Raw genomic sequence first — 57671 nt, forward strand, 5'->3', positions numbered from 1 at the left:
ACCTGTTCGTACGCGGCATGATCGGGCCCGGCACACCCTCGGGATGCGGCGTGTTCGACTGGCATCCGCCCGCAGGCCTGATCGTCGCGCTGTCGGCGCTGCTGGCCGGGGAGGCGGCGCAGTGACCTCGATCCAGGTGGCGCAGCGGGGGACCGGACTGCTGCGCACGTTCAACGAGGCCGGGGTGCTGTCGGCGGCGGACGTGCACGTGGCTGTGCGTCTGGGCCGGTTGGGCCGTGAATCGTCGGAGGCGGTGCTGTTCGCGGCGGCGCTGGCCGTGCGCGCGGTGCGCTCCGGCTCGGTGTGCCTGGAACTGCACCGGATACGAGAGATCGGCGTCGATGCCGACGAGACCTGGGACGCGGGCGTCGATCCGGCGACGCTGCCGTGGCCCGACATCCAGGCCGTGGTCGACGCGCTGCGGGTGAGCCCGCTGGTGCGCGGTGGACCGGCCGGTCCGTTGCGGCCGCTGCGGCTGGTCGAATCGCAAGGGCCGGACGACTCCGGCCCGCTGCTCTACCTCGATCGCTACTATCGGCAGGAGCAGACGATCCGTCGGGTGCTCACCGAGCGATCCGCACACCATCCGGCGGTCGATCCCGGGATCGTGCGCCGCGAACTGGACCGGTTGTTCGACGCGCCTGCGGGCACGGCGCCGGATCGCCAGCGTCTGGCCGCCGCGCTGGCCGCGACCCACTGGACCACCGTGGTCGCCGGTGGGCCCGGTACCGGCAAGACCCACACCATCGCGCGGATCATCGCCTTGTTGTCCGCGCACCGCGAGGCCGAGCCGAAGCTGCCCGCGCTGCGCATCGCGCTGGCCGCCCCGACCGGGAAAGCGGCGGCGCGCCTGCAGGAAGCCGTGCGCGAGCAAGCGGTGTCGCTCGGACTGCCCGAACTCACCGCCGCCACGCTGCACCGGCTGCTCGGCTGGCAGCGCGGGCGCAGCACCCGGTTCAAATATCACGAGTTCAACCGATTGCCCTACGACGTGATCGTGGTCGATGAAACCTCGATGGTCTCGTTGACGATGATGAGCAGGCTGCTGGCGGCGCTGCGCCCGGACACCCGCCTGGTCCTGGTCGGCGACCCCGACCAGCTCGCCTCGGTCGACGCGGGCGCGGTGCTCGCCGACCTGGTCGCCGGTCCGGTCGCCGCCACCCCGAATCCGGTGCTCGACGACATCCTCGGCGCGCAGGCGCCCGCCGAGCACGCCGAGGCTCTGACCGCGCTGGAGCGCACCCGCCTGCGCGGCGGCATCGTGCGGTTGACCCGTGGCCGCAGATTCGGCGGACGGATCGCCGATCTGGCCGTCGCCGTGCGGGCCGGGGACGCCGACACCGCACTCGAGCTGTTGCGTGGGGGCGGCGACGAATTGTCGCTGAGTGCGCCGGACGAACTGCCCGCGGTGCGCGCCGACGTGGTGCGGGCCGCGACCGCGGTCACCGCCGCCGCGCTCGACGGTGACGCGGCGGGCGCGCTCACCGCGCTGGAATCGCATCGGTTGCTGTGCGCGCATCGGCAGGGGCCGTTCGGCGTCGAGCGCTGGGACCGGATGGCCGCGGAGTGGGCCGCCGCCGGGGGAGCGGGCCCCGACTCCCACCATGCGCCGTGGTACGCCGGCCAACCGCTGCTGGTCACCGCGAACGACCACGAGGCGCGGATCTACAACGGCGACACCGGCGTGGTCGTCCGGATGCCCGACGGCTCGCTGCGCGCGGCGCTCCAACGCGGCAACGAGCCGTACCTGGTGCATCCCACGCAGTTCCCCGCCGTGGTCACCGTCTTCGCCATGACCATTCATCGCAGCCAGGGCAGCCAGTACGACACGGTCTCCGTCGTCCTGCCCGAGCCAGAATCGACGCTGCTGACGCGGGAATTGCTGTACACCGCGATCACCAGGGCGCGCCGCCACGTCCGGATCATCGGCACCGACGAGTCCATCCGTGCCGGCATCGCGCGGCGGGTGCTGCGCGCCAGCGGGCTGTCGCGACGGGAAGAGGTCCGGTGACGGAATCTCACGTTCGCGGCGTCTGCCGCGTCTACCCGATGTGAGCCTGCCCCCGTTCGAGGAAATAGTGGCCGAATACGGCCCGATGGTGTTGCGCGTCTGCCGGGCGGTGCTCGGTCCGTCCGACGCGGCCGACGCCTGGTCGGAAACGTTTCTCTCGGCGCTGCGCGCGTTTCCCGGCCTGCCCTCGGACACCAATGTCGAGGCATGGCTGGTCACCATCGCCCATCGCCGCGCGATCGACGTCGGCCGTGCGCTCACGCGTGCGCCGGTCCCGGCCGAGACGCTGCCGGAACGCCCCGCCACCGCGCCCGGACCCGCCGACTACGACCCCGATCTGTGGGCCGCCCTGCGGGCGCTGCCGACCAAACAGCGCCAGGCGGTCGCCTACCACTATCTGGCCGGGCTTCCCCACGCGGAGATCGCCGCATTGCTCGGCAATTCTCCCGACGCCGCCCGCCGCGCCGCCGCGGACGGCCTGAAGACCCTGCGCAAGCTCTACCCGAAGGATGAAGCATGATGGCCACTCCCGATCCCGGCGACGGATTGTCGCGCGCACTGACTCCCGACGCCGAACTGCTCGCCACCTTGCACGCTCGCCTGACCGCCGACGCCGAAGCCGCGGGCCTGCTCGATGTCGCCTATCGCCTGCTGGACACCCCGGTGGGGACTCTGCTGCTGGCTGCCACGCCCGCCGGACTGGTCCGCGTCGCCTATCCCACCGAGGATCACGACGCGGTGCTCGCCACGCTGTCGGCCCGGATAAGCCCGCGCATCCTCGCGGCGCCCGCCCGTCTGGACACCGCGGCGCGGCAGATCGCGGAATACTTCGCGGGTGGCCGGACGCATTTCGACCTGCCGCTGGATCTGCGGCTGGCCGTGGGATTCCGCCGCCAGGTGATCGAGCACCTGCCCGCCATCGGCTACGGACAACGCGCGAGCTACGGCGCGGTGGCCGCTGCCGTCGGCAATCCGCGTGCGGTGCGCGCGGTCGGCTCCGCCTGCGCGCACAACCCGCTGCCGGTGGTGATCCCGTGCCACCGGGTGGTGCGCGGGGACGGGTCGATCGGACAGTACGTCGGCGGCGTCACCGCGAAACACGTGCTGCTGGATCTGGAGACGGCGGCATGAGCGAGCGAAGCGTCGGCTCCGCCCGGCGCGGCCAGCGGGGGGAGCCGAACCCGGGATGGACGAAAGCCGCTGCTTCCCTGGCGGATCGGGTCGGTGACCAGCCGTGGCAGGAGCTGCTCGAGGAAGTCGACGCCCAGGGCTGCGCGGCGACCGGGCCGATCCTCACTCCGGCGGAGTGCGCCGAGTTCACCGACCTCTGGGACGACCGCACGCGGTTCCGGTCCACCGTCGACATGGCACGCTATCGATTCGGCGAAGGCACCTACCGGTACTTCGCGAACCCCGTGCCGGATTCGATCATGGACCTACGGGCGTCCTTCTATCGAAAGCTGTTGCCGCTGGCCCGCTCCTGGGCCGAGCGGCTCGGCGACCCGGCTCCGTGGCCGGACGAGTTCGCGGACTGGCTCGCCGCCTGCCACGCCGCGGGCCAGAACCAGCCGACTCCGATCCTGTTGCGCTACACAACGGGTGACTGGAACGCCTTGCACCGCGACCTGTACGGCGAGCTGGTTTTCCCGATGCAGGTCGTCATCGGGTTGGATCGGCCCGGGATCGACCACACCGGAGGGGAATTCGTGCTGGTCGAGCAGCGTCCGCGTGCGCAGTCGAAAGCGACCGTTTCCGTGCTGGAGCAAGGCCACGCGCTGATCTTCACCACCCGCGACCGGCCGACGCGCTCGAGCCGAGGATGGTCCCGCGCCCCGATCCGTCACGGCGTCAGTCGCGTGCGCGGCGGTTTCCGGCACACCTTGGGCCTCGTGCTGCACGACGCGGGGTAGCCCCGGTGTACACCTTGCTCGATGGTCAGGGCCTGCCGTATCGCAGCGCCGAGCCGGGCGGCTACGGCGGTCATCGCCGCAGCCGGATCTACGGCCGCCTCGACTGCCCATCGGCCCTGCGCGCGCTGGCCCGTGGCACATACCGCGCACATCGCGTCTTCTTCGCCACCGAACTCGACGCTCTGTCCGCGGGGTATCGCCCCTGCGCCGTTTGCCTGCCCGAGCGATACGGCGCGTGGAAGGCTTTGCGCTTTTCGTGATCGAGCGCTCCTCATCCGCAGGGCGAGCCGCCTGATCACGCGCTCGGCCGCTCTCACGGCGGCCGGAACAGTGGCGCGGCCTGGCACCTCGTTACGACGAGCTTGCCGTCGTTCACCGGGATGCTGTGGTTTTGGCTGCCGTCCTCGCCTGGACGAGGTGCTTGCTGTGTGCGTCCTTGCCCCGGCGATCTGACGACCCGATGAGCACGGCGGCGACGTCAGCTACGCCACACAGCTGTGAACGCATACCACGGGCCACCGAGGTGAGTTGCGGTGAAGTCGTCGAACCCGACCGGTGTGCCATGAGGTGAGTACGCCCACCCACTGCTCACCGTGAGCCCGAGCCCGCCACCCTCGATGAAGTAGACGGTACCGTCGGGGTCCTTCCTGGCATAGCTGATGTCGAACCGGCCGATTTCGAAATGGGAGCGTGAAGGTTCCGAACTCGCTAGTAGGTCGAGGGCTACCCGCTCGAATTGCGGACTGGTCTTTTCGAACGACGGGCGGGGCAGGAGCGTGGCTGTGCCTGCAACAGCGAGAATCATCGCGGGGGCAGCTGCGATCCACCATGCCCATGTCCGATCCCTACCTACGACACGCAGCGTGCGGACCGCCCATACTGCACCGCAGATGAGGAGCACAAGTACGGCCGCGGCGCCGAACAGGAGCGGATCAGCCCAGGCGAAGGAGCCGTAGCGGGACGGCCACCAGTCGTAGTAGAGGCACACCAGCACAACGACTGGAACGACGGTGAATGCCAAGTGAATCGGCCCGGGAGGCCTGTTCGGCCTGTCCTGGATGGTCAATGCTCGGGCAAGTGGCTCCCGGTCGCTCACCGGACCAAAGTACCGCGCCGCGGCCGCCTCGGAGGCCATCACTTTCCGGCCTGCTGCTCGGCCGAGAAGCGCACGGCGGCGTCGCCCATATCCACCATCGAGCCCCTTGCGCGCGGCGGGTGCGGGCACTGGTGCCGCCGCGCTCACTACCGACACCCGACCTGTCAGCAGATCCATCGACCGGTGTCGGGTTGAGGACCCAGAGGCACGCTTAGAGCGAGAGTAACGAACCGGTTTCCGAACATCGTCCGTTCGCGTACCTCTCGGCCTGTCAGTGGCGCGGTGGGCGTTCGGCATAGAGCTGTCGAAAACGCTGCAGAACAGCGGCTTGGACGTGCTGGTTCTGGATCAGGGTATCGACACCTCCACTGCGGTGGGGCGCATGTTCTTCCCCCGGTCCTCGGCGCAATAACCGAGTTCGAGCACGCCTTGATGTCCGAACGCACCCACGACGGCCTAAGTCGCAGCCTGCGCCCGGTGCTCCCGGTCCTCGACTCGTGAGTTCACGGCTTCCGAGCCCGATTGGCAGGCGCAGCGGAAATGGATGCGTGTCGGCGGTCGATTCGACCGGATTGACCGACGTGGCTGCTCACGATGTCGCGGCCGGGGCGAAGTCTTGTGCGTGGTCGGCTGCCCAGTGGGCGAAGGTGGTCGCGGGGCGGCCGATGATTTCGGGGACAGAGGTCGTCGGAGCGACCGGGTGTTCGGGCATGCCGCCGAGCACCTCGTCGACATACCAGCTCGCGGTGTCACCCATCTCGGAGTGGAAGGCTTCGATCGCCTCCTCGCGGGACACCCTGATGAACGGGATGTGGTGGTTCAGAGCGACGCCCAGTTGCCGGACGAGCTCCGTGCGGGTCAGGATTTCCGGTCCGGCCAGGCTGTAGGTCTTGCCGGCATGCTCGTCGCCGAGCAGTGCGGTGGCGGCTACCTCGGCGATGTCGTCCATGGCGATCGGCGCGCTGGCGCTGCTCGGATAGGGTTCCCGCACCGCGCCGGTGTCGCGGATCTGCTTGGCCCAGATCCTGGTGTTCTCCATGAAGTCCCCCGGCCACAGATGTGTCCACTCCAGGCCACTCGACTCGACGGCCTCTGTGACGCTGCCCCACCAGCTTTCGGGCTCGCCGGACAGATCGACGACCCGGCGGACCCCGGCCGTGCGCGCCAGCGTGAGGACCTCGGTGACGGTGTCCGGGGTGGGAGCCAGATACAGGCAGTCCACATCCTCGAAGGCAGCCGACAGGCTGTCGAGTCTGCGCAGGTAACCGGGGATCACCTCGACCTGGTCCGGAAGTGCGGCGCGCCGTGGATCATTCGTCAGCGCACGCACATCCGTCGCACCCATGGTCAGCAGATGGTCGACAACCTTGCGGCCGATGTTTCCCGTCGCTCCTGTTACCAGGATCTTCATACTGCTCCTCCCGGACTGGTTCAAGGCCGCCCTCCATCCTGCCCCGACCCTCTCGAAAGTAGGCAAACGTCCGGTCAACTGCCCATGGCGCAGACGTTCGAGCGAGCTCGAGGGCTCGGATTGCCCGATACCGCAGCACGCTCAGCGATTCGCCGACGCTGTCTCGGCATGAACGGCCCTGCGCGACGGATGATCCGCGCTAGTGGCCACGCTTCTCCACCTGCGAATGGCGGTGATCACGTCCGGTTTGGGAATTGCGGCAATGGTTGCCGAGCCGAATTGGTAGTGGGCACAAGATCGCTGGAACATCTGGCGTTTCGGTAGCGCGATCTTATTTACTGCGAATTCGAGCCCTTCTCTTCAGGGACAGGAGTCGATCTGCCCGCACATCCCGGCGAACGAGCCGGTGCGGCCGCAGACGTCCCGAGTGGAATTCCGGTCGGATGCGACCGGTAATCGGAACGCGAGGTGAATTCGGCCGCGATGAACGATACCGAGCGAATTCGTCTGCCGGGCATCGCCGCGGGGGATGTGTCCGGGTGGACCGTGGATCGCACGCAATGCCCCCTGTGCTCTCGGGGTGATCGCCGACCGGACCTGAGCCGTTCACGGCCGACGATCGAGGTGATTCTTTGACTCGCAAAGAGGCGGCGGTGGCGCTCGGATCGTTCGGGGCGTGCCTGATCTCGGTCTTCATGCAGATGATCGATGTGACGATCGTCAACACCGCGCTCCCGGTCGTCACCGCGGAGCTGGGGGCGTCGCGGTCGGAGCAGCTGTGGGTGGTGGCCGGTTATTCGCTGGCCTTCGCCTGCGTCCTGCTCACCGCGGCTCGGGTCGGCGCGATCGTCGGCCGTCGCCGGATGTTCCTCTGGTCGGCGGCGGCTTTCACGGCGGCTTCGGTATGGTGCGGGGTGTCCTCCACCGCAATGGAACTGGTGATAGCCAGGATCACGCAGGGCGTGGCGGGCGGGGGGATGGCGGCGCAGACCATCGCCATCATCACCGCGAGCTTCCGGCGCGAGCACCATCAGTACGCCTTCGCCGTGTACGGCGCCACAGCCGGTTTCGCCGGGATGCTCGGTCCGATCCTCGGTGGCGGGCTGATCACCCTGGATCCCTTCGGGCTCGGCTGGCACGCGATCTTCCTGATGAACCTGCCGTTGGGCCTGGTGGCCATCGCGCTGGCCGCGGGCTACCTGAGGCTGGGCGCGGCGACGGATCGGGAACCGCTGGATCCGCGCGGAGCCGTGGTGGCCACCGCGGCGTTGTTCCTGCTGCTGTTCGCGCTGTCGGACAGTCAGCAAGCGGGCTGGCGGCCGGTGCACGGCGCATACCTCGCAGCCGCGGTGGTGCTGGGCGCGGTGTTCATGACCCACGAACGCGCGACGCGCCGCCGTGGCGGCCGGGCGCTGGTGCGGCTGGACCTGTTCTCCGACCGGGGATTCGCAGTCGGATCGGTGCTGGTGACGGTCTTCTTCGGCGTGTTCACGGCGTTCGTGTTCACCGTTTCGATCCTGCTGCAGGACGTGCTGGAGTTCTCCGCGCTTCGTACCGGTGTCGCGATGACGCCGTTCGCCCTGGGCGCCGGCGCGGGCGCGGTGCTGTCGCCGGTCCTCGTGCGCCGCTGGGGGATTCGCGCGCCGGCCGCCGGCATCGCCGTCTTCGCGGGGTGCGTCGTGGTGGGGGTTGGCTACCTGCACGTGAGCTCCGGCGTGGTGAACCTGCCGCTGGTGGCCGGGCCGGTGTTCCTCGCGGGTTTCGGGGTCGGGGTGTTCGGTGTGCCGCTGCAGCCGCTGATGCTGGCGGGCCTCGACGATCGGGCGATGGGCGAGGCGTCGGGGGTGCTGCCCACGGTCGAGCAGATCGGCAATTCGGTCGGGCTGGCGGTGCTCAGCGCGCTGTTCTTCCGCGCGCACACGCTGTCGGGCAGCATGATCATGCTCTCGGCCATCGCCGCCGCTGCCCTCGCCCTCGCCGCACTCACGCCGGCGTTGCCCGACCGCGCCCGGACGGCCACCAGCCCCTGGAGCCGGTCGAGCGCGAACTGACCGCGCTGTCCCGCACGCTGAACTTGCCGGAGTGGTCGCTGCCGCGGACTGCACGTCGGTGGGGGCTGTCGATGGCGCACGGCTGCTGTGCGGGCGCGATGTCCGAGTAGCGGGCCCGAGCTGACGGGCGACAGTCGGCGGTCTCCGCCTTGAACAATCCCGGTGATATTCGGGTGGCGGCCGGTTCGACGATCATTCGGCCGACCGGACCGATCCGCTGCAGGCCGTCGCCGATCGCGAACCCCGGACCAATCGATGCGCCGCCCGCGCGGTGATCGAAGCGGCCAACCGGGGCACACCGGAGGCCGACGGAGGGCGCCGGACCTAGTGCCGTTCGGCCACAGCTTCGGCCGGGAGTTCCTCGGACCCGGTCTCGGTGCGCCCGCGCCCGCCGCGCCGCAACCAGGATGGCGCCCACCAGCTCGCGTCGCCGAGCAGCCGCATGGTCGCGGGCACCAGCAGCATGCGCAGGATCGTCGCGTCGATGAACAGCGCCGCGACCATGCCGTAGGCGATGTATTGCATCATGACCAGATCCGACAGGGCGAAGGCTCCGGTCACCACCAACAGGATGAGGGCGGCGGCGGTGATGATCCAGCCCGTGCGGGCGATGCCGACGCGCACCGCATCGGTGGTCGACGCGCCCGCCGCGCGCGCCTCCACGATGCGGGCGAGCAGGAACACCTCGTAGTCGGTCGACAGGCCGTAGATCACGGCGACGATCAGCACCAGGATCAGCGCCATGATCGGCTGCGGGGTGAACTCCAGCAGTCCCGCGCCATGGCCCTGCACGAAGATCCAGGTGAGTATGCCGAGGGTGGAGCCGAGCCCGAGCAGGTTCAGCAGCGCGGCCTTCAGCGGCAGCACGACCGAACCGAAGGCCAGCGCCATCAGCACGGTCGTGACGAGGAAGACGAGCGCGATCATCAGCGGCATCCGGCGCAGCAGCGCGTCGACGCTGTCGCGCTGCTTCGCGGGTTGCCCGCCGATCAGCACGGTCGTGCTCGCCGGCACGGGCATGGAGCGCAGATAGTCGATGGTCGCGTCGGCGTCGTGCGCGTCACGCAGCACGGTCGAGGTGGTGAAGACGTTCGGATGCGCCGGTCCCTGCACCGCGCGGGGAAACGGCGCGACGAGGCCTGGGGCTCGGCCGGCCTGGGCGACCACCGCGTCGATCGCCGCGCTGTCATGGGTGATCAGCACCAGGTCGATCGGATTGATCTGGCGCAGCGGGAAGATCTGGTCGAAGTGCTGCTGCGCCGTGCGCGCCGGATGCTGCGGCGGCAGGAAGCGTTCGGTGATGCCGCCGAAGGCCACGTCCCGCACCGGCGCGATGAGCACCACCAGAACGGCGACCAGCGGAACCGCCACGGCCAGCGGCCTTCTCATAACCCATCCGGCGACGCGGCCCCACGCGTTGTCCTGCTCGCGATCGCTCGCCCGGCGCGCGTGGAAGCGATTGAGGCCCAGCCGGTCCACGCGACGGCCGAGTACTGCCAGCATGGCGGGCAGCACCGTGATCGAGATCAGCGCCGCCAGCGTCACCGTCACCATCGCGCCGACGGCGAACGACCGCAGGAAACCCTGTGGGAACAGCAGAATCGCGCCTGCGGCGACCACCACGATGGTCGCGGAGAACACGACGGTCCGCCCGGCGGTCGCGACCGCGCGCCGTACCGCCTCGGGCACCTCGTGACCGTCGGCCAGTTCCTCGCGGAACCGGCTCACGAGGAACAGGCCGTAGTCGATGGCCAAGCCCAGACCGATCATCGAGACGACCGGTGAGACGAAGGAATTGACCTCGGTGACGGTGGTCAGGGCGCGAATGACGCCCCATGCGCCGAGCACGGTGAGCCCGCCGACGACGAGCGGCAGCGCCGCCGCCACGACGCCGCCGAACAGGAAGAACAGCAGCACCGCCACGGCGGGAACGGCGAACAACTCCATGCGTCGCTGGTCGTGTGCCATCGTGTCGTTGAGGGCGGCCGCGACCGGCTGCCCGCCGGCGACCTCCATCGCTGTGCCGGGTAACCGGAACTCGCCGGAGACGGCCCGGTAGTTGCGCATCACCTCCGTGTCGTCGTTGCCGCGGATGGCCACGGAGGCGAAGGCGTGCCGGCGATCCGCGGAACCGAAGATGTCCGGCAGCTCCAGCCCGGTGTCGGTGCGCCAGTAGGTGGCGTTGATCTTGCTGATCCGATCCGGAAAGCGTTGCGGCAGGCTGTTCAAGTGTCCCACGACCGTGGCGGCGAAGGCGGGATCGTCGATCGTCTTCCCGGCCGGGGCGTGGAACAGCAACACCACGTCGGCGATGTGGTCGCGGCCGAAGGCCTCGTCCTTCAGCCGAGCCGCCCGCGCCGATTCCGAGGTCGGATCGTCCCAGCCGCTGACGCTGAGGTGATCACCCAGCCCGATACCGTACCCCCCGAGCGCGAGCAAGCAGGCCACAACGAGCCCGATGACGGTGAACCGCCGCCGGACGAGCGTATCGGTCCAGCGCGTGAACAATGCCGCCTCCTGATCGATGACATCGGTGGTCGGCGAGGGCCGCGAACAAGCTGAAAACCTAGCAATTCCAGTGCATTTCGCCCCCCGAGGAGCCGGAATCTCGAAATGTTACAAATCGTCCGACGGCCGTATTGTGAAGTCTCCCTGAGCCCACGACGGGTGGTGTGGTGGCCGTTACGCTGGGGCCGTCGCCAGCTGCGCACACGCCAATTCGTGAATCGCCGGACAAAGTAATGGCGATCAACTGATCCGACCCGGAGGATATGCATGTCGGATATTGCAATTGTCGGCATCGGGTGCAGATTCGCAGGCGGAATCGACTCGCCCGACACCTTTTGGGATTTCATCCTGGACAAACGCGACGGTGTGATCGATATGCCCGCCGATCGCTGGGACTACCGTCGCTATTACGATCCGGAACCGCGGACTCCGGGGCGCAGCTACACCAAGCGCGCCGCCTTCATGACGGTCGACCCGTGGGAGTTCGACCCGGACTTCTTCGGCATCTCCGCCCGCGAGGCGACCGTGCTGGACCCGCAGCAGCGCCTGATGCTCGAGGTGACCTGGGAGGCGCTCGACGACGCCGGGATCGCGCGGCACGCGGCGGGCTCGTCGATCGGCGTCTACGTCGGCGGATTCGTGGTGGACCAGTCGGTGATCGGCGTGGTCGGCCCGGCCCTGTTCCACACCGACATGCACACCCCGGCCAGCGCGTCCTACACCATGCTGTCCAACCGGATCGCCTACGCGCTCAACCTGGTCGGGCCCGCGCTCACGGTCGACACCGCCTGCTCGTCGTCGCTGGTCGCCTTCCATCTCGCCTGCCAGGCACTGGAGAACGGCGATTGCGAGGTGGCGCTCGCGGGCGGCGTGAACGTCATGCTGCAGCCGGAGACCTTCGTGCTGATGTGCAAAGGCGGCTTCCTCGCCGCGGACGGCCGCTGCAAGTCCTTCGACGCCTCGGCCGACGGATACGGGCGCGGCGAGGGCGCGGGCATGGTGGCGCTGAAGAAGCTCGACGACGCGGTTCGCGACGGCGACCGGATCTACGCCGTGGTCAAGGCGACCGGCTCCAACCAGGACGGCCGCACCACGGCGATCACCGTGCCCAACGCGGAATCCCAGGAGGCGCTGGCACGTTCGGTGTGCAGTCGCGCGGGGCTCGCGCCGGACACCATCACCTACGTCGAAGCGCACGGCACCGGCACCTTGGTCGGCGATCCGGTCGAGTTGCGCGCGCTCGGCCGCGTGTTCGGCGCGTCGGCCGGCCGCACACGATCGCTCGGTGTCGGCTCGGTCAAGTCGACACTCGGTCACACCGAGGCCGCGGCCGGTATCGCGAGCGTGATCAAGGCGGCGCTGGCGATCCGCCATCGCACCATCCCGCCGCAGGGCTGGCTGGACAAACCCAATCCGGACATTCCCTTCGACGAGCTGGGCCTGCATGTCCAGCTCGAGGCGGAGGCGCTGCCCGAGGACGCCGAGCCGATGACGATCGCGGTCAACGGCTTCGGCTACGGCGGCACCAACGCCCACACCATCCTGCAGGAGTTCCGGCCGGTCTCCGGCCCACCGGCACAGCCGTCACGGCACTTCGGTGTGCTGCCCATCTCGGCGCGCAGCACCGGCGCGGCCCGCGCGCTGGCAGGCCGGTTCGCCGAACTGATCACCGCGGGCGCCGACCCGGCGCAGCTGGCCGAGGCCGCATGGACCCGCATGGCGCACCATCAGTACCGCACGGGCATGCTCGTCGGCGACACCGCCGACCTGGTCCGGGATCTGCACGAATTCGCCGGGGGCGAAGGCCGCGACGCCGCGCGGACGATCGTGGCGCGCACGGCCGAACCGGTGTTCGTGTTCTCCGGCATGGGTCCGCAATGGTGGGGAATGGCGCGCGAGCTGCTCGGCGGGGACGGAGTCTTCGCCGGCACGGCGAAGGCGGTCGACGCCGAGTTCCGCGCGATCGCGGGCTGGTCGATCATCGAGGAATTGCTGCGGCCCGAGGCCGAGTCACGGGTCGCCAGCACCGAGGTGGCGCAGCCGGCCAACTTCCTCGTGCAGGTGGCGCTGGTGCGGGAGCTGGCCGAATACGGCATCCGGCCCGCGGCCGTGGTGGGGCACAGCGTCGGCGAGGTCTCGGCGGCTTACGTGAGCGGCATGCTGTCGTTGCGCGACGCCGTGCTGGTGGCCTACCACCGGGCCCGGTTGCAGGCGACGACCGCGGGCTCCGGTGGCATGCTCGCCGTCGGGATGTCGCTCGAGCAGGCCCGCGAGCTCGTCGGTGACGACCCGCGCGTGGACGTCGCAGCGATCAACAGCGCGAGCTCGCTGACGTTGTCCGGTGACGCCGACCGCTTGGACGAGATCGCCGAAAAGCTCACCGAAGAAGGCGTTTTCGCGCGCAGGCTGCGCGTCGAGGTGCCCTATCACAGCCGGTTGATGGACCCCATCCTGGACGAGCTGCGCGCGGCGCTGGCCGGGCTGGAGCCGCAGGCGCCGACCGTGCCGCTGTACTCCTCGGTCACCGGCGAGCCGGCGCACGGGCCCGACTGGGACGCCGAGTACTGGTGCGCGAACGTGCGGCAGCCGGTCCGCTTCGCCGCGGCGATCACCGAGCTGATCGGCGCCGACAGCCGGGTCTTCCTGGAGGTCGGCCCGCATCCGGTGCTGTCGGGCAATATCCGCGAGGCCCTGCTGGGCGCGGACGTCAACGGCACGACGGTGGCGACACTGGATCGCAAGCAGCCCGATTCGGAGAGTCTCCGCCGCACCCTCATCGGTCTCTACGCCGCGGGCGCGCTCGACCTCGGCGAGCTGTTCCCCGCGCGGCACCCGGCCACCCCGCACGTGCCGCTGCCGCGTTATCCATGGCAGCGAACCAGGTTGCATTCGGCGCTGCCGCTGTTCGAGCAGGCACGGCTGGGAACTCCCGGCACCTACGCCATGCTCGGCGACCCGGACGTCGAGGGCAGGCCGGACTGGTTGCTACAGGTCGGCACCGAACTGCTGCCGTGGCTGGCCGACCACGTCGTCAACGGCGTCAAGATCATGCCGGGCGCGGCGTACCTGGATGCCGCGCTGAGCGCGACGGCCGCCCGGTTGGGCGTCGAACGCGTTGCGCTGGAACAAGTTCGGTTCGTGGCCCCACTGATCATGGCCGCGCCGGACGTGCCGCTGGTCGCGCTGACCGTCGAGGAGGCCAGCGGCCGCTTCCTGATCCGATCGCGCTCGGCGACGGGCACGGCCTGGACGGTGCACGCGTTCGGGCGCACGCTGACCGGCAGCCACAAGCCGACGAAGGTCACGGTCCCGACCCTGGACGTCGGTCTCGACGTCGACCCGCAGATGTTCTACAGCGGCCTGGCCGCGGCGGGGCTGCAGTACGGTCCGGCCTTCCGCCGGGTGACCTCCGTGCGCGTCGGCGCGGACGCGGTGGTGGCCACCGTCGACGGCGCCATCACCGCGGACTCCGGGCATCTCGCCCACCCCGCGGTGGTCGATGCCGCGATGCAGTCCGCGGCCCTGCTGTTCGCCGACGCCCGGATCGACGAGGGCACGCTGGTGCCGGTCGGTGTCGCGGCGGTGCGGCTGGTCGCACCGCTGCCCGAGCGGATCACCGTCGTCGCGCGCCGTGATCCCCGCGCCCGGCTGCGCGCCGACGTGGATCTGCTCGACGACGAACACAATCTCGTCATGCGGTTGAGCGGCCTGCAGATCGGTGCGCTCGCGCCGGGCCAGGATCCGCTGCACCGGATGGTCGACTTCTACTACGCCGAGACGCTGGAAGAGCGCGATCCGCTCGACCCGGCCGCGCTGCCGCAGGATTCGGTGACCACCGTGATCGTCGCGCTGGGCGGCGACTGCCGTCGTGCCGGGCAGCTGGCCGCCGCCATCCCGGGTTCCCGGCTCTACGTGGCCGCAGCGACGGGTCGCGAACCCGCCTCCGATCTGGCCGCGACGCTGGCGGCCGCCAAGGCGGAGGGCGCCGATCGGCTGCACGTCTGCGTGGTCGCGGAGGCCGTCGAGGACGATGTGGCCGATCTGTGGCTCCTGGAGCGGATCGCGGTCGCCCTCGACGAGTTCGTCCATCCGGAGACCACCGACGAGGGGCCCAAGAGCGTCTTCGGCGAAGGCTGGTGTCATGCCACCCTGGTGACCGAGCGGGCGTTCGCGCTGCCGGACAGCCCGATCCCGCCGAACTCGAATCAGGCCGCGCTGGCCGGCGCCCGCCGAGTGCTGCTCAACGAGCAATCGGCATTGCGCTGGCGGCTGATCGACGTGGAACCCGAGACCGAGATCGCCGACCTGCTCCACGAATCGGCCGTGCCGGGCGCGTTCTGGAACGACAACATCGACGAGGTCGTGCTGCGCGGCGGAAAGCGCTGGGTGCCCCTGGTGACCAAGCCGCTGCAGGAGCGCCTCGACGCCCTGGACGCCGCCGAACCGCTGGCGGATCCGGAGGCCAACTTCACGCTGGAACTGCCCCGGACCCGGTTGCTGTCGGCGCTGGCGTGGCGGCAGTGCCCGCGTCCCGATCCCGGGCCGGGACGGATCGAGGTGCGGATGAAGATCATCGGCCTCAATTACAAGGATCCGCTCAAGGTCATCGGCCTGCTCGGCGAGCGGGAACTCGCACCCACCTATTTCGGCACCGTGCCCGGAATGGAGGGTGTCGGCGAGGTGGTGCGCGTGGGCGCGGGCGTCACCGATGTCGCGGTGGGCGAGCTGGTCGCCGTTGCCGCGAAGGGCATGATGCAGCGCTACGTCGTGGTCGACCGTCGGCTGGCGATCCCGCTGCCCGCCGACGCCGATCCCGGGTATTGCACGAGCACCATCGCCTTCGGCACAGCCGAGTACGCGCTGCTGGATCTGGCGCGGCTGGAACCGGGCGAGACAGTGCTGATCCACGGCGCCGCGGGCGGTGTCGGCACGGCCGCGATCCAGGTCGCCAAGGATCGCGGGGCGCGCATCATCGGCACCGCGAGCACCGACGAGCGCCGCGCCCACGTGCTCGCCCTCGGGGCCGATCACGCGATCGACTCGCGGTCGCTCAACTTCGTCGACGACGTACTCGAGCTGACCGGTGGCACGGGCGTCGAGGTCGTGCTCAGCAGCGCGCCGGGGGAGATCCTGCGCCAGAACTTCAACGCCGTGGCGGAATTCGGGCGGATCGTCGAGGTCGGCAAGGCCGACATCTACACCGGCGGCGTGCTCGAGATGGCCAACTTCGACAAGAACCTGGCGTACTTCTCGATGGACCTGGACCGCTTGGTCGCCGTCGACGCCCAGCGGCTGACCCGGCTGCTGCAGCGGGTCTACGAGAAGGTGCTGGCAGGCACCTACCAGCCGCTGCGCTACAAGTTGTTCGAGACCGACCAAGTGGCCAGGGCGTTCGAGGAGACCATCCGGTCGACCGGGCTCGCCCGGATCGCGCTGCGCATGGATTCGCCCGCCCCGGCCGTGCGGCCGTACCTGGCCGGGATCGAGATCGACAGCACCGCCACCTATCTGATCACCGGCGGGTTCGGTGGATTCGGGATGGCCATCGGGCGCTGGCTGGTGCTGCGCGGTGCGCGGCGGCTGGTCCTGCTCGGCCGCGGCGGCGCGCGCACGGAGGAGGCCCGCCGCCAGCTCGAGGCGTGGCGCACCGTGGGCGTCGAGGTGGTCGAGGAGCAGGCCGACGTCACAAACCCGGAGGCGGTCGCCGCGATCGTCGCGCGGTCGCACAGCGCCGAGCACCCGCTGCGCGGGGTGTTCCACGCGGCGGGTGCGGTGGCCGACAACCGGCTGGCCGCAATGCAATTCGACGAGCTGGCCAAGGTGTACCGGCCGAAGGTGCACGGCGCCCGGGTACTGCATCGAGCCGTGGCCGACGCCGGGATCCGGTTGGACATGTTCGTGCTGTGCTCCTCCGGCGGTTCGATGTACGGCATCTACGGCCAGTACAACTACTGCGCGGCCAATGTGGCGGTGGAGTCGCTGGCCGAGGAATGGTCCCGGGCAGGCGAGCGCGCCCTGTGCGTCGGCTGGGGTCACCTGTCGGGTGCGACCGGCGGCATGGCCGCCGACGAGACGGCGCTGAAGTACCTCGACCTGGTGGGCTTCGACCCGATCGACATGGCCGACGCCACCGCCTATCTCGAGCAGACGCTGCGCCTGGGCGTGGCCCGCGCGGCGATCATCCCGACCGACTGGGCCAAGCTGACCGGCACCTTCCCGCAGCTGGCGCGCACCGGCCGCACGATCGCGCTCGCGCAGGCCTCCGCCAAGGACACCTCCGAACTGGCCCGGCTGCGGGCCGAGGTGGCCGCGATCGAGGAGAGCAAGCGCGGGGCCTTCGTCGCCCGCAAGATGGCCGAGGAACTCGCCGTCGTGATGGGGGTGCCGGTCGACTCGATCGACATGACGGTTCCCGTGCCCGAACTCGGCTTGGACTCGCTCATGGCGGTGGAACTCGGTGCGCGGGTCACCAAAACCCTCGGCATCGACCTGATGTCGCTGCAGATGGGCCGCTCGTTCAGCCTGGAGCAGGCCGGCCCGAAGGTGGCCGAGCTGATTCTGGCGGCGGATTCCGGTCAGTCGCAGCCGGTTGCCGAACCGGCCCCGCGGACGGCCGGGCCCGCGGTCTCGAACGGCGCCGCGGCCGAACCGGCTCGGGCGCTGGTGGCGGCCGAGGCCAGGCCGTGAGCGACCGCCGTCGTCGAAACGAGGTGTCGCCGTGGTCAGTTTCGGACTGATCGATGAATGGGAGCCGGGGCCAGGCCGCCTCATCAGCTGGGCGGCGTCACCGGAGTCGGTGGCGCGCGCCCGGCGGGCGCCGGTGCACCCGGCCCCGCCCTCGCACCAGCAGGAGCAGTATCTGCGGCTCGCCGATCGGCACGCCGCGGCGGAGTTCCGGTACTCGGGCCTATGCCTGGTGACCGCGGAGATTCCGGCCGGCGATCTGGACCTGGACGCGATGACGCGGGCGGTCAACGCGTTCCTCCTGCGGCACGACACGTTCCGGACCTGGTTCCGGGTCGACTCCACGGGCGCGATCGAGCGCCACCTCGTGCCCGCGGAGGACGTCGATTTCGTGCCGATCGACTACGGCCGCGTCGATGAGGCCCGGGCCATCCGCGACCATGTCCAGAAGACGACGCCGGGGCCCTTCGACTGGGACTGCTTCACCTTCGGGGCCATCGAACGCGAGGATTCGACCACCGTCTATCTCGCGGTCGATCATCTGCACACCGACGGATTCGGCCAGTACCTGTCCGGATTCGACCTCGCGCTGCTGTATCTGCGCGAGGTGTGGGAAGACGTCGGCCCGCTCGCCCCGGCCGCCAGCTACCTCGATTACTGCACCGCCGAGCGGGAGTACACGGGCCGCATGACGCTCGCCTCGCCCGGTGTGCGGAAGTGGCTCGAGCTCATCCGCGGGAACGACGGCGAACTGCCTTCCTTCCCATTGGATCTGGGCAGGCGCACCGACGTGTACAACCGCAGCGCGCACCGCACGGTCACCCTGTTCGACGAGCGCACCGCGCTGCGGTTCGAGCGGGTCTGCCGCGCCGGCGGAGCGGAGTTCGTCGGTGGCATCTTCGCCGCGGCTGCGCTGACCGAGCGGGAACTCGTCGACAGCGACTACTACTTCGGCATGACGCCCGTCAGCACCCGCGGCACCGCCGCGGAACGCGCGTCGGTCGGCTGGTACGTGACGCTGCTGCCGGTGGCCTTCCCGATCGGTCCCGCCACCACCTTCGCCCGCGCGGCGTCGCTGGCGCAGCGCGCCTACGAGAACGGGCTGCGCCTGGCCCCGACCTCGTTCCAGCGTGTGGTGGAACTGCTGCCCGCCGACTCCGATCTCGACCTGCAACCGGGCTGGTCCACGCCGATGATCTCGTACGTGGACGCCCGCGAACTGCTCGGCAACGAGGTCTTCGACCTGGCATCGTGCGGGCTGTACGCCAATCGCGCCGCATCCGAGCAGGTGCTGATCTGGATCAACCGGCTGGCGTCGGAGACCACGCTGAGCGTCATTTATCCGGACACGCCGGTGGCGCACGGCTCCGTCGAGCGCTACGTGGCCGCGCTGGCAGCGGTGTTCGCGGCGGCGGTCGCGGACACACAGTGAGGAGAATTGGTGGACAACACCTTTCGTGACCCGGGAATCCCGGACGGAGAGAAGTCCGTCTACACCGTCACCATCGCCGATCGGCCGCCGAAGCTCGACCTGATCAGCGTGGTCGCCCACGACGGCGACGGCTACCGCTCGACACTGGAGGCGGGACTCGGGCACGGGAGTTTCGCGATGACCATCGAGCAGCGGTTCCAGCGCTGCGGCGACCGGCTGCGAGCCGAGCACTACCGCGCCGAGACGCGCTCGGGCACGACGGTGGTCTCTCGGGAAGAGGCCAACTTCCTCGGCACCGTCCATCTCCAGTTCGGCGGCGGGATAGCGCCCTTCCCGGCCGACGTGATGCCGCTGGCCGGCGGCCTGACCCTGCTGCGCGGCCTGGACTTCGCCGAGGGCGCCGAGGAGTGCGTCGACCTGTGGCTGGCCTTCTCGGTACACCTCCCGCTGGGGACCAAAGTGGAGCAGCGCACCGTCGTCGAGGTTCCGGCCGGGCGCATCAGCAGCTGGCAGGTCCGGCTGCGGCCGCGGTTGTCCGGGCTGAACCCCATGCTGGAGAAGGTGATCGGCGGGTTCCTGCCACCGGCGGTGGCGCACTTCGACACGGCTGCGCCGCACCGGCTGGTCCGGCTCAGCTTCCCCACGGGGCCGATGCCGTGGGATCCGCGTGGCGTGATGGAACTCGTCGCTTAGCTGCGCGGGACTCGTTCGACCTGCGAGTCCACCGCGGCGCACGACCGGCCGGAATGCGGTTGACCGCGTCAGCGCGTGGTCGGCGTCCGTTCCCGGATCCGGTCGACCGTGGCCGGGACGACCCGGCGGCGGCGCGGCGACCACCAGTTGGCGGGCCCCATCAGCTGCACCAGTGCGGGAACCAGGAGCATCCGGACGAGGGTGGCGTCCACGACGAGCGCGATGATCATGCCCAGACCGAGGAAGCGCATGGGCGTGAGCGGTGACAGGGTGAACGCGCCGGTGACGATCACCAGCAGGGTGGCCGCCGCGGTGATCACCCGGGCGGTCTTCACCGTGCCCGCGCGCACCGACGCCGCGGTGTCGGCGCCCGCGTCGTGCGCTTCGACCATGCGCGACAGCAGAAACACCTCGTAGTCGGTGGACAGTCCGAAGACCACCGCGATGATCAGCACCAGCATGCCCGCGGTGATCGGGCCGGTGCTCACCCCGAGCGGGCCGGACAGATGCCCGCCGCAGAAGATCCAGGTGAGCACGCCGAACGTGGCGGCCAGGCTCAGGAACGCCAGGACGACGGCCTTGAGCGGTAACACGATCGAGCGGAACGCCACGGTCAGCAGCACCATCGTCGCGCCGACCATGACGAGGATCATCCACGGCATCGCGGCGACGATGGAGCGCACGCTGTCCACGGTGGCCGCGGTGTCGCCGCCGATCCACAGCACGGTGCCGTCCGGCGGAGTCAGCTCGCGCATGCCGCGCACCGAGGCGCTCGCCGCTTCGGTGCGATCGGTGTCGCGCAGGAACGCGTGGAAGACGACGAAATCCTCGGCGCGACCCACCTGGACGACCTGCCGGACGCCGTCGACCGTGCCCAGTGCCTTCGCGACCGCGTCCACCGCGGCCGACTGGGGCGGCCCGTCCGAGCCGTGCAGCACGGCGGTGACGCCGCTGCCCGCCGCGGGGAACTGCGCGGTGAGCTCTTCGATGGTGACGCGCATGGGATTGTCCGGGGGCAAGGCGTGGTGGTCGATGTCGCCCAGCCGCAGCCCGGCCAGGGGCGCCGCGAAGACCAGCAGGACGGCGCCGACGATCGCGGTCGTCAGTCCCGGCCGCCGCAGCACGCGGTCGACCAGGCCGCCCCAGAACCGGTCGGTGCGATCGATCGCGCGCGCGGTCCCGATGCGCGCACCGAACAACGCGAGCAGCGCGGGCAGCACGGTGAGCGAGAGGCCCGCGGCCAGCGCGACCGCCGTGATCGCGCCGATGCCGAGCGAGCGCAGCACCGCCTGGGGGAAGACGAACGTCCCCGCGAACGCGCAGACCAGCAGCAGCGCCGAGAACGCGATGGTGCGCCCGGCGGTCGCGTAGGTGCGGGTGATGGCGGTGTGCACGTCGTGCCCGTCGGCGACCTCCTCCCGGAACCGGGTGACCAGGAACAACCCGTAGTCGATGGCCATACCGAGGCCGAGCAGGGACGCGATGTTCACCGCGAACGTGCTCACCTCGGTCAGCTCGGCGAGCACGCGGATGGCGCCGAGCGCGCCGAGCACGGTCAGGCCGCCGACCACGACCGGGAACGACGCGGCGATCAGACCGCCGAAGACCAGCACCAGGATGAGCAGCGTCAGCGGCAGCGAGAGCCCTTCCGCTCGCACCAGATCATGCTGGGACTGCGCGTTGATCTCGGTGGAGACCGCGCTGTAGCCGGACAGATCCGTGGGGACACCCGGAACACGAAGCAGCGGTTCGATGTCCGGATACGCGGCGACGCGCTGGTTGGCGTCACCGGCGAGATAGACCACGGCCAAGGCGTGCCGGTTGTCGGCCGAGCGCAGGAACTGCCTGCGGGCGAACCCGGCGTTCCAATAGGTCTCGATCGGCCGTTGCAGCATGGCCGGATCGATGCGCCCCAGCGCCTCCTGCACACGGGGGCCGAGGCCGTCGAGCGTCTGTCCATCCGGAACGGTGTACCGCACGACCACGTCGGGGTTCTGCGGCCCGAAGTGGTCGCTCACGAGCTCATCCACCCGCGCGGACTCGCTGCCGGGATCGATGAACCCGGCAGCCGTGACCTTGTCCGACGCGCCGATGCCCAGCAGACCGGACAGCAGCATCACCCCGGTCACCACCGCGAGCACCATCCGGGGCCGGGCGAGGACGATCCGGGTGAGGCCGGTCATCCGACGGCCGCCTCGCGCGGCGCGAGCTCGGCTTCGAGCCGGGCGGCGATCTTGTCCAGCAGAGCTTCCAGCCGGGGCTCGATGCCCGCGCCGTTGCGGCAGGAGACGGTCAGCTCCAGCTTTCCGCGCGCCGCGACCATCGCGAACAGCAGCGGCATCGCACCGCTGTGCTGCGGCAGCACCCGCATGGTCGTCGGCGTCCACCCGGGTACGGCCATCTCGTCGAGATCGAAGGCGCCCAGGTGGGAGACGGTGGCGGACACCATGTTGCGATTCAGCCGCGCCCCGAGCCGGTTGCCGCCGCGCAGCACGGCGCGGACGACCGCGTCCGGGAGCATCGACAGCTTGCCGTTGTCCAGTTCGTTCAGTTCCTGTTTCGCCCGCAGGCCGGCGCGCATCCGCCCGCTGATCGTGGACCAATCCTCGCCGGACGACACATCGAGGAACAGCGGCAGCGCCAGGTTCGCGGTGGAGCGCAGGCCGGGATCGTGCCTGCGCAGGTCGACCGGAATCATGAAGCGCGACCGCCCTTCCGACTCCGCGGCCAGCACCGCCGCCACCCGCGCGACGATGCCCTTGCCGGTCGCCTCGATCGTGCGGTGGCGCAGCAGCCAGCGCGGGGCAGCCGGATCCTGGCGGCCGCGGCCGGTCGGCGCGCCGAACGTCGGCAGGACGAGGGTCGGTTTCCCCGGAGCGCCGACCCGGGCCACCAGTTCGGCGTCGGCGACCGGATCGGGCGCACCGAGTGGCGATTGCCCGCGCAGGGCGCGGAACACGTCGTCCACCCACATCCGCATGCCCATGCCGTCCATCACGCCGTGGAAGGCGCGGAACAGCACGGTGGTTTGCGCACCGGTGAGCAGCAGGACCTCGGTGGTGCGGTCCGGCGTGGGGCCGATCGGGCTGTTGAGCACCGCGTCCTGTTCCAACGCGGCGTAATTCAGCGTCCATCCCGGCACGACGCGCACGGTGGCGGCCAGACCGCTGTCCACCCAGTCGCGGCCGTCGCGGACCAGGCGGGCGCCGGGGCAGGCCGCCGAGGCGGTGTCGACGGCGGCCTGCAACGCCGCCGGGTCCAGGTCGCCGTCGCCGTGGACGGCGATATGCATCACGAACGGCGGGGTCACCTTCCGCGTGGCGAAATAGAGGCGTTCGGTGGGCGTGATCTTCCGGCGGAAGACAGGGGCGTTGCTCATGCTGGTCTCCGGTACCGATGAGGTGCTCAGCGCAGAGCGCGGGTGAGTTCGACAGCGCCGCCCCGGCTTTCCAGCCAGGCGAGGAAGACGGTCAGTCCGCTGTCGCGATCCACAACCGGCCGATAACCGAAATCGCGTGCGGCGGCGCTGGTGTCGTAGGTGGCGCTACGGGTCAGTAGAGCGACGGCGTAGCGCGACAGCGGGGGCGACCAGCGCGTGGCGACGGCCGGGATACGCCAGATCGTCTCGATGACCCGCACCGCCGCGTGGATCACCCTGGGGTTGGGTTTCCGGGTCGGCGGCCGGTACCCGAGCCGGGTGGCCACCTGGCCGAGAAATCGCCAGACGTCGGTTTTCTCGGCGTCCGCGATGAAATACGCCTTGCCGCCGACCTCGTCCGACGCGGCCGCCCGCACACAGGCCTCGACGATGTTGTCGACGTGGCACAGCGAGGCGTACACGGTGCGGCCGAACGACAGATCCGGCAGCGTTCCCGCGCCGGCCCGGCCGAGCATTCGCACAATGGGGCCGCTGCGGTCGCCCGCGCCCCAGATCGCGCGGGGTCGAAGCGCGCAGGTGCGGAACCCGTCGGTGTCGGCGGCCAGGACCGCCCGCTCGGCCGCGGCTTTGGTCTCCGCGTACAGGTTCAGATAGCGCCGGGGATACGGCACCGATTCGTCCACGTCGAGCTGATCGCCGCCGTAGTAGTCCATCAGCGCGCTGGGGCTGGAGATGAACACGAACCGTGCTGCCCCGCCCCGCCGGGCCGCTTCGAGCAGCCGTTCGGTCGCCCGGACGTTCTCGTTCCAGAATTGTTCGCGGGTGCCGCGCTCGTCCACGCGGGCCGCGCTGTGGAAGATGATGTCGACCCCGCGGGTGGCGCGCTCGAGCGAGGCGGGATCGGTCAGGTCGCCGTAGACCAGCTGGATCTTGTCGACGTCCGAGCCGAGGTCGGTCAGATCGCTGGTGCGGCGCACCAGAATCGACACGTCGTGCTCGCCGTCGCGCACCAGTCTGCGCACCAGCGCGCCGCCCAGAAATCCGGACGCGCCGGTCACCAGAACTTTGCTCATTGCCCTTCCTCCTTGCCGGGCCGGGTTCGCCACCAGGTCAGGCCGAAGATCTGCGTCAGGACCGCCGTCTGCAGCCGGCCGCGCCCGGAGCCTTCGGCGGCGCGCAGGGCCGCCGGGATCTGGGCCGCGTGCACGACGACGCTCAGAAACGCGTCGATCCACCAGGCGGCGCGCAGGATTCGGCTGTCCGGGATACGGCCGGTCGCCGCGGCGAGCGCGCCGCAGGCCAGATACAGCCATCCCAGGACGGGAACCGCCCGCAATACAGTAGTTTTCATCGTCGATTGTCCGTTCCGAGCCGCTCGGCCGCCCACACCGCGAGCTGTTCGCGGCCGATCTTGGCGTTGTGCCGGATGTCCACCGGGAACGACGGGTGGATCAGGTAGTCGGTGATCGTCCGGGTGAGGTCGAACTGCGCCGCGTGGGCCCGCAGGGTGACCTCGACGACGTCCGCGTCCGCGCCGGGCTTCAGTTCGACGCAGAGTACCGGCCGCTGCGTTCCCCGCGGCCCGATCCCCACCAGCGCCGTGCGCGCCACGCCCTCGACGGTGTTGAAAATCTGCTCCACCTGGACGGTGAACATCGGTCCGTGCGCGGTGGCCACCCGCTGGCTCTTGCGTCCGCAGAACCAGATCCGCCCGTGCTCGTCGATCCAGGCCAGATCGCCGGTGCGGTGCCAGATCCGGTCGCCGTCGACGATCTTGCCCAGCGCGTTCGCCTGCGGCGGCCAGTAGTACCGGGCGCTGACGTTCGGCCCGGCGACCACGAGTTCGCCGATGCCGCGAGTGTCCTCCAGCCCGCCCGCGAGTTCTTCGGCTCGCGCCCACGTCGGGATGGCGTCGTCGGTGATGGCGACGACGCGGGCCTCCACCTGGTAGGAGGGTCTGCCCAGGCAGGTCCCCGCGCCGCGGTGCGCCCGTTCGACCAACCCGGCCAGCAGTTCCCTCGACTCGATGGTGGACATCGGCAGCGCCTCGGTGGATCCGTATCCGGCGACGACCTTCGCGTCCGCACCGAGCACCTCGCGCAGTCCGGCGATGCACCAGTCCGGCACCGGCGCGCCACCGGAGTAGACGCTGTCGAGCGAGTCCAGCGCGGCCGGGTGGACGCGCATGTGCTCGAGCAGGGGGATCAGCACGGCGGGGGAGGCGAACATGGTCCGCACCCCGAACCTCTGGATCGCGTCGACCACGTGCGCGGGATCGGTGGCCCCGACCTTGCTGGGGATCAGCGGCGGCAGCACGCACCGCGAGCCGAGCAGCAGATCCAGCACGCCGACCAGCGGCAGAGTGATCAGCGAGACCTCCGGCAGCACCTCTGCCCGCGCCACATGCACCTGCTCCACCATCGCCGCCAGGTTGCCGTGCGTCAGCTGCACGGCCTTGGCGGGCCCGGTGCTGCCGGTGGTGAACGCAATGAACAGCAGGTCGTCCTCGGTGGCCGCTCGGCCGGGGGGCACCGAGCCGGTGGGCGTGCGGCCCCACTCCCGCAGCGACTCGCCGCGCCAGAACCAGCGCCTGCCGACCGTGACCGCCGTGCGCACGGTGCGGAAGCCGCGCCGGAACAGCACCCGCAGCGCATGTGCCTGCGGGATGCCGATGAACGCCTCGGCGTCGACGGCGCGCAGGCAGCGCAGCATCTTCCGCACGCCCATACCGGGGTCGATCACCACGGCCACCGCGCCGATCTTCAGCAGCCCGAACATGATCGCGTACAGCTCCGGGCTCGGCAGCACCAGCACGATGGTGCGAGTCCCGGCGCCGACGCCCGACGCGGCGAGCCGCTGGGCGATCGTGTCGGACCATGCGTCCAATTCGCGATAGGTCAGCTGCCGGTAGGCCGGCAGGCCATCGGGGCCGACCCCGTCCGCGTAGCGCACGGCCACCCGGGTGGGGTCGGTGCGGACGACCGCACGGAACCGATCGATGGCCTGCCAGTGGGTACCCGTTGTCACGCAGGCGCCCCGGCGAGGACGGGCAACCGGTAGAGCACCGCCGCCGCCGAAGGACCCGCGCCCGCCGCGACGAACAGCACCTGGCGGTGCTCGGCGAAGGCGTCGTCCGTGATCGCCAGGTCGTAGGCGGCGGTGAGCGCCGCGGTGTGCGGGTCGCCGTCGCGCAGATCCGGGATACGGACCGAGCCCTGGTCGATGCCGAGGGCGGCGGCCAGCCTCCCGGGGAACTGCGGGCTCGGTGTCGACGCGATCAGCGCTATCTCGCCGAGTGAATTGTGGTCGGATTCGGCGAGCGCTCGGCGCGCCGCGTCGACCGCCACCTCGAGCAGACGGTCCTCGAAGCCGGGTTCGCGCTCCACGGTCATCGCGCCGCGGCCCGTGTTGCCCATGGTGGAGACGTCCACGTAGGCCTCGACCGCGGGGGTGCCCTCGCCGGCGACGGTGTGCACCGTGCCGAAGCCGGTCGGCTCATCGGTACGCTCCAGCAGCAGCGCCGCGCCGCAGGTGGCGTACGGGAATTCCGCGTCGCCGACCGACCGCAGCAGCGACGGATGGGTGTCGCCGGAGACGATGAGCACATGCTCGGCGCTACCGGTCTCCAGGACCGAGGTGGCCACCTGCACCGCGTTCAGCACGCTGACCGCCCCGTTCAGCAGGTCGAACGAGAAGGTGCGCGGGTCGTCCTTGGCGTATTCGAGGCCGATGCCAGCGGCTTTCTGGATCAGCGCCGACACCGCGGGTTCGACGGTGTTCGAATCCCGGAAGATGCCCGCGTTGATCAGCAGCCCGACCTGTTCGGGCCCGATCCCGGCGCGTTCGAGGCTGCGCTTGGCCGCGCGGCCGCTGTGTTCGACGATGCTGTTGGTGTCGCCGCCCCGGCTGATGCCGGTGGACTTGATGCGGACGCTCATGACCGACCTCAGACCTTCAGAGACGAGATGGTGGTGGACAGGAACCCGGTGACGATGCCGGAGGCCGCGGGCACCAGCAGCAGTTTCGAGCCCGCGGGGATGTTCTGCTCACCGAGCTGGTCGTGCAGCACGATGAAATGCGAAGTGGTGGAGGTGTTTCCGTACTTCTCGATGACCCGCAGGTCCGGCGGCATCGGGCTGCCGAACTCCCGCTCGGCGATCGCGTTCATCCACGGGATGGCGGCGGCGCCGAACTGATGGTGGATGACGTAGTCGAACTGCTCGTCGGCGAAGGTCTTGCCCTGCGCCTCGAGGAATTTCCGCTGCGTGTTGGTTCCGAGCAGGAAACGGTCTTCGTTGTGCATCCTGCGGTTGTCGGTGTACATCGCGATGCCCTGCGTCTTACCGCTGGGCATGCCCAGACACAGCTGCGCGTATTCCGCGGCGGTCATCATTTCGATGTAGTGGATCATGTCGTTTTCGTCGACCGCCTGGTCCAGCACGATCGCGCATCCGGAATCGCCGACGGACAGCGAGGCGAACTGCGGATCGTATTTCTGGGAAATCTCGGCGACCGCTGTCTCGGCGATCGGAGTAATGGCTTCTCCGCTGACGACGAGACCGTTTCGGACAGCCCCGGACCGGATCATGCGATCCAGGATGTAGGTTCCGGTGAGCATTCCCGCGCAGGCATTCGCGACATCGAACGTAATGGCGTTCTTGGCACCGATAAGGCGGCTTATCGATCCGGCGAACGACGGCTCCAGGTACATTCTGGTCGCATGCTTGCTGCGCGTGATCGAGGCGGAGATGACCACGTCGATATCTTCTGGCGCGTACCGTGACCTGGAAAGACAGTCTTCCACAGCCTTGGTGGCGAGGATGAACGAATCCTCGTGACTTTCCGGACGGGTATCGCGCACCCGGCGTTCGCGGACGCCGGTGATTTTCTCCAGATCGAACGAAGGCGGCTCTTTCAGGCCGGAGAGCAATTCTGCCGTGGTAAGGACTTTCGAAGGCAGATAGGCGCCGATGGATTCGAAGCGAGAATGGGGAGACACGAGCGCTCCTGAAATCGTTGAGATATACGGTTCCGGATCGACTCTGATCGTCGGTGCAGTGAACACTACCCGACAGTAACAACAAATGGCTATATCCCATCCGGCAGCTCCGTCTGAGACGGAAATCACTGCCAAGGGTATCTGTTTCGTGAGGTATCACCAACTGGTGACCGGCTGGCTATGGCGTTCGCAGTATTGCGATGTGAGCTGTCGTTTCGGCCTGTCGGGGCATTTCGTATTCGGAGCCGGGGGCGGTGCCGCGGGCGGGTGAAGGCATGGCTTCGGGAATGGCAATCGATCGGCTATTGCCGAATGGTGGTGATTTCTGAGTCGCCGACGGGATGCCTCTCTCGCCGGATGTGAGTGAGTTCACTGTGTAACGGGCGCGGACGCGGTGCGGATCGCCGCGCTCTCCGCTGGCCGACCGCTCGATGAAAGACGTTGGGGCAGAACGGGAGTCTCCGGACGCGCTTCGCCAGAGCGACGGCATCCCGCGGGCCGGGCGCCCGGCTTCCGGGTTCAGGCTTCGGTGATCAGCGAGGAGCGCGCCGTGGCGATCCGCTCGATGACATCGGCGGCGTGCGCGTCGAAACGCGCTCGGGAAACCGGGATCTCGCCGTCGAGCCAGGGGCGATAGAGATAGGCGAGCGCGCCGAAGATGGCGCTGGCGTTGAGGGCGTAGTCGTGCTCGTCGGGCACCGGCTCGGTGTAGTCGCCCGCGCTGATGGTCAAGGCGATCGGCGCGGTGAACAGGCCGATGAGTTCGTTGGCGCGCGGCATCAGCACCGGGGTGGCCTGCGATTCGACGAACATGATCCGACCGCGGCGACGGTCCGCCAGCAGGTAGTCGGTGAAAACGCCGACCATATGACGGAACATCGCCTCGCGTTCGATGGGCGCGTTGGGCAACTCGTCGAGGAGCCGGTCGCGCGCACCCAGCACCACGGTGTCCAGCACGGTCGTCAGTAGCGCGTCCAGGTTGGCGAAGCTCTCGTAGAAGTAGCGCTCGGTGAGCCCGGCCTGCCTGCAGACGCCGCGCATGGACGTCTCGGCCGCGCCCACGGTCGCCATCAGCTCCGTGCACGCCTCGATCAGCTGTTCCCGGCGTGCGGCGACACGGTCGGCGGGGGATTGCCCGCGCCAGCGGCGCATGCCGGGAATCGACCCGTCGCCTTCGTCCATGGCGTCATCCTCTCATAGCGTCCGAATTGACATCATGTGATGTTGACAGCATGTGATGTCACCAATACATTGCGAAGACGCCGATCGATCACGAGGGGTGCGAGATGGGTTCTGCCGTATACGCCGACCAGGCACACGCCATCAACGCGCGGGCCGTGGAATTCGATTTCGCCACGGTGCCGATGCACTACATTCCCGGCGAGGCGATGGCCACCCACATCATCAACGTGATGCACCTGGTGCTGCCCGAAGGCGAGCGCGCGATGGCGCAGGCCCTGGCGGAGGCGTTACCCCTGATCGACGACGAGCGGTTACGCGAGGAGGTCCGCGGCTTCATCGGCCAGGAGTCCATGCATGCCAGTTCGCACGAGAAAGCCCGGGAGCAATTGGAGCGGCTCGGCCTGGAGGTCGGTCCGATGGTCGACCGTGTCACCTGGCTGGTCGATCGAATCCTCGGCGACCACGGACTCACCGGCCGGGCCAAGCGCGAGTGGTTGTGCGAGCGGCTGGCGTTGTTCGCGGGCATGGAGCACTACACCGCTGTCATCGGCGAGTGGCTGCTGACCAACGACAAGCTCGAAGCCAAGGGCATGCACCCGGCGATGCTCGACCTGATCCGCTGGCACGGCGCCGAGGAGGTCGAGCATCGCAGCGTCGTCTACGACGCGTACATGCACGTCGACGGCGGTTACGCGCGCAAGGCGCGCCAGGCTCTGCTCGCCGGTACGGGATTGCTGGTCTTGTTCGTCATATCGGGCGGTTACCTGTTCCACAAGGACCCGTCGAAGCACAAAGGACGATTCTGGCCGCTGCAACTGGCCAGCGCGTCGGTGCGCGGTGTGGTGCCGAGCTTCACGACGTTCTTCACCGAGATCCCGCGGTATCTGCGGCCGGGCTTCCACCCGTCGCAACTCGGCCCGATGGACAACGCGCTGCGGTACCTCGCGCAGTCGCCCGCGGCACGGGCGGCGGGCGCGTGACCGCCGTCGGGGAGCAATTCCAGCCAGGGGGCGCCCTGCGGCTGATCGGCTCGGCGGCCGACGCCTACAAGCGCCTGTTCGCCGCGAGCGATGCCGCGCTACTGCTTTCGCGGCCCAATCCGGTTCGGCGCACGGGCTACGAATTCGAGGTTGCGGTCGACCGGATCGGCTACGAGGCCGACGATGTGGTGAGTGTGTGGCTGCGCCACCCGGATGGCGGTCCGCTGCCCGCTTGGACGCCCGGCGCGCACTTGGACGTCGTGCTGCCGTCCGGTCGTCAGCGGCAGTACTCGCTCAGCAACGACCCCGCCGACCGCGGGTTCTATCGCATCGCCGTGCGTCTCATCGCCGACGGCGAGGGCGGTTCCGTGGAGATCCACCGGGAATTGCGGGTCGGCGACCGGCTGGTCGTCCGCGGTCCGCGCAACGCCTTCCCCTTCGTCGAGGCGCCATGTTACCTGTTCGTCGCGGGCGGCATCGGGATCACGCCGATCCTGCCGATGGTCGCCGCGGCCGAGCGCGCGGGCGTGCCCTGGCGGCTTATGTACCTGGGCCGGGCCAGATCCCGCATGCCGTTCCTGTACGACTTGGCCCGCTACACCGGCGGAGATGTCGTGGTGCGCCCGGACGACGAGTTCGGCGTACCCGACGCGCGGATGATCTTCGAGCAGACCCCGCCCGGCGCCGCGGTCTATGTCTGCGGGCCGCCGCCGCTGGCCGAGGCCGCGCGGGCGGTGCTCGCCCTGCACGATCCGACGGCCTCGCTGCACACCGAGCGGTTCTCGCCATTGCCCGTGCGAGATGGGGAGCCGTTCCGGATCAGGTTGCATCGCAGCGGTTTCGACGTGGAGGTCGCCGCCGACGAGTCCGCGCTCAGCGCGATCCGCCGCGTGCTGCCCGGCGTCGCCTACTCCTGTCAGCAGGGCTTCTGCGGCACTTGCAAGACGCGGGTGCTCGCGGGGGCGGTGGAACACCGCGACCGGTCGCTGCTCGAGTCCGAGCGCGCGGGGGCGATGCTGACCTGCGTCTCCCGGGCGCGCGGCGGCGAACTCGAACTGGATCTGTGAACTCGGCGGGCAACGGCGCCCGCGGGCGGGAGGAAGACATGGCGGTGGCTGCGAACCCGGAACACGTTCCGATCGCGGTGATCGGGGCCGGGATAGCCGGGATCGCCCTGGCGGTCGCGCTGCGCGAAGCGGGCATCGAGGATTTCGTGCTGCTCGAGCGTGCGGACGATCTCGGCGGCACCTGGCGGGCGAACACCTACCCGGGCTGCGCCTGCGACGTGCCCTCGCATCTGTATTCGTACTCTTTCGCGCCCAATCCGAACTGGTCGCGTACCTATGGCACGCAGCAGGAGATCCTCGCCTACCTCCGGTCGGTCGCGACGCGCCACGACGTGCTGCGCCACATGCGGTTCGGCGTCGAAGTGCACGAGGCGCGCTGGGACGACGCGGCCACGCGGTGGCGGCTGCGCACCGGTCGCGGTGACCTGACCGCGGATGTGCTGGTCTCCGCCGTGGGGCCGTTCAGTGAGGCGCAGATTCCGCGGCTGCCGGGCGCGGAGACCTTCGAAGGCACGCAATTCCATTCGCTGCACTGGGATCACGAGCACGACCTCACCGGCGAGCGCGTCGCGGTGATCGGCACGGGCGCGTCGGCCGTGCAGTTCATCCCCGAGATCCAGCCGGTGGTGGGCGAGCTGACCGTGTTCCAGCGCTCGGCGCCGTGGATCGTGTCGCGGCTGGATCGGCGCACGCGGCCCGCCGAACGCGCTCTGCTGCGCCGGGTGCCCGCGCTCGGCAAGGCCATCCGCGGGCTGTGCTACACCGGCATCGAAGGGTTCGGCCTGGTCGGGTTCGTGGACAAGCGTTTCCGGCATCCGTACGAGGCGCTGGGCAGACTCCAGCTGCTGCGCCAGGTTCGCGATCCGGAGCTGCGTCGCAAACTCACTCCGGATTACGTCATCGGGTGCAAGCGGGCGATTTTCTCCGACGCCTATTACCCGGCGCTGACCCGGCCGAACGTGAAGGTGGTGACCGAGGGCATCCGCGAGATCCGTGCCCGCTCGATCGTCACCGCCGACGGCGCGGAGCATCCCGTGGACACGATCATCTGGGGTACCGGATTCGGTGTTCCCCCTGCGGTTTTCGACCGCGTGTACGGTATCGGCGGGCGCTCGATCGGCGACCGCTACCGGGAGCGGCCCAGCAGCTACCTCGGTGCGGCCATGGCGGGCTTCCCCAACTTCTTCTGCACGCTGGGACCGTTCGGTGCGGCGGGCAATCAGTCCGCGATCTATATGATCGAGGCGCAGGTGCGCTATATCGTCGATGCCGTGACCACCATGCGTGCGCAGAACATCCAGCGGATCGATGTGCGCGAGGAGGCGCAGCGAGCCTTCCTCGACGAGGTGACCGAGCGCAGCCGCGACACCGCCTGGCTGACCGGCGGGTGCCGCAGCTACTACCAGACCGCCGACGGCGGCAATGCCGGCCTGTACCCGAACTGGAGCTTCGAATACCGCCGTCGCACAAGCCGTTTCGATCCGGCTTCCTACCGGCTGCGGGCCGGGTGAGGGCCGTGGTCGTCGACCTGCTGCGGCAGTTGCTGTCCCCGCCTGCCGACAACCGCCTCGATGTCCGCGACCGGGTGGCCGTGATCACCGGCGCGGGCACCGGCATCGGCCGGGCGCTGGCCGAAAAGCTCTACGCCTGCGGTGCATCGGTGGCGCTCATCGACATCGACCAGGCCGCCGCCGCGGCCGTCGGACGCTCGATGGGGGAGCGGGCGCTGGCGGTGCGCGCGGACGTCTCCGATCGAATCGGCATGCGCGAAGCCATCTCCCGGGTGCGTGAACGTTTCGGGCGGATCGACGTCGTCGTCGCCAACGCGGGCGTGGCGCCCGAGCCCGCCACGATCCGGACGATGAATCCCGGCGACTTCGACCGGGTCATCGGCATCAACGTGACCGGCGTGTTCAACACCGTGCATCCGGCGCTCGACGACATCGTCGCCACGAAAGGGCACGTCGTCGTGGTCTCCTCCGCCGCGGCGTTCGCGCCGGGCATGGCCGGTTCGCCCTACATGGTGAGCAAGGCCGCCGTCGAGCAGTTCGGGCGGGCGCTGCGAGTGGAGCTGGCCGCGGTCGGCGCGACCGCGGGCGTGGCGTACTTCGGCATCGTCGACACCGGGATGACCCACGGCACCCTCGACGAGGACGAGCTGGGCGCGTCCTTGGGCGCGTTGCTGCCGTGGCCGCTCAATGTGCGCATCACCGTGCGCGACGCGGCGGAGTCCATCGCCGACGGCATCGCCCGTCGCGCGGCGCGCACCATCGCGCCGCCGCAGTGGGAGCCCTACGCGCTGTTGCGCGGCGTCGTCAACGTAGTGCTGGACAACAGGCTGGCGCGGGACCCGCGCGTGCACGACCTGATCCATCGCGTCGAACAGCGGATTCCCGACAGCCAACCCGGCACGCCCGTACCGCGCTGACGCGCGCGGGCCCGGTCTACGGCTCGGCGGGGAAGATCGTGGGCAGCGTCAACGCGTACTCCACATCCACCCGCGTGCCGAGCGTCGTGAGCAGCACCCGGATCATCGTCAGGCGTGCCGCGGCGACGGTATCCGCGTCGGGTTCGGCGCCGGGGGCGGTGCCCGCGGAGATCCGGTAGACGACGTACTCGCACACATGCAGGGCGGCGTCCAGGTCGAGCGGGCTCGGCACCGGGCGGCCCAGCTCGGCGAACGTCTCGCGCACCAGGGCGCGGATGTCGTCGAGCGCGCGCTCCCGGTAGGCCGACACCGGCGAGCCGGGGTCGTGCAGCTCGGCGAACAGCGGCCGCAGCATGGGGCCGTGCCCGCGCGCCCAGTCCAGATACGCGTCGATCAGCCGGATGCCCAGCTCGACCGGCTCGTCGGTGCCGGTCAGCGCCGTGCGGATGCCGCCGACCAGCCCGTCGTTGGAGCTGTCGAGCACAGCCAGCAGCGGTTCGTTCGCGTTGGCGAAGTAGCGGTAGAAGGTCGGCCGGGCCAAGCCCGCCTGCTCGATGATCTGCGCGACGCTCAGTCCGCGGGAACCGGTGCGGGTGAACACTTCCGCGGTCGCGAACACGATCCGGGCGCGCACCTCCTCGGCCTGTTCCCGGGTCTGGGGCGGCCTGCCCCGCCGCGCGGCCGTCGGCTCAGCCTGCATAGTGCCGCCTCACAATGCGGCCCCCGAGGGATCTGTGCGCCACGACGAACAGCTTGACACGAGCAGTGACATAGACATTAATCTAACACCACTGTTCATTTAATTGGGCGCGCGCGGCGCGGCCCATCGTTCTCGAGAGGGCCGACCATGACGACCGCCTCCCCACCGGCCACCGCCGACGCGCTGCCCTCGTCCCTGGTGCAGTCGCTGCTCGCGCACGCCGTCGCGGGCGGGGCCCCCGCGGTCGAGGTGTTCGCGCCCGCGACCGGCGCGAAGATCGTCGACCTGCCGCAGTCCTCCACCGAGGACATCGAGACCGCGTTCGCCACCGCCCGCGAGGCGCAGCGCCAGTGGGCGCGGCGTTCGGTGCGGGAACGGGTCGCGGTGCTACGCCGCTTCCACGACATCGTGCTGGCCGAGCAGGACACCATCCTCGACATCGTGCAGACCGAGACCGGCAAGGCGCGTGCGCACGCCTTCGACGAGGTCGGCGACGTGGCCGTGAACGCCAGGTACTACGCCTCGGTGGCAGGCAGGCTGCTGGCCACGCGCAAGCCGCGCGGCGTGCTCCCCGTGCTCACCCAGGTCGACGTGCGGCACCGGCCCAAGGGCGTGGTCGCGGTCATCTCGCCGTGGAACTACCCGCTTGCCCTGGCCGCCTCCGACGCGCTGCCCGCCCTCGTCGCGGGCAACGCGGTGGTGGCGCGACCGGACAATCAGACCGCGCTCACCGCGCTGTGGGCGATCGATGCCGCCGTACGCGCCGGGTTGCCGCGCGGGTTGTGGCAGGCGGTACTCGGCCGTGGGTCGGTGATCGGCGGCGAGGTGATCGCCCGCGCCGACTACGTCGACTACACCGGCTCCAGCGCGACCGGGCGGACCATCGCCCAGCAGGCGGGGGAGCGGCTGATCGGCTACTCGCTCGAACTCGGCGGCAAGAACCCGCTGCTGGTGCTCGCCGACGCGGACGTCTCGCGCGCCGCCAAGATCGCCATCCGCGCCTGCTTCGCCTCGGCCGGGCAGCTGTGCGAGTCGATGGAGCGGATCTACGTGCACGACAGCGTCTACGACCGCTTCGTCACCGAATTCGTCGGGCACGTCGAGGCGATCAAGCTCGGCGGCGGGCTGGACTATGGCAGCGACATGGGATCGCTGACCTTCCAGCGCCAGCTGGACACGGTGGTGGCCCACGTGAACGACGCGGTGGGCAAGGGCGCCACGGTCCTGGCGGGCGGTCGCGCGCGTCCGGATCTCGGACCGTACTTCTACGAGCCCACCGTGCTGGCCGGGGTGCGGCCCGGCATGACGGTGCACCGCGAGGAGACGTTCGGCCCCCTGGTTTCGATCTACCGCGTGAGCAGCGACGACGAAGCCGTCGACCAGGCCAACGACACCGCCTACGGCTTGAACGCCAGCGTCTGGACCAAGGACACCGCCCGCGGCCGCGCGGTGGCGGCGCGGATCGACGCGGGCTCGGTGAACGTCAACGAGGGCTTCATCGCCGCCTGGGGCAGCGCCGACGCGCCCTCCGGCGGGCTCGGCATCTCCGGCACCGGACGCAGGCACGGTCCCGAAGGCCTGCTCAAGTACATCGACACCCAGACCATCGCGGTGCAGCGGGTATTGCCGATCGCGCCGCTGCCCGGCATGTCCGAAGCGCTCTGGGCCAAGACGATGACGCTGTACTTCGGCGTCATGAAAGCGCTTCGGCAGAAGTAACTCGCACGACTCACGGATCGGAAAGCAGTACGGATGAAAATGGACACGGTGGCGGGCAAGAGGGTCCTGGTCACAGGAGCCGCGATGGGCCTGGGCAAGCTGTTCGCCGAGCGTGCGGTGCGCGAAGGCGCCGCGGCGGTGGTGCTGTGGGACATCAACGAGGCCGCGCTGAAGGACACCGCCGCCGAACTGAGCGGCCGCGGCAGCGCCGTGCACCACCACGTGGTCGACGTGGCCTCGCCCGAGGCGATCACCGAGGCGGCGGCGAGCGTGCGCGAGCAGGTCGGCGGCATCGACATCCTGATCAACAACGCGGGCATCGTGCGCGGCAACAGCTACTTCTGGGAAACGCGCGACCGCGCCGACATCGACAAGACGATGGCGATCAACTCGCTCGCCCCGATGTACGTCACGCTGGAGTTCCTGCCCGCCATGGTGGCCGCGGCCACCGAGGCGCGGGTGCTCACCATCGCGTCGTCGGCGGGCCTGGTGTCCAACCCGCGCATGAGCGTGTACGCCGCGTCGAAATGGGCGGCGCTGGGCTGGTCGGATTCGGTGCGCATCGAACTGGAGCAGGCCGGTCACGAGCACGTGAAGGTCACCACGGTCTGCCCGACCTACATCAACACCGGAATGTTCGAAGGCGCCAAAGGATTCCTGTTGACCCCGATCCTGGACCAGGACAAGGTGGTCGACACCTCGTGGCGCGAGATGAAGAACGGCACCCCGCTGATCGTGCTGCCGTGGACCTCGCGCCTGAACAAGGCGATCTCCGGACTGCTGCCGATCAAGCTGCGTGACCTGTTCCTGAACACGGTGGGCGTCTACCACTCGATGGACGAGTTCACCGGCCGCGACAAGTAGAGCGGCATCCCGGTCGCGGCCGAGCCGCGACGCGGTGGGCCGGCATCAGCGTGGCCGGGTGCCGATGACCACGGTGGCGTAGTGCTCTTCGGACGACGCGACCCGGCCCGCGAGACCGTGCTCCGCCAGGACGGCGAGCGCGATCGGAGCCTGGTCCTCGCCGGCCTCGACGAGCAGGTGCCCACCCGGGGACAGCCAGTCGGCCGCCTCGGCCGCGACCCGACGGAAGACGTCCAAGCCGTCCGGGCCGCCGTCGAGCGCGACGCGTGGTTCGTGATCGCGGGCCTCCGGCGGCATCCGCGCGATCATCTCCGAGGGCACGTAGGGGGTGTTGCAGAGCAGGATGTCGATGCAGCCGCGCAATTCGTCCGGCAGGGGCTCGAAGAGATCCCCTTCGTAGACCGGCGCGCCCAGCGGGGTGAGGTTGCGGCGGGCGCACTCCACCGCGATCGGGTCGATGTCGGCGGCCGCCAGTGTGACCGCGCGACCTTCGCCTGCGGCGGTCCGCGCCGCCGCCAGACCGAGTGCGCCCGACCCGCAACACAGGTCGACCACCACCGGATGACCGGAGCGTTCGCGAATCAATTCGACCGCCGAGTCGACGAGGAATACGGTGCGCTGCCGCGGCACGAACACGCCGGGGGACACCGCGACCCGTAGCCCGTGGAACTCCGCCCAGCCGAGCACGTGCTCCAGCGGGCTACCGGCTACGCGCTGGGCGACGAGCGATTCGAGGGCCACGCCGGTCTCCGCGGCGGCGGCCGCGAGCAGCCGCGCCTCGTCCTCGGCGAACACGCAGCCCGCCGCGCGGAGCCGGGCCACCACATCGGGGCTTGCGGGTGGGGTCACCGTGCCATCCTGCCGTGCGCGTGACGGAGGCCGCCAACCGATTTCCCGGCGGCCGGGACCGGCGTCGTGCGGGCCGGTCCCGGCCGGGCTCAGCGCGCCGTGCTGAGCTGGAAGGTGCGGGTGGCGTCGAGATAGATGCCGCGCAGACCCGCTCGGCCGGGCGGCGGCAGCTGCGAGACCAGCTGCTCGAGCGAGGTCGTCGCGCCGACGACCCTGGTGCCCGCGACGATGAAATCGGCGACCGCACGGCGGATGTGGTTGGGAGAGGTGACCACGACCGCGCTCGTCGCACCCACATCGCGCAACAGTCGGGTGCTGAACAGGGCGTTCTGCACCGTCGAGCCCGCGCCGCTCTCCACGTGGATACGCGTGGGCGGCACGGCGTGGGCGACCAGCCAGTCGCGCATGGCCTCGGCTTCGGTAATGCCGTTCTGCGGATTCCCGCCGGTGACGATGATCGGCGACAGCGGCGCGGCGATCGACTGCAACCAGGCCGCGGTGAGCCGGTTCACCAGTTCGGGGCGCAGCGCCCCATCCGGGAGCAGGCCGTAGCCGAGCACGACGATGCCCGTCTGCGGCCCCGCCAGCGCGGGCAGCGGGTTCGGCAAAGTGCCCACCGCGGCGCGGATGGCGCCGAGCACGTTGTCGGTGCCCTGCGCCAGGCCCGGATCGACCGCGTGCAGCCGCGCCATGGCGTCCACCAGCGCGGGCAGATCACCGGCGTAGTCCGACCAGATCGCCTGCAGGGCCAGCGCTTCGGCGTCCGCGGGGTCGGCGCCGATCAAATTGCGCAGGTCGGCGCGGCCCGCGGCGTCGTCGCCGTTGGCGAAGTGGCGCTGCGCCGAGTTGTACAGAGCGTCCGTTTCCGGCGCGGCGTGCGCGGGGACGCCGGCCAGTCCGGTGAGCGAGAACGCGGCGAACGACGCCGCGACGAGAAGTTTCCAATGCCTCGAGATCATCACTACAGTCGTCACCTTTCCGCTGTGGAACGGGTTGGCACGTGCTAGCAGTTAGCTGGGGCAAGCAGTGATTACGATACGGCCGAATTTCCCGGCCACCCGGCAATTCGCGGACGGGTTGCTTCACCCGCGCGCGATTCGATGCGGGCTGGCGCGCAGTGCCTGCGGCCGCGCCCGTTAGGCTGTGTCAACGTGGATACCGTTTCGCTGTCCGGCAAGGAACTCGCCGCCGCCATCAACGCCGACACCAAGGCCCGCGCCGCCGCGCTCACCGACGGCGGAACCGCTCCGCGCCTTGCCTTGGTCGTGGCGAACGACGACCCGGCGAGCGCCTGGTATGTGAACTCGCTCCGCAAAGCGGCCGAACGGCTCGGCATCGCTTGCGACACGGTCGATCTCGGCCCGGAAGCGAGTGTGGCGGAGATTCGCGACGAGCTCACCGCGCGCGGCGCGGATCCGGCGACCGACGCGATCATGCTGCAGACGCCCCTCCCGGCGGGCGTCACGCTCGACGACGTGAGTTCGGCGATCGTCGCGTCCAAGGACGTCGACGGCGTCAGCCCGTTGTCGCTCGGCCTGCTGGCGGCCGGGCTCGACGGTTTCGTGCCCGCCACCTCCGAGGCCGTGGTCGAACTGCTCGAACATCATGGGATCCCGCTGTCCGGCCGCCACGTCGCGGTCGTCGGCCGCTCGAATGTCGTGGGCAAGCCGCTCGCCCAGCTGCTGCTGGCGAAGGACGCGACCGTCACCGTGTGCCATTCCCGCACCGCCGACCTCGCCGCCGTCACCGCCGCCGCGGACATCGTCGTGGCCGCGGCGGGCCGCATCGGCCTGATCTCCGGCAAGCATGTCCGGGAGGGCGCGGTGGTCATCGACGTCGGCACCAACGAGGCCTCCGACGGCAAGATCGTCGGCGACGTCGAGGCGGACTCGGTGCGCGGCAAGGCCGCTGGGCTCAGCCCGGTCCCCGGCGGCGTGGGCCCGGTCACCACGGCCCTGCTCATGCGCCACGTCGTCACCGCCGCCGAATCGGACTGATCGGGCGCTCTTCGCAGCCGCCTGCGAAGAGCCGCCTCACCCGCGGGCGATGGCGCTGATGAGCGTGCGGCCGCCGTCCTCGGTGGTGGTGACGATCTGCGGGTTGTAGGTGACCGGTTGCTGACCGGGCCGATGCTCGGTGACCACCACGAGGTACTGGCCCGCGAACGCGCCGGGCGTGATCGCCACGCAATGTGTGGTGCCAGAGGGGATGCTGTCGATGCCGCGCTGGATGGCGTCGGCGGCCTGGACGGCGGCATCCGCGGTCGTGGTGGCACGGACCTGCGCGCCGGACCGGTCCACGTAGTAGGCGTGCTGGAAGGCGAAGATCACCGCCGGGCCGGAATCGAAACCGCCCGCGCCATTGCCCTGGATCCGGTTGCCGATCCGTTCGGCCGGGCACTGTGCGACCGGTGCCGCGGGGGTGGCGGCCGGAGCGGACCGGGCAGGTGCGGAGGCTTGCTGGTCGGAGCCGCCGATACCGAACTGCAGGAAGGCGGCGAAGCCCAGCGCGAGGACGCCGAGCGTACCCAGTAGAGGTACCGCCCACCGTCGCTTCGCGCGCGGCGCGGGGGAGCGATCGATCAGTCCCGCGAACTGATCCTCGTACTCGCCCGGCTCGGGCTCCGGGGTGCGGACGGGGTCGTCGGGCGATGCCCCGGCAGGCTGCCGGTCCACCCACGCCGCCCACTCACCGCGGTACTCCTCACCCGCAGGCGCCTGCCCCGGCCCTCCGGCGCCGTACGGATCGCCCCGGTCATACCCGGGTCGTGCGCTCATCTCCGGTCGATCCATCGCCCCACCCTTCGTCAGGTCCCCGTCAGATTAACCGCATCGCCACGACGCGGGAACGCCCAGCCCCGTGCGCAATCGAGCCGTCGAGCAGCCCACGGAACGCCGGTCGGCGCGTCGATCCGGCACACGTGTGACGCGCCGCGCTGTCGTGCGCTCGGCTCGTCGAACCTCGGAACTCGTTACCGCTCGAGTACCGTCAGTGCGGCATCACTCCAGCATCGCGAGCCATTCGTGCTCGGGATAGTGCTCGGACACGTATTTCCGCACCGCCGCTCGCTGGGCGGCGTTCAACTCCGGCCAGGTTCGCTCGAGGTCCACGCGGTCTTTCGGCCTGCCCTGCTTGGCCTTGAAGATCAGCACCAGTTCCGGATTCAGGTAGCGGATACCGTCGCCGGCGATCCAGGTCACCTTGTCGAGCGGCGCGACCATGGCACGATCGCGCCGGTTGACCCACTGTCCGTGCTGATCGGGATTCAGCAGGATATCGAGCAGCCACGGGGAGCGGGCGTTCGCCCGCAGCCAGACCCCGTCGGCGCTTTCGGGCACGTCGGGGAAGCTGTCGTCGACGGGGCGGATGCCGTCCGAGCCCGCCGACCAGATATGCAGGCGACCGCGCACCGCGGCGCGCAGAGCGGGCAGATCGGCGCGGAAGATCGACGCGTCGACGTCACTGTGCTCGCGCCTGGTCCCGGTCCACGCGTCGATCGCCCAGCCGCCCGCGATCCACCACGGAGCGTCGATGTCGCCGAGGATCTCGCCGACATCGCCGGGAGTGACGAACGCCCAGGATCCCCAAAGGTCCTGAAACTCGGCCGCTTCCGCGTCACGCGGCGGTGGGATCGGAAACTCGCGCAACGACGGCCTTCCCCTCGGGTACGTCTCCCGACGCTACCCGCAGGAGGGCCCTGCTCACCAATGCGTGACGACCGGGTCGCCGACGCCGATCGTGTGATAGACCCATTCGGCGTCGTCGGGAGCGAGATTGATGCAGCCGTGGCTGACATTCGCATAACCCTGCTGGTCCACCGACCACGGGGCCGAGTGGATGAAAACACCGCCCCACGTGAGCCGTTCGGCGAACTCGCCGTTGATGATGTAGCCCTCGGGCGAGCTCAGCGGGATGCCGATGGTGCGTGAGTCGAACACGACGGAACGGAACTTCTCCAGCACCGGATAGGTGCCGGTCGGCGTTTCGTATCCCGGCTTGCCCATCGAGGCCGGCATCGTCCGGACGACGGTGCCGCCGACGGTCAGCGTGAACGTGTGCGCAGACATATTCGCCTCACCGAAAACGCCCGCGTTGGTGCGGAATTCCGTGCGCGCGCCACCGACCGAGACGAGGATGGTGGCGTCGGCGGGCAGGAACCCGGACGGCGTCCACACCGCCTCGCGGTCGTCGGTCCACGCGAATGTGCCCGGCAACGGCCGGGTCGTTCTGATGTCGATGGATTGTTCCGTCTGGGCGCGATCCGTGACAGGTGCGGTGAAACGAATGGTCACGGGATGAGCCACGCCCACCACCTGGCCGTTCGACGGTCCGATCGACGCCACCGGAGGCGTCGATGGCTTTTCGATCATCGTTGCTGCCGCCGCGCCCGACCCGAACGCGGCCAAGGCCACGATCACGGTCGCGAGGAACAGGTACCGAATGGCGCTCCTCATGGCGTCCACCCCTTCGAAATGGTGTGGTAGGCAAGGAACAGTCTAGGCTCCCATGATCAACTCGGCCACCCGGACGGAACCGGTCCGCGGTCCGGTTGTGATCAGGGACACGCCCACCATTGATCGCATACCCCGCCGAATCCGGCCGAAACGGGGACGCTCCACTCGGTCGAGCCGCCGGGCGCAGCCGGACAATTCGGTCAGCGAGGCGGTTCGGCGGGCAGCGGCTCCGGTACGGCCGCCGCGCGCGCGTCGAATTCCGCTCGCGCGGCGATGATTCGATCCTGGTGCTCGACGGCCCAGACGCCCATGGCGTGCGTGATCGCACCGATGCTCGCGCCCAGGTCGGTGACCGAGTACTCCACCCGCGGCGGCACCGTGGGGTAGACCGCGCGGCGTACCAAGCCCTCGCGCTCCAGGTCGCGCAGTGTCCGGGTGAGCATCTTCTGGGTGATGCCGTCGAGGCGGCGGCGCAACTCGTTGAACCGGATCGGACCGCCGTTGCCGCGCAGGACGCTGAGCACCAGGATCACCCATTTGTCGGCGAGCAGGGTGAGCACCTCCCGGGCCGGGCAATGGTGCAGGTAGTTCTCGACCAGGCAGGGCCAGGGCTGGTCAGCAGCAGTATCCATCGGGAACCTCAGTATCGAAAAGGTGCCTTCTTTCCGAAAGGTACCAGTATTGGCCAGAATCGGTCCATGCTCGCAATCACGCAAAACGCGTTCGGTGGCCCGGAAGTGCTCGAAGTGACCGAGGTCGATCGCCCCCGGCCCGGCCCGGGCGAGGTGCTGGTGCGGGTCGCCGCGACCAGCGTCAACGCGGCCGACTGGAAGGTGCGCGCCGGACTGCTCCGGGAGCTCGGCCACCCACCGCTGACGCTCGGACTCGACGTGTCGGGTGTCATCGAGGAAGTCGGTCCCGGCGTGGGCCGGTTCGCTGTCGGTGACCCGGTGTACGGCATGGTCTTCGGCGGTGCGAACGCGGAATACGTGGTGGCGCAGGCGCACACGCTGGCGCCGAAGCCGGGGAACGTCGACCTCGTCCACGCCGCGGCGCTGCCGACGGCGGCGCTGACCGCGTGGCAGTCGCTGGCCGCGCTCGGCGCCGGGCAGCGGGTGCTGGTGCATGCGGCCGCGGGGGGCGTCGGGCATCTCGCTGTGCAGATAGCCCGGCATCGCGGGGCATACGTGATCGGAACCGCGCGCGCGGTCAACCACGAATACCTGCGCGAACTCGGGGCCGACGAGGTCATCGACTACACCGCGGCGGATTTCGGCGCCGCGGTGCGCGAGGTGGATCTCGTGCTCGACCTGGTCGGCGGTGCGTACGGCTCCCGCTCGCTCGCGGTGTTGCGCCCCGACGGCCGCCTGATCGACACCCAGGGCTCGGACGCGGAAGCCGACCCGCGTTACGAGCGGTTCTATGTCGAGCCGTCCGGGACGTCACTGCGGGAGATCACCACGATGGTCGAGCGCGGCCTGCTACGCGTGACGATCGATCGGATACTGCCGCTCTCGGACGCGGCGAAGGCGCACGAACTCGGCGAATCGGGGCGGGTGCGCGGCAAGATCGTGCTGGTTGCCTGGGATCCGCCCGCCTGAAACGCGCCGATCCGCGCGCGGGGCGGGCGCGGTCATCCCCGGACGGCGTGCACCACGTCGGCGTGCAGAGCGTCCGCTCGCGCGGCGAGTCCGTCGATCCGCACCAGGACCGCGGCGAACCGGTCGCCCTCGGCGGCGGGCAGCGAGGCCACATTGATCTCGATATTGAGCTGCGAGGTGGTCGCGGCGGCGCGGCAGGCGTCGGCGGCCGCGCCGATGTCGGTGACGACGTTCGGATTCCCGATCGGGAACAGCTCCGTGGCCAGCGACAGCACCTCGTCCGCCTCGTCGACGACCGCGGCGGGCACCCGGGCGGCCTCGACCAATGCGGCATTGATCGCCGTGGTCCGGGCGGCGAGGTCCTCCGGCGTGTCCTTGGGCAGCTTGTAGGCGGCGCCGACGGCCGTGAACGCCGCGGCGTCGGCGGCGGCCAGTGCGAGAGCGCGCTCGCGGGCGGCGTCGGCGGCCTCGATGATCCGGTCGATCGCCGGCCGGTTCTCGGCGTCCTTGGCGCGGGTGGTGTAGCGCGCCACCATCGCGACCAGGGCGGCGGCCTGCGCGGCGTGCAGGGCGGCCACCGCGCCGCCGCCGGGTGCTGGAATCTTGGCGGCCAGATCGCTCAGGTACTGCGCTAGGGCGGCCTCGCCGAAGGACGGCGCAGTATCCGTGGACGACGAGCTGATCTGCGACACGAGCGTATTGCCTTTCGTTCTACGGCGAGGACGGACTCGCAGTAGACGCTACCCCGTGACGCCGCCCGCGCGGTCGCGCCCACGCCTTGCCGGGCGTTCCCCCCGGCCGGTGCACGGCCGGGGGCTACCCGCCGTTATGTTGAGTGCCATGCGGATCGGATTGAGCATCAACTACTCGGGGGGCTTCAAAGAGGCGGCGGCCGAAGTCGCCGACCTCGAGCGGGCGGGCCTGGACATCGTGTTCGTGCCCGAGGCGTACTCGTTCGACGCGGTGAGCGCGCTCGGTTATCTGGCCGCCAAGACCACGCGCCTGCAGCTGGCCTCCGGCATCCTGCAGCTCTACACGCGCACTCCGAGCCTGACCGCCATGACCGCGGCGGGCCTGGACTTCGTCTCCGACGGCCGCTACGTGCTCGGGCTGGGCGCGTCTGGCCCGCGGGTGATCGAGGGTTTCCACGGCGTGCCCTACGACGCGCCGATCGGCCGCACCCGGGAACTGGTGGAGATCTGCCGGAAGGTCTGGCGGCGCGAGCGGCTGGAATACCAGGGCAAGTACTACCAGATCCCGCTGCCCGCCGGGCGGGGCACCGGCCTGGGCAAGCCGCTCAAGCTGATCAACCACCCGGTGCGCGAGCGGATCCCGGTGCTGCTGGCCGCGCTCGGCCCGAAGAACGTGGAACTGGCCGCCGAGATCGCGGAGGGCTGGCAGCCGATCTTCTTCCTGCCCGAGAAGGCGAACGACGTGTGGGCGGACTCGCTCACCGCCGGGCTCGCCAAGCGTGATCCCGCGCTCGGCGACCTGGACGTGTACGCGGGCCCGGCGCTGGCCATCGGGGACAACGTCGAACCGCTGCTGGAGTTCGTGAAGCCGCATCTGGCGCTGTACATCGGCGGCATGGGCGCCAAGGGAAAGAACTTCTACCACACGCTGGCCACGAAGTACGGCTACGGCGCCGAGGCCGACCGCATCCAGGAGCTGTACCTGGCAGGGGAGAAGGAGGCCGCGACCAAGGCGGTCCCCGACCAGCTGGTCCGGGACATCTCCCTGGTCGGCCCGGCCGGCTACGTCAAGGAGCGGATCGCGGCCTTCAGGGAGGCAGGCGTCACGGTCCTGAACGTGGTGCCGATGGCGGCCACCGCCGCCGAGCGCATCAAGCTGATCGAACAGCTGCGCGAACTGGTCTGAGAAAGGGCGCTGCCGCCGTCGTCGGGTGCGACGGCGGCAGCGGCACGGGTCATCTCTGGCGGAGCGCCGCCAGCGCGGCATCGAGCGTCGAATGCAGCGCGAACACCTGATCGAGGCTGGTCATCTTCAGCTGCCTGCTGGTCGCCGGGCCCTCGGCCACGACGGCGATCGCGGTGGTCGAGCCCGCGCGCTGGTGGGCCGCCACAAGCGTCGCCATGCCCGCCGAGGCGAGGAAGCTGACCGAGGTGAGGTCGATGATCAGCGCCGCGGGCTTGCCGCTGAGGATGGCATCGATCGCGTTCTCCAGCGCGGGGGCTGTCGCCAGATCGACCTCGCCGGCCACCGTCAGCACCGTCGCGCCGTCGTGCGCCGCGACCGTGGTGGTCATCGTGTCCGCGAGGGGATACGCGTCTCCGGAAGTATTGGTCACCCCACCACCCCACACAAATAGCAGAGAATCCGCAACCTCCGAGTGTTCACAGACTCGAACAATACCTCCGGGATCGGAACCGAGCGGAGGCCGCGCAGGGTGCGGTGCCCCGGATGACGCTGGTCACGGGGGAGAGCGGATCCCGCCCCGCGGGTCGGCCGGGTACCGCATCCGTGAGCGGCGCGAGGCCATCGGCCGGAGTGGCCCCGGGGTTGCCGGGCCCCGCACCGCTGCGCAGTCGTCAGATATTCAGGGGAGCTGTCGGTGGGAAGGTGACCGGCAACTCGGTCAGTGCCCGGTGGAAGGGGCCCGGCCGCCAGTCGGGTGTCCGGTTCGGCAGGTTCAGTTCGATTTCCGGCAGCGCGTCGAGGAGCTGGTCGATGGCCTCTTGCGCGATGAGATAGGCCAGCGGCCGCGCCGGGCAGGCGTGCGGGCCGAGGCCCCAGGCGAGGTGGGATCGGTTGCCGGTCAGGTCGCCGGTGCGGATCGCGGGATCGTTGTTGCACGCGGCCATGCTGATGACGACGGGCTGGTGGGCGGGCAGCCACACGTCGTCGATCAGGATCGGGTGGCGAGGGTAGGTGATCAGCAGGTTCGCCAAAGGCGGGTCGTCGAACAACACCGAATCGATGGCGTCGCGCGACGACAGGTTTCCGCCGAGGATGCTGTCGCCGAAGCGCTCGTCGGTGAGGATCAGCAGCAGAGTGTTGGTGACCAGATTCAGCTGGAACTCGATCCCGGTGCCGTAGACCTGAGACACGTGGTGCGACGCCTCGACGTCGTCCAGCCGAGCGGGATGACGGAGCAGTGCCGAGGTGATGTCGTGCTGGGGTTCGGCACGCTTGAGCGCCACCAGGCTCATCAGCGCCTCCCCCAGCATCTGATTGCCCTTCTCGGCGTCGACACCCTCGAGGAGGGCGGCCGTGCCGGCGGCGACCTGCGCCCCGATCTCCGGCGGGCAGCCGAGCAGATAGTTCACCACTTCGAACACCAGCGGGAACACATACTGGCGGATCAGCTCGGCGGACCCGTCTCGGCAGAACGAGTTGATCAGCGGGATGGCGAGTCCCTCCACGATGTTGTGCAGGGCGTACAGGTCGACCTCATCGATGCTCGCGGTGATAGCCGATCGATAACGGGTGAAGTCGGTCCCGGTGCTGCGACTGGCCATGGGCCGCCACTCCAGCAGGGGGAGGATGGGGCAGTCCGCGGGAACGTTCTTCTGCCAGGCGCGCGGGTCGGCGGGGAAGTGCTCGGGATCGTTGAGGATCCGCACCGCGGTGGCGTAGCCGATCACCAAGGTGGCCGGTACGCCGGGCGAGAGCTCCACCGGGGCCAAAGACCCGTAACGCTTGCGCATCTCGCGATACGCGCGGTGCGGGTCGGCCGCGAACTCGGGCGAGTACATGGGCACCCGCGGGTCGTCGGAATCGGTCGGCGCGCCGTGGAGGACCGGGCACGACCGAGTCGGAGCGTCAGATTGCGGCGTACTCAAAAGAGCGAACTCCAAACTGTCGGTGCTGCGCTATCTACTGCTGAAATACCGCTTCCCGCCGAGACACTGGACGGAAGCGAGCTGCCGGGCTGCGCCGGAACCGGTCGATGGTATAGCGAGCGTGGACCGGGATCGACAGCGCATCGGCAAACAAGTTTCGCGGCGCGCGGCCGGACTCACCCGGCCGCGACGCCACGATGGCAGGGGCGCCGTCGGCGTCAGACGCCGAGGGCCTGCAGTGAATCATGATCGTCGATGGCCGTCGTGATTCGTCTCAACAACGTCAGGCAGGTCTCCACCGGCTGCATCTCGGGTTGATACACCGCCCTGCCGATCGTGAAAGCCCAAGCCGCGTAGGCGAACATGGATTGTTGCCGGTACGCCAGCCATGCCTCGTCGAACGACGGCGCACGACCGTCGAGGGTTCCGAGTTCGTCCAAGTAGGCCGCCAGCAGCTCGCGATCCCACGCGCGCCGGTCCTCCGGCTCGCAACCCGAGTTGACGGTGTAGGCGAAATCGTGCGCCCAACCGCCGCGCATCACCACCTGCCAGTCGACGAATCCCATCCGGCCGGTCGCGGTTCGATACGTTTGCCCGATGTGCGGGTCACCGTGCAGCAGCGTCTGGGGCAGCTCGTTCGTCGCCTTGTCGATCGCCCGCTCGACACCGGCCCACAGCCTGTCCGCTCGACCGTGCAAGGACTCGGGCACCACCTCTTCCGCACGGCGCAGCCCGACTTCGCACCGCTTCTTCATATCGATGGCGGCGAGGTATGCCTGGAGCGCCTCGGTCGTGGACTTGAGATCCGCGATCGACGGGTGACTCCAGAAGGTGCGATGAAGCCGGGCGAGATTGCGCACCAGATCTTCGATCTGATCCCGAGCGACCGGAGCGGTCGGCTCGATGAACTGTGCGCCACGGGTCGCGACGATGTCTTCCATCAAGGCGATCGATCGCCACGATCCCTGGTCGGCCGCGCCCCAGTAACCGATCGGAGCTTCGATATCGGCCTGGGGACGGAAGTCTCGGAAGAAGCGGGTCTCGCCGTCGATCATCTTTCCCCCGCCGAGCAGGATGCGCTGCGAGAAGGCTGTCGTCGTCTTCGCGAAGAGGTCCGTCGGCAAGCCCGCCCGCTGGCCCGCGTCGTTGTAGTCGACGCGTATCGCGACCCTGGTGGATGTTCCGCGGCTGCCGTTCGAGGTTTCGAACGAGAGCACCTCCGCCTCCGGGACATCGCGGCACAGGACGGCCGTCAGCCACTGCGGGGTCAGCGTCTCACCGGACACCGGGACGTCCTCGGCGCCCCGCGGCCTCGGCCGAAACATCTTCTCGCCGATGATGTGAGCACCGACCGTGACCGACCGTCCGAGCAACCAGAGCTTGTGGTTCATTCGCTTGCCTCGATTCCGGAGTACGACATGACCGCCCACGAGCAGCCGGATCTCCGGCGCACGGGACCGCAGGACAGTAACGCATTCCGGAAGGGCTGTACCGCACCGTGTTTGCCGATGGCGGTGGGCCGGACGACCGCCCCGGCCCGGCGGCAGTCCCGCATGGCACAGTCACCGCCCGGTTCACGCACCCGCATCGGCGCCCGGCCGACCTCGGCGCCCGGGCCGCAGTGGAACCGGCATCCGGATCGGTGTCCGACCACGCCGGCGGGCGATCCGCCGCTCCCATGCCGGCAGTGCAGCTCCTGTGCCGGGCAGGCCGCCATGACGTCGGCAGGATTCCCTCTGCCGCCCGGTCGGCGGGTGCCAGTTGGCTGGGCGGCGGTCGGCGCGGGTGGCCCGACGGTCGCCAGGCCCAGGACGAGTGTCCGCGGCTCCGGTTTACCGCCGAGGCCGGCGCACGCCGTAGGGGCGGGTATGTTCGCCCGCGCCGCGAAAACCCGGCGCGGGTGGCTCGTGTCAGCAATCTGTGAGGAAACTTCTGTGGCAGGGTGTCCGGCTGTGCAGACAATCCTGATCACGGGGGCGACATCGGGTATCGGTCTCGAATCGGCTCGACAGCTGGCGGCGCAGGGCCACCGGCTCGTCTTGGCCGGGCGCGCTCCGCGCAAGCTCGCCGAGGCGGCGGAGCTGGTGCGGCGCGCAGGGGCGGCGGGCGTCGACACACTGGAGTGCGATTTCGCGTCTCAGTCGTCGGTCCGGCAGCTGGCGAAGGAGGTGCTGGCCGGATACGACCGGTTGGATGTGCTGGCCAACAACGCGGGCGGCTACCACGAGACCCGGACGGAGACCGTGGACGGCATCGAGGCCACGTTCGCGGTCAACCATCTCGGGGGTTTCCTGCTCACCGAACTGCTGACGGATCTGCTGGTGCGTAGCGCCCCGTCCCGCATCGTGTTCACCGCGTCGGTGATGCAATACGGCGCCACCATGGATCTCACGGATCTCGAGTTCCGGCATGGATATTCGGGAGAGAAGGCGTACAGCCGCTCCAAGCTGGCGAATGTCCTCTACGCCCGGGCGCTGGCGCGGCGCCTGGAGGGCACCGGAGTGACCGTCAACGCGTTCCATCCCGGTGCCGTGGCAACCGGCATCTGGGATTCCATGCCGTGGTTCGCGCAACCGTTCGTCGCGCTGGCCAAGCGATTGTTCATGATCTCCGCCGAGGAGGGCGCCCGAGCGCTGACGTACCTGGCCACCGATCCCGGAGTCGCCACGGTCAGCGGCTGCTACTTCCAGAAGAACCGCATCAAGACCCCGTCGCGTCTGGCGCAGGACGACGCGCTCGGACAGCAGCTGTGTGATGTCAGCGCGAGCATGGTCGGGCTGACCGGGTAGGCGCACGCACCACCCGCGATAGCGTAGTCGCGCCGCACAACACGACCATTGTCGCCGACCGAAGCGGAGAGCAGGGGACCATGCTTCGTACTCGTTTCGAGTCGATCGGCGCGGGAATCTTCTGTTACGCACCGTCTTTCGCGCTCATGCTGGGTCCGGTGCACGCCTACCTGCACGCACTGGACGGGAGCCTCGACACCGGTTGCATCATGATCTTCCTGGCAGTGGACGGGGCGTCGGCAGCATGTATCGCCTCCAACCCGCGGCAGGCGTCGGCGCCGGACGGCATCAGCCGGGCCGCGCGCGGGACACCCGCACGTTCCGGTGCCGAGCCGCATGCGCGCCCGACGGTAGCGCGCGTGGCCTCACGACTCCTCGATGTCCGGCGTCGGTGCGATCGTCGCCCCGGCCGACAGCAGTCTCCGCGCCAGCGCGCGGCTTCGTGCCCCGAGTTCGGGAGGCTCGAGTATCTCGAAGTCGTGCCCCAGCAGCGCCATGTGCATGAGTACGAAGTCGAGGCTGTCGCCGGCGCCGCTGCGGACCTCGCACCGGTCGCTGCCGCGCGGTCGTACGACGGCCGCCGAGGCCGGGATCTGCGCGCGCACCGTGTCGGCGGAGGCGTGCACCAGGAACCGGGCCCGCTTCGGATACACCCGGCTCGCTACACCTTCCTGCACGTACGCCACCGCTTCGGGCGCGGCGCGCGGACGGAAGCGCCACGTGCGTGCCGACACGTCGGTCATCCGGTCGACGCGGAAGCTGCGCCAGTCGTCGCGATCGAGGTCGAAGGCCAGCAGATACCAGCGCCGCTCCGAGGCGACCAGACGGTAGGGCTCGACCCGACGCCGTCGCACCGCGCTCCCGGCGGGGTAGCCGAACGTCGCCTCGACCTCGTCGCGGCAGGCTCTGGCCAGGGCCATGAGGACATCGGGATCGACCGGCGTGCGCCCTGCGCCGAAGGACTCCACCGCGCCGGAGAGGGCGTGCACTTCGTGCCGCAACCGGGTGGGCAGGACCCGGTCCAGCTTGGCCAGCGCCCGGAGTGCGGCGTCGCCCGCGCCCGCGACCGCGCCACCCGCGCCCAGCAGCAGCGAGACCGCGGTGACGATCGCTTCCTCGTCGTCGAGGAGCAGGGGCGGCAGGTCCTGCCCGGGGCCGAGGCGGTAGCCGCCGCCGACTCCTTGACAGGCATGCACGGGATAGCCGAGCGCGCGCAGGCGCTCGACGTCGCGTCGCACCGTGCGCGGTGTGACCCCGAGCCGGTCGGCGAGCTCGGGACCGGTCCAGACCTGGCGTTGCTGCAGCAGTCCGAGCAGGGTGAGCACCCGTTCCGTCGTGCCCCGCTCCTCGCCGCCCGCCGCGCCCATGTCGTTCAGCCTGCCAGAAATAGCGGACCGATTCTGTCCGCCGGCTGTGCCAGGGTGACGGCATGGACATAGACCAGCTCGACTGGAACGGGACGCTGCGCGAGCAGTGGGAGGCGCACTGGAACCGTCAGCTGCGCGACCGGCTCCACGGCCTCACCGACGACGAGTACTTCTGGGAGCCGGCGCCGGACACCTGGAGCGTGCGGCCGCGCGGCAGCTCGATGGCACCGATGCAGGCCGGGGCCGGGGACTTCACGATCGACTACGCCTTCCCGACGCCGGTGCCCTCGCCGTTCACCACGATCGCCTGGCGACTCGGTCACGTCATCGTCGGCGTGCTGGCCGTGCGCAACGCGGCCCACTTCGGCGCCCCCGCCGCGTCGTACGAGACCTGGGAGTACGCCGGTGACGCGGCCACCGCTCTCGACCAGCTCGAGCGCCAGCTCGACGCCTGGCTGGCCGGAGTACGCGGTCTCGGGGAGGACGGACTCCGCGTCCCGATCGGACCGAAGGAGCCCTTCCCCGAGGCTCCGATGGCCGACCTGGTGCTGCACATCCACCGCGAACTGATCCATCACCTGTCCGAGGTCTGTCTGCTGCGCGACCTCTACCTGCACACCGGGCGCCGCCAGTAGACCCGCGCGAATCCGGCCGTTCGGAGCGAAGGTGTCCGCTCGGTTCAGCGGTGCGCTGCGCGATGGGCGCCGCTCTGCGATGCCACGATGCGCACGAGATCGCCCAGTGCGATCTCCACGTCGGTCAGGTGCAGGCCCCACGTGGCGTCCGGGACGGGATTCAACTGAGGGCTGCCCGGTTCCGGAGTCGCCAGCAGTGCCGTCGCGCCGCCGTCGCGCACGCATTGGAGCCGGTACTGCTCGGCGGGAGTCAGCCACGGGGTCGGCGCGGCGACGGCGGACGGCCCGTGGCGCAGGGCTACTTCGACGCCGAGGGGGCTGGGCACCGGGCCTGTGCGGAGTACGGTCGTCGCGACCCGTGCTTCGTTGCGGCTCAGCGAAGCCGGATTCGTGCAGGCTATCTCGTAGTCCGGACCGTACGCCCGCGGCAGCGGCTCCGGGGTCGTCGGGTTGCGGCCGAATCGGCTGTCCGGCGGCGGGGTCGCGCCGAAGGTCTGCCACGCGAGCACGCATTGCGTCTGAACCTCGCTGCGGCACAGTGGCAGATACCGGAAGTCGCCGCCGACGTCACCGTTCTTCGGCACCACCACATTGCCGCCGAGCAGGATCGCCGACAGGATCCGGTCGCGTACCGCCTGCTGCGGTTCGATCTCCTCGCGGATCAATTGACGCAGCATGCGCGCACCCTGTGAATGCCCGATCAGCACGACCGGCCTTCGGCTCTCGCGCTCCGCGAGGAACTGCCGCCACGCCCGCAGCACGTCCGCATAGGCGATCCGCGCCATCTCCGCGCGCTGCTCGGGGGTGTAGGCCCGCTCGGTCGCCAGCGCGGTCAGGGTCCGCTGCCGGTACACCGGCGCGAAGACCTGACAGACCTGCGAGAATCGGGCGGCCTGTTGTTCCGCGACGACCCGCACCTCCGGCGTCACCGAGGTGTCGGAATTGGGCGTCGGCTCCGAGGACACCGTCGGATAGACGTAGAAGCAGTCCACGCCGGAATCCGCGGTGACAGTGGGGTCTTCGCGCGCATCGGGCTGCCCGGCCCGTCGCACTGTCGTCGCCGAGCTCCCTCGGCACGGATCATCCGCTCGATCCGGCCGGCACAACCACACGACTCCGGCGTCGTCGAGCGGGTCCGCCGCCGCGGTCACCGACGAACCCGCCACCAGCCCGGCTCCGCATACGACGGCCGCAACCGTCCGTCGCAACCGACTCTTCCGCATCGCGCATACCTCACTGCTTCCGCCCGGCCGCCGACGCCGAACCGAATCGGGCGCCTGGGCTGGCGTCAGCCTAGCGGCCAACGCGCGCACCGGGACCTCGATCGCTCATCCTCGCGGCGCCCCGGCGCGGGGATGGCCCCGCACGAGCTGGGCAAGGCGGTCCCACGCCGGAGAGGAAACCCCGGGCAAGGACTGCGCGGCCAATCGAGCTACGGCGGGGTCGGCGACCGGACCGGTCTCGGAACGGTTGTGACGGTTCGCGAACCAGCTCCGGGTGCGGTCGGCGAGAGCGGGAAGACGGGGATCGTCGGGTGACCAGTCGTAGGCGGTGTCATGGTCGAGATAGAGAGCGCGGAACTCGGGATCGTTGATGAGTTCCCGTTTTTCGGTGAGCCATTTGGCGGCGTCCTCCGGTGAGGCCGTCCGCAGGAGAATCCAGCCGTCCCGTTCGAGGCGTATCTGACGCTCGCTGACGCCGAGCGTGCGCAGATCGTCGAGATAGTCGGCGGCTTCCGGGGAAACGAACAGCCGGTCGCCGCCGCGCAGCTGGGCGAGTTGGTCGCGAGTTCGCCGCAGCCGCGCGATGCGCTCCTCGAGGTCGCGGTCCAACTCGGCGACGACCGCGGTGAGCGCGTCCGGATCGGCCTCGAGGACGTCCTTGACGCGGGCCAGCGGTACGCCCGCGTCCGCGAGCAGCCTGATCTTGACGAGATCGACGGCGTCGCCGGCGGTGTAGCGCCGGTAGCCGGACGAGTCGCGATCGGGCTCGGCGAGCAGACCGCGCTCGTGGTAGTGGCGAATGGCTTTGATGGTCACTCCGGCGTATTCCGCCAGCCGGCCGATCGTGATCATGCGGACATCCTTTCACTCGGCGCGGGAACGGTCAGGCCCGCCGGGCCAGGCGGCCACCGCCGTTGCGGAAACTCGCTCGGCCGTCGCGGATGTCGTGGTAGGAGACGAGCAGCAGCCGCAGGTATCCGTCGAAGGTCTCCAGCGGGTAGCCGGCGGGCGCGAAGAGCCCGGGCCGGATCGGCACGTAGCGCTGTGGCGGGGCAGTGGTCGCGCCGCCCGCGAATTCGGTGAAGATGCGTGCCTGCGCTGCGTCCGCCGGTTCGTAGGTCACCCTCTCCTCGAGGTGGCCGTCGACCACGCTGACATCGACGCGCAGCTGATCGGAACGGTAGGTGCCCACGTAAGGGGTGAGATCGATGTCCTGCGCGGTATCGGTGACCAGAGCGGGGATCCGGACGCCGAGGTGCTCGCTCAACAGCCATCGCAGGATCTCGTCGTGCAGCATGATCGCGTCCGGCGTGTTGCCGAACGCGGTGAACACCAGGTCGTGGCCGGGCACGACGCACAGGATGGACACGCCGCCGGGCGACGCGCCCGACATCGCGAGAACGGTCGTGTCGCCGAACGGGTAGCGCACCCAGCCCAGACCCATCGGCGGGACGTTCGGTGTGGCCATGTCGTGGGAGACCTGCTGCATCAGCGCGGTCGACGCGGGCGACAGGACGCGCGTGCCGGAAGGGGACACACCACCCGCGAGGTGAGTGCGTCCGAAGGCGAGCAGATCGGCGACGGTGCCGATCGGCGTCCCTCCGGCCGGCCCCCAGGTGTCGGGCAGCGTGAACATGCCCGTGGGCTCGACCGCCATGGTGTCCGGATCCAGGAAGTGGCCGACCGCGGTGCTGCGCAGGATGGCCTGCGCGGCGGACGTAGTGGAATTCGTCATGCCGACGGGGGTATAGAGGTCGCGCGCGAGCAGATCGGGGAAGGACAGGCCGGTCACCACTTCCAGCAGGCGTCCCGCGACGATCATGCCGCCGTTGGAGTAGCTGAGCTGCTCTCCGGGTTCGAACAGGCTGCCGCAATGGTGCGCGAGGCCGTCGATATAGCTCTCGAGCGCGTCGCGTCCTTCGGCTTCGGGGAAGAAGAGGTCGGCATCGATGCCGTTGGTGTGCGAGATCAGGTGCCGGACCAGGATCTTGTCCGCCGCACCGGGCTCGGTCAGGGCGAATGCGGGCAGATACCGCACCACCGGCGCGTCGAGGTCGAGGACGCCGCGCTCGACCTGCTGGAGCACCAGTGTGGTGGTCAGTACCTTGGTCACCGAGCCGAACAGGAACCCGGTGTCGTCGAGCATGGGTGCGCCGGTGGCGGCGTTGGCGGCGCCGTGGGCGACGACGATCTGCTCGCCGCCGTGATAGATCCCGGCGACGAATCCGGGGATACCGTTCGCCGCGCAGTGGGCGGCGACCTGCTCGCGGAGCCGGGGTTCGATGGTGCGTAGTGCGTTGTGGTTCATGCCGACCACCGTCCGACCTCGACCTAGGGGCAAGGTCAAGCCCGCGAGCGAGATTCGCGTCCGACCGTCTTGCGCCGGGGCGTCACGGGGACCTTCGGCGGACCACGACAGCACACCCGGATCAGCTTCGTAAATGAGAGAATCGCCATCAACATGATGGCACCATGGAGTAGGTGATGCGACCCGATGGCCTGCTCATTTCAAGATGTTCAGGCCGTATCCGCCGACAACCCTTCCGTTCTCATGAGAATAATGACTAACATATTGCTCGGATCCCTTGACTGATCCGCGCGGCTGGACACCTGCCTGTCGGCAGGGGCGCCGGTCGATGCGCGGCGGCGTGGATCGAAGCGAAAGGATGCATCGACGCATGCTCAAGAGACTCGACCGAATACTCGGCTACGAGATGAAGGTCTCCGAGTTCCTCGGCACCCTCATCATCATCGGCGTCCCCTACGGGTTGGCCGGGGTGGTCTGGACGCTGACGCACACCAGCCATCTGCGCGACATGCACGGCATCGATCTGGTGATCTCGTTCCTGGGATCCATCGTGTGCTGGCCGGTGCTCACCTTCTCGAATGTGTGCATGACCTGATGATGGCGCTGGTGTGGCTCATCGACGTTGTTGTGATCGTGGTGAAGATCCTCGGTGGGCGGATGCGGGTGAACCCGGTGCTTCGTGCCGGATTGTGGGTGGCCGTGCTGAGCCTGTTCCTGGTCGGCTGCGCGGTGCTCGTAGCGCTCGTGGTGCTACTGCAGCGGTGGCTGGAAGATCTCGCCTAGCTGCCGACCCTGGTCCGTAAAGATTGGAATGATTAGTTACTTACAGACTCTGAGGTCTAGTCTGTCAAGGGGTTCTTACCCCTCGTATGACTGATATACGCACTTCGAGGACTGTGGAGCGGTGAGATCCGGCGGTTGGCGCGGCTTCGCCGACTCGACGAATCAGAAGAAATAGTCAATCACTTGTCTCTTGTATGACGTCTGTGAGTTGTGCAACACTGCAACACGCTCCGCGCCATCGAAGGGGCGGCCGCTGGCGCGGCGGACGGAAATCGAAAGGAACGGCCACCAGTGACTGCCTCGCTGCGAACGCCGGCCGACAAGCAACCGCCACCGGAACCGGGCGAACTCGAGAAGATGGTCGCCGGCGCTTCGGGGTTGTGGCGGCGCCACCCCCAGCGCTCACTGGAAACCCTGGGCCGGCAGGTCACTTTGGGCCGCGAAGCGATCGTCCAGCTCTTCGTCTCCCTGGTGCGTGGACGCTTTCCCTACCAGGAGTTCATCAAGCAGTGCGCCTTCATGGCCAATGTGTCGGCGGCGCCGACCGTGTTCGTGGCCATCCCGATCGCCGTCGTGGTCTCCATCCAGGTCGGCGCTCTGGTGAATCAAGTGGGCGCAACGACGTTCATCGGCGCGGTCGCGGGATTGGGCATCATCCGCCAAGGGGCTCCCCTCGTGTCGGCTCTGATGGTGGCCGGTGCGGTCGGCTCGGCGATCTGCGCCGATCTGGGATCGCGGACCATCC

50 protein-coding genes (2 of these 50 only partly in view) are annotated in these 57671 nt (G+C 69.6%); 24 read left to right on the forward strand and 26 right to left on the reverse strand.

The annotated features are described in order from the left end of the window. The 6 genes in view from NNI01S_RS04925 to NNI01S_RS04950 are tightly spaced (at most 46 nt apart) and all read left to right on the forward strand, a layout consistent with a single transcriptional unit that may run on beyond the window. On the forward strand, positions 1 to 125 hold the end of the coding sequence (locus NNI01S_RS04925; protein ID WP_084488480.1) for a UvrD-helicase domain-containing protein. 3277 nt of this gene lie to the left of the window's left edge; the window shows 125 of its 3402 coding nt (coding positions 3278-3402); its start codon lies off the left edge, out of view; it ends in the stop codon at positions 123 to 125. Continuing rightward, the gene (gene recD / locus NNI01S_RS04930; RefSeq protein ID WP_063017913.1) at positions 122 to 2011 is read left to right on the forward strand and encodes an exodeoxyribonuclease V subunit alpha; all 1890 of its coding nucleotides are present in this window, start codon (positions 122 to 124) and stop codon (positions 2009 to 2011) included. The genes NNI01S_RS04925 and recD overlap by 4 nt, the downstream gene beginning before the upstream one ends. Before the next feature lie 46 nt (positions 2012 to 2057). Then, complete coding sequence (locus tag NNI01S_RS04935) at positions 2058 to 2531, forward strand: RNA polymerase sigma factor (RefSeq protein WP_063018698.1); 474 nt, start codon at positions 2058 to 2060, stop codon at positions 2529 to 2531. Next, entirely contained in the window at positions 2531 to 3142 is a 612-nt protein-coding gene (locus NNI01S_RS04940; protein WP_063017915.1) for a methylated-DNA--[protein]-cysteine S-methyltransferase, read from the forward strand. Before NNI01S_RS04935 ends, NNI01S_RS04940 begins: the two co-directional genes overlap by 1 nt. After that, positions 3139 to 3921, forward strand: coding sequence for a 2OG-Fe(II) oxygenase (locus NNI01S_RS04945; protein WP_084488484.1), 783 nt, complete (start codon positions 3139 to 3141; stop codon positions 3919 to 3921). Before NNI01S_RS04940 ends, NNI01S_RS04945 begins: the two co-directional genes overlap by 4 nt. Positions 3922 to 3926: 5 nt before the next feature. Then, entirely contained in the window at positions 3927 to 4181 is a 255-nt protein-coding gene (locus NNI01S_RS04950) for an Ada metal-binding domain-containing protein (RefSeq protein ID WP_063017917.1), read from the forward strand. Between the two features lie 218 nt (positions 4182 to 4399). On the opposite strand, the gene NNI01S_RS04955 is transcribed toward NNI01S_RS04950, so the two are convergent. Both NNI01S_RS04955 and NNI01S_RS04960 read right to left on the reverse strand, forming a co-directional pair. Continuing rightward, positions 4400 to 5017 (reverse strand): DUF1109 family protein, encoded by a 618-nt coding sequence (locus NNI01S_RS04955; protein ID WP_063018702.1) that lies wholly within the window; start codon positions 5015 to 5017, stop codon positions 4400 to 4402. Between the two features lie 589 nt (positions 5018 to 5606). Further along, positions 5607 to 6428 (reverse strand): SDR family oxidoreductase, encoded by an 822-nt coding sequence (locus NNI01S_RS04960; RefSeq protein WP_063017919.1) that lies wholly within the window; start codon positions 6426 to 6428, stop codon positions 5607 to 5609. Between the two features lie 632 nt (positions 6429 to 7060). Here NNI01S_RS04960 and NNI01S_RS04965 point away from each other — a divergent pair. Next, positions 7061 to 8479 carry an MFS transporter gene (locus NNI01S_RS04965; protein ID WP_063017921.1) on the forward strand — a complete coding sequence of 473 codons (1419 nt, stop codon included), beginning with the start codon at positions 7061 to 7063 and terminating at the stop codon, positions 8477 to 8479. 324 nt (positions 8480 to 8803) lie between these two features. On the opposite strand, the gene NNI01S_RS04970 is transcribed toward NNI01S_RS04965, so the two are convergent. Next, the gene (locus tag NNI01S_RS04970) at positions 8804 to 10987 is read right to left on the reverse strand and encodes an MMPL family transporter (protein WP_084488488.1); all 2184 of its coding nucleotides are present in this window, start codon (positions 10985 to 10987) and stop codon (positions 8804 to 8806) included. A gap of 267 nt (positions 10988 to 11254) precedes the next feature. On the opposite strand from NNI01S_RS04970, the gene NNI01S_RS04975 reads away from it, so the two are divergent. The 3 genes from NNI01S_RS04975 to NNI01S_RS04985 are packed head-to-tail and all read left to right on the forward strand — an operon-like array spanning position 11255 to position 19796. Continuing rightward, positions 11255 to 17674: a type I polyketide synthase gene (locus NNI01S_RS04975; RefSeq protein ID WP_063017925.1), complete on the forward strand. Its 6420-nt coding sequence runs from the start codon at positions 11255 to 11257 to the stop codon at positions 17672 to 17674. A gap of 31 nt (positions 17675 to 17705) precedes the next feature. Next, complete coding sequence (locus tag NNI01S_RS04980; protein WP_063017927.1) at positions 17706 to 19103, forward strand: condensation domain-containing protein; 1398 nt, start codon at positions 17706 to 17708, stop codon at positions 19101 to 19103. A 9-nt stretch (positions 19104 to 19112) separates the two neighbouring features. Beyond that, positions 19113 to 19796 carry a hypothetical protein gene (locus NNI01S_RS04985; RefSeq protein WP_063017930.1) on the forward strand — a complete coding sequence of 228 codons (684 nt, stop codon included), beginning with the start codon at positions 19113 to 19115 and terminating at the stop codon, positions 19794 to 19796. A 68-nt stretch (positions 19797 to 19864) separates the two neighbouring features. Here the strand turns inward: NNI01S_RS04985 and NNI01S_RS04990 are convergent, their stop codons facing one another. From NNI01S_RS04990 to NNI01S_RS05025, 8 genes are all read right to left on the reverse strand, one after another. Further along, the gene (locus tag NNI01S_RS04990; RefSeq protein WP_063017932.1) at positions 19865 to 21979 is read right to left on the reverse strand and encodes an MMPL family transporter; all 2115 of its coding nucleotides are present in this window, start codon (positions 21977 to 21979) and stop codon (positions 19865 to 19867) included. Beyond that, positions 21976 to 23175, reverse strand: coding sequence for a hypothetical protein (locus tag NNI01S_RS04995; protein ID WP_063017934.1), 1200 nt, complete (start codon positions 23173 to 23175; stop codon positions 21976 to 21978). The genes NNI01S_RS04990 and NNI01S_RS04995 overlap by 4 nt, the downstream gene beginning before the upstream one ends. Positions 23176 to 23201: 26 nt before the next feature. Beyond that, the gene (locus NNI01S_RS05000) at positions 23202 to 24248 is read right to left on the reverse strand and encodes an NAD-dependent epimerase/dehydratase family protein (protein WP_063017936.1); all 1047 of its coding nucleotides are present in this window, start codon (positions 24246 to 24248) and stop codon (positions 23202 to 23204) included. After that, entirely contained in the window at positions 24245 to 24526 is a 282-nt protein-coding gene (locus tag NNI01S_RS05005) for a hypothetical protein (RefSeq protein ID WP_063017938.1), read from the reverse strand. The genes NNI01S_RS05000 and NNI01S_RS05005 overlap by 4 nt, the downstream gene beginning before the upstream one ends. After that, positions 24523 to 26202: a fatty acid CoA ligase family protein gene (locus tag NNI01S_RS05010; RefSeq protein ID WP_063017940.1), complete on the reverse strand. Its 1680-nt coding sequence runs from the start codon at positions 26200 to 26202 to the stop codon at positions 24523 to 24525. Before NNI01S_RS05010 ends, NNI01S_RS05005 begins: the two co-directional genes overlap by 4 nt. Then, positions 26199 to 27113, reverse strand: coding sequence for a beta-ketoacyl-[acyl-carrier-protein] synthase family protein (locus NNI01S_RS05015; protein ID WP_063017942.1), 915 nt, complete (start codon positions 27111 to 27113; stop codon positions 26199 to 26201). Before NNI01S_RS05015 ends, NNI01S_RS05010 begins: the two co-directional genes overlap by 4 nt. 8 nt (positions 27114 to 27121) lie before the next feature. Then, the gene (locus NNI01S_RS05020) at positions 27122 to 28174 is read right to left on the reverse strand and encodes a 3-oxoacyl-ACP synthase III family protein (protein WP_084488490.1); all 1053 of its coding nucleotides are present in this window, start codon (positions 28172 to 28174) and stop codon (positions 27122 to 27124) included. 519 nt (positions 28175 to 28693) lie between these two features. Beyond that, positions 28694 to 29356, reverse strand: a complete 663-nt coding sequence (locus NNI01S_RS05025; protein WP_063017944.1) for a TetR/AcrR family transcriptional regulator — start codon at positions 29354 to 29356, stop codon at positions 28694 to 28696. A 104-nt stretch (positions 29357 to 29460) separates the two neighbouring features. Between NNI01S_RS05025 and NNI01S_RS05030 the strand changes: the two genes are divergently transcribed. From NNI01S_RS05030 to NNI01S_RS05045, 4 genes are read left to right on the forward strand one after another with little or no spacing between them, the layout of a single operon-like run. Then, positions 29461 to 30336: a metal-dependent hydrolase gene (locus NNI01S_RS05030; RefSeq protein WP_063017946.1), complete on the forward strand. Its 876-nt coding sequence runs from the start codon at positions 29461 to 29463 to the stop codon at positions 30334 to 30336. Next, positions 30333 to 31403 carry a PDR/VanB family oxidoreductase gene (locus NNI01S_RS05035; protein ID WP_063017947.1) on the forward strand — a complete coding sequence of 357 codons (1071 nt, stop codon included), beginning with the start codon at positions 30333 to 30335 and terminating at the stop codon, positions 31401 to 31403. The genes NNI01S_RS05030 and NNI01S_RS05035 overlap by 4 nt, the downstream gene beginning before the upstream one ends. Before the next feature lie 38 nt (positions 31404 to 31441). Further along, a complete protein-coding gene (locus tag NNI01S_RS05040) occupies positions 31442 to 32914 on the forward strand; it encodes a flavin-containing monooxygenase (protein WP_063018706.1) in 1473 nt (490 codons plus the stop codon). Positions 32915 to 32919: 5 nt separating this feature from the next. After that, positions 32920 to 33831 (forward strand): SDR family oxidoreductase, encoded by a 912-nt coding sequence (locus NNI01S_RS05045; protein ID WP_245675976.1) that lies wholly within the window; start codon positions 32920 to 32922, stop codon positions 33829 to 33831. 16 nt (positions 33832 to 33847) lie between these two features. On the opposite strand, the gene NNI01S_RS05050 is transcribed toward NNI01S_RS05045, so the two are convergent. Beyond that, positions 33848 to 34531 carry a TetR/AcrR family transcriptional regulator gene (locus tag NNI01S_RS05050; protein ID WP_063017950.1) on the reverse strand — a complete coding sequence of 228 codons (684 nt, stop codon included), beginning with the start codon at positions 34529 to 34531 and terminating at the stop codon, positions 33848 to 33850. Between the two features lie 147 nt (positions 34532 to 34678). Between NNI01S_RS05050 and NNI01S_RS05055 the strand changes: the two genes are divergently transcribed. Continuing rightward, on the forward strand, positions 34679 to 36250 hold the full coding sequence (locus NNI01S_RS05055) for a succinic semialdehyde dehydrogenase (RefSeq protein ID WP_063017952.1): 1572 nt from the start codon (positions 34679 to 34681) through the stop codon (positions 36248 to 36250). A 33-nt stretch (positions 36251 to 36283) separates the two neighbouring features. Beyond that, positions 36284 to 37114 carry an SDR family NAD(P)-dependent oxidoreductase gene (locus tag NNI01S_RS05060; protein ID WP_063017954.1) on the forward strand — a complete coding sequence of 277 codons (831 nt, stop codon included), beginning with the start codon at positions 36284 to 36286 and terminating at the stop codon, positions 37112 to 37114. Positions 37115 to 37159: 45 nt separating this feature from the next. Here NNI01S_RS05060 and NNI01S_RS05065 read toward each other — a convergent pair whose 3' ends face one another. Together NNI01S_RS05065 and NNI01S_RS05070 are read right to left on the reverse strand one after the other, a co-directional pair. Further along, a complete protein-coding gene (locus NNI01S_RS05065; RefSeq protein ID WP_063017956.1) occupies positions 37160 to 37963 on the reverse strand; it encodes a putative protein N(5)-glutamine methyltransferase in 804 nt (267 codons plus the stop codon). 89 nt (positions 37964 to 38052) lie between these two features. Continuing rightward, positions 38053 to 38922, reverse strand: coding sequence for a YdcF family protein (locus NNI01S_RS05070; RefSeq protein WP_084488492.1), 870 nt, complete (start codon positions 38920 to 38922; stop codon positions 38053 to 38055). Positions 38923 to 39114: 192 nt separating this feature from the next. On the opposite strand from NNI01S_RS05070, the gene NNI01S_RS05075 reads away from it, so the two are divergent. Then, on the forward strand, positions 39115 to 39960 hold the full coding sequence (locus tag NNI01S_RS05075) for a bifunctional 5,10-methylenetetrahydrofolate dehydrogenase/5,10-methenyltetrahydrofolate cyclohydrolase (RefSeq protein ID WP_063017960.1): 846 nt from the start codon (positions 39115 to 39117) through the stop codon (positions 39958 to 39960). A gap of 36 nt (positions 39961 to 39996) precedes the next feature. Here NNI01S_RS05075 and NNI01S_RS05080 read toward each other — a convergent pair whose 3' ends face one another. From NNI01S_RS05080 to NNI01S_RS05095, 4 genes are all read right to left on the reverse strand, one after another. After that, positions 39997 to 40740 carry a DUF8176 domain-containing protein gene (locus NNI01S_RS05080; RefSeq protein ID WP_063017962.1) on the reverse strand — a complete coding sequence of 248 codons (744 nt, stop codon included), beginning with the start codon at positions 40738 to 40740 and terminating at the stop codon, positions 39997 to 39999. A 222-nt stretch (positions 40741 to 40962) separates the two neighbouring features. Further along, positions 40963 to 41610 (reverse strand): nucleotidyltransferase domain-containing protein, encoded by a 648-nt coding sequence (locus tag NNI01S_RS05085; protein WP_063017964.1) that lies wholly within the window; start codon positions 41608 to 41610, stop codon positions 40963 to 40965. Positions 41611 to 41664: 54 nt separating this feature from the next. Then, positions 41665 to 42417 carry a L,D-transpeptidase gene (locus tag NNI01S_RS05090; protein WP_063017966.1) on the reverse strand — a complete coding sequence of 251 codons (753 nt, stop codon included), beginning with the start codon at positions 42415 to 42417 and terminating at the stop codon, positions 41665 to 41667. Positions 42418 to 42617: 200 nt separating this feature from the next. Then, entirely contained in the window at positions 42618 to 43049 is a 432-nt protein-coding gene (locus tag NNI01S_RS05095) for a winged helix-turn-helix transcriptional regulator (protein WP_063017967.1), read from the reverse strand. A 66-nt stretch (positions 43050 to 43115) separates the two neighbouring features. On the opposite strand from NNI01S_RS05095, the gene NNI01S_RS05100 reads away from it, so the two are divergent. After that, entirely contained in the window at positions 43116 to 44018 is a 903-nt protein-coding gene (locus NNI01S_RS05100) for an NADP-dependent oxidoreductase (RefSeq protein WP_063017969.1), read from the forward strand. Between the two features lie 32 nt (positions 44019 to 44050). Here NNI01S_RS05100 and NNI01S_RS05105 read toward each other — a convergent pair whose 3' ends face one another. Further along, entirely contained in the window at positions 44051 to 44710 is a 660-nt protein-coding gene (locus NNI01S_RS05105; protein WP_084488494.1) for a cyclodeaminase/cyclohydrolase family protein, read from the reverse strand. 148 nt (positions 44711 to 44858) lie between these two features. On the opposite strand from NNI01S_RS05105, the gene NNI01S_RS05110 reads away from it, so the two are divergent. After that, complete coding sequence (locus tag NNI01S_RS05110) at positions 44859 to 45896, forward strand: LLM class F420-dependent oxidoreductase (RefSeq protein WP_063018712.1); 1038 nt, start codon at positions 44859 to 44861, stop codon at positions 45894 to 45896. A gap of 49 nt (positions 45897 to 45945) precedes the next feature. Here the strand turns inward: NNI01S_RS05110 and NNI01S_RS05115 are convergent, their stop codons facing one another. From NNI01S_RS05115 to NNI01S_RS05125, 3 genes are all read right to left on the reverse strand, one after another. Then, on the reverse strand, positions 45946 to 46284 hold the full coding sequence (locus tag NNI01S_RS05115; RefSeq protein ID WP_063017971.1) for an STAS domain-containing protein: 339 nt from the start codon (positions 46282 to 46284) through the stop codon (positions 45946 to 45948). Positions 46285 to 46567: 283 nt separating this feature from the next. Next, positions 46568 to 47734: a cytochrome P450 family protein gene (locus NNI01S_RS05120; protein ID WP_245675977.1), complete on the reverse strand. Its 1167-nt coding sequence runs from the start codon at positions 47732 to 47734 to the stop codon at positions 46568 to 46570. Between the two features lie 305 nt (positions 47735 to 48039). Then, a complete protein-coding gene (locus NNI01S_RS05125; protein ID WP_063017976.1) occupies positions 48040 to 49212 on the reverse strand; it encodes an aminoglycoside phosphotransferase family protein in 1173 nt (390 codons plus the stop codon). 561 nt (positions 49213 to 49773) lie between these two features. Here NNI01S_RS05125 and NNI01S_RS05130 point away from each other — a divergent pair. After that, the gene (locus NNI01S_RS05130) at positions 49774 to 50610 is read left to right on the forward strand and encodes an SDR family oxidoreductase (RefSeq protein ID WP_063017978.1); all 837 of its coding nucleotides are present in this window, start codon (positions 49774 to 49776) and stop codon (positions 50608 to 50610) included. Between the two features lie 365 nt (positions 50611 to 50975). Here the strand turns inward: NNI01S_RS05130 and NNI01S_RS05135 are convergent, their stop codons facing one another. Continuing rightward, the gene (locus NNI01S_RS05135) at positions 50976 to 51977 is read right to left on the reverse strand and encodes a helix-turn-helix transcriptional regulator (protein WP_063017980.1); all 1002 of its coding nucleotides are present in this window, start codon (positions 51975 to 51977) and stop codon (positions 50976 to 50978) included. A 62-nt stretch (positions 51978 to 52039) separates the two neighbouring features. On the opposite strand from NNI01S_RS05135, the gene NNI01S_RS05140 reads away from it, so the two are divergent. Further along, positions 52040 to 52612, forward strand: a complete 573-nt coding sequence (locus NNI01S_RS05140) for a DinB family protein (protein ID WP_063017984.1) — start codon at positions 52040 to 52042, stop codon at positions 52610 to 52612. A gap of 44 nt (positions 52613 to 52656) precedes the next feature. Here NNI01S_RS05140 and NNI01S_RS05145 read toward each other — a convergent pair whose 3' ends face one another. The 3 genes from NNI01S_RS05145 to NNI01S_RS05155 all read right to left on the reverse strand — a co-directional run bounded on the left by NNI01S_RS05145 (position 52657) and on the right by NNI01S_RS05155 (position 56143). Then, positions 52657 to 53835, reverse strand: a complete 1179-nt coding sequence (locus NNI01S_RS05145; protein WP_063917311.1) for a DUF3089 domain-containing protein — start codon at positions 53833 to 53835, stop codon at positions 52657 to 52659. A 105-nt stretch (positions 53836 to 53940) separates the two neighbouring features. Next, positions 53941 to 54687, reverse strand: a complete 747-nt coding sequence (locus NNI01S_RS05150) for a MerR family transcriptional regulator (RefSeq protein ID WP_063017988.1) — start codon at positions 54685 to 54687, stop codon at positions 53941 to 53943. A gap of 31 nt (positions 54688 to 54718) precedes the next feature. Next, positions 54719 to 56143, reverse strand: a complete 1425-nt coding sequence (locus NNI01S_RS05155) for a serine hydrolase domain-containing protein (RefSeq protein ID WP_063018714.1) — start codon at positions 56141 to 56143, stop codon at positions 54719 to 54721. Between the two features lie 370 nt (positions 56144 to 56513). Here NNI01S_RS05155 and NNI01S_RS05160 point away from each other — a divergent pair, with 370 nt between their 5' ends. From NNI01S_RS05160 to NNI01S_RS05170, 3 genes are all read left to right on the forward strand, one after another. Next, a complete protein-coding gene (locus NNI01S_RS05160) occupies positions 56514 to 56738 on the forward strand; it encodes a hypothetical protein (RefSeq protein WP_063017990.1) in 225 nt (74 codons plus the stop codon). Then, the gene (locus tag NNI01S_RS05165) at positions 56726 to 56926 is read left to right on the forward strand and encodes a hypothetical protein (protein WP_435824996.1); all 201 of its coding nucleotides are present in this window, start codon (positions 56726 to 56728) and stop codon (positions 56924 to 56926) included. The genes NNI01S_RS05160 and NNI01S_RS05165 overlap by 13 nt, the downstream gene beginning before the upstream one ends. 357 nt (positions 56927 to 57283) lie before the next feature. Continuing rightward, a protein-coding gene (locus tag NNI01S_RS05170) for an MlaE family ABC transporter permease (protein WP_063018716.1) crosses the window boundary here: on the forward strand, positions 57284 to 57671 show its 5' portion. It continues 422 nt past the right edge of the window; the window shows 388 of its 810 coding nt (coding positions 1-388); its start codon is at positions 57284 to 57286; the stop codon falls past the right edge of the window.

Origin of the sequence: Nocardia niwae NBRC 108934 = DSM 45340 (assembly GCF_001613465.1) — a bacterium.
Taxonomy (GTDB): Bacteria; Actinomycetota; Actinomycetes; order Mycobacteriales; family Mycobacteriaceae; genus Nocardia; species Nocardia niwae.

Coding starts and splice junctions, on each gene's coding strand:
- NNI01S_RS04940 (WP_063017915.1), top strand. CDS start 2,531: ATGGCCACTCCCGATCCCGGCGACGGATTGTCGCGCGCACTGACTCCC.
- NNI01S_RS04945 (WP_084488484.1), top strand. CDS start 3,139: ATGAGCGAGCGAAGCGTCGGCTCCGCCCGGCGCGGCCAGCGGGGGGAG.
- NNI01S_RS04960 (WP_063017919.1), bottom strand. CDS start 6,428: ATGAAGATCCTGGTAACAGGAGCGACGGGAAACATCGGCCGCAAGGTT.
- NNI01S_RS04975 (WP_063017925.1), top strand. CDS start 11,255: ATGTCGGATATTGCAATTGTCGGCATCGGGTGCAGATTCGCAGGCGGA.
- NNI01S_RS04990 (WP_063017932.1), bottom strand. CDS start 21,979: ATGACCGGCCTCACCCGGATCGTCCTCGCCCGGCCCCGGATGGTGCTC.
- NNI01S_RS04995 (WP_063017934.1), bottom strand. CDS start 23,175: ATGAGCAACGCCCCTGTCTTCCGCCGGAAGATCACGCCCACCGAACGC.
- NNI01S_RS05000 (WP_063017936.1), bottom strand. CDS start 24,248: ATGAGCAAAGTTCTGGTGACCGGCGCGTCCGGATTTCTGGGCGGCGCG.
- NNI01S_RS05005 (WP_063017938.1), bottom strand. CDS start 24,526: ATGAAAACTACTGTATTGCGGGCGGTTCCCGTCCTGGGATGGCTGTAT.
- NNI01S_RS05015 (WP_063017942.1), bottom strand. CDS start 27,113: ATGAGCGTCCGCATCAAGTCCACCGGCATCAGCCGGGGCGGCGACACC.
- NNI01S_RS05025 (WP_063017944.1), bottom strand. CDS start 29,356: ATGGACGAAGGCGACGGGTCGATTCCCGGCATGCGCCGCTGGCGCGGG.
- NNI01S_RS05030 (WP_063017946.1), top strand. CDS start 29,461: ATGGGTTCTGCCGTATACGCCGACCAGGCACACGCCATCAACGCGCGG.
- NNI01S_RS05040 (WP_063018706.1), top strand. CDS start 31,442: ATGGCGGTGGCTGCGAACCCGGAACACGTTCCGATCGCGGTGATCGGG.
- NNI01S_RS05050 (WP_063017950.1), bottom strand. CDS start 34,531: ATGCAGGCTGAGCCGACGGCCGCGCGGCGGGGCAGGCCGCCCCAGACC.
- NNI01S_RS05055 (WP_063017952.1), top strand. CDS start 34,679: ATGACGACCGCCTCCCCACCGGCCACCGCCGACGCGCTGCCCTCGTCC.
- NNI01S_RS05060 (WP_063017954.1), top strand. CDS start 36,284: ATGAAAATGGACACGGTGGCGGGCAAGAGGGTCCTGGTCACAGGAGCC.
- NNI01S_RS05070 (WP_084488492.1), bottom strand. CDS start 38,922: ATGATCTCGAGGCATTGGAAACTTCTCGTCGCGGCGTCGTTCGCCGCG.
- NNI01S_RS05080 (WP_063017962.1), bottom strand. CDS start 40,740: ATGAGCGCACGACCCGGGTATGACCGGGGCGATCCGTACGGCGCCGGA.
- NNI01S_RS05090 (WP_063017966.1), bottom strand. CDS start 42,417: ATGAGGAGCGCCATTCGGTACCTGTTCCTCGCGACCGTGATCGTGGCC.
- NNI01S_RS05095 (WP_063017967.1), bottom strand. CDS start 43,049: ATGGATACTGCTGCTGACCAGCCCTGGCCCTGCCTGGTCGAGAACTAC.
- NNI01S_RS05100 (WP_063017969.1), top strand. CDS start 43,116: ATGCTCGCAATCACGCAAAACGCGTTCGGTGGCCCGGAAGTGCTCGAA.
- NNI01S_RS05110 (WP_063018712.1), top strand. CDS start 44,859: ATGCGGATCGGATTGAGCATCAACTACTCGGGGGGCTTCAAAGAGGCG.
- NNI01S_RS05115 (WP_063017971.1), bottom strand. CDS start 46,284: ATGACCACCACGGTCGCGGCGCACGACGGCGCGACGGTGCTGACGGTG.
- NNI01S_RS05120 (WP_245675977.1), bottom strand. CDS start 47,734: ATGTACTCGCCCGAGTTCGCGGCCGACCCGCACCGCGCGTATCGCGAG.
- NNI01S_RS05125 (WP_063017976.1), bottom strand. CDS start 49,212: ATGAACCACAAGCTCTGGTTGCTCGGACGGTCGGTCACGGTCGGTGCT.
- NNI01S_RS05135 (WP_063017980.1), bottom strand. CDS start 51,977: ATGGGCGCGGCGGGCGGCGAGGAGCGGGGCACGACGGAACGGGTGCTC.
- NNI01S_RS05140 (WP_063017984.1), top strand. CDS start 52,040: ATGGACATAGACCAGCTCGACTGGAACGGGACGCTGCGCGAGCAGTGG.
- NNI01S_RS05145 (WP_063917311.1), bottom strand. CDS start 53,835: ATGCGGAAGAGTCGGTTGCGACGGACGGTTGCGGCCGTCGTATGCGGA.
- NNI01S_RS05150 (WP_063017988.1), bottom strand. CDS start 54,687: ATGATCACGATCGGCCGGCTGGCGGAATACGCCGGAGTGACCATCAAA.
- NNI01S_RS05155 (WP_063018714.1), bottom strand. CDS start 56,143: ATGAACCACAACGCACTACGCACCATCGAACCCCGGCTCCGCGAGCAG.
- NNI01S_RS05160 (WP_063017990.1), top strand. CDS start 56,514: ATGCTCAAGAGACTCGACCGAATACTCGGCTACGAGATGAAGGTCTCC.